The sequence below is a fragment of the Blautia wexlerae DSM 19850 genome (assembly GCF_025148125.1).
GTDB lineage: Bacteria > Bacillota > Clostridia > Lachnospirales > Lachnospiraceae > Blautia_A > Blautia_A wexlerae.
Genome location: NZ_CP102267.1, coordinates 3099249 through 3156919, shown reverse-complemented (window position 1 = coordinate 3156919; position 57671 = coordinate 3099249). Strand labels below are relative to the sequence as shown.

Below are 57671 nucleotides of genomic sequence, written 5' to 3'. Positions count from 1 at the left end.
GCAGAGCTTTTAAAGCTGGGAATGAAGGAAGAACAGATATGGATTTCGCAGGAAAGAAAAATGTGCTGCGGGCTTGGTAAATGCGGGCATTGCCGAATGAATGACACCTATATTTGTCTGGATGGTCCGGTATTCTGCTATTCAGAAGGCAAAAAACTGTTTGATTAGGGAGGAAATCATAATGGATATTAATACAAAGAAACTGAAGAAAAATGCCTTCCGTGTATCAAAGGTTCGTGGGCTTACGGCTTCCAGAGTGCGTGTTCCGGGAGGCTGCTGTAATGCAGATGTCATGCAGCAGGTGGTGGATATTGCCAGAAAATATGGAAACGGACAGATTCATCTTACCACACGCCAGGGATTTGAAATTGAAGGAATCCATATGGAAGATATGGATAAAGTTAATGAGATGCTCCAGCCGATCATAGATAATCTTCAGATTAATCAAAATGAGACAGGTACCGGGTATCCGGCATCAGGAACCAGAAATGTCTGTGCATGTATCGGAAACAGAGTCTGTCCTTTTGGAAATTATAATACAGCAGCCTTTGCGAAGAGAATTGAAAAGGCGATATTTCCTAATGATCTTCATTTTAAAATTGCACTTACAGGATGTGCCAATGACTGTATCAAGGCGAGAATGCATGATTTTGGAATTATCGGCATGACAGAGCCACAATATGACCCGAATCGTTGTGTTTCCTGTGGTGCCTGTATAAAAGGTTGTGATAAGCTATCTGTGGATGCGCTAAAGATGGAAAACTACAGGATTGTACGCAACGAAGAAAAATGCGTAGGATGTGGCGTCTGCGTGACAAAATGTCCGACCAGAGCATGGACCAGAAGTGAAAAGAAATACTATCGTCTGACACTTATGGGACGAACAGGAAAGAAAAATCCACGTCTGGGAGAAGATTTTCTGATCTGGGCAGACGAAGACACCATCATCAAAGTTATCCTGAATACCTATAAATTTGTGAAGAAATATATTGATCCCAATGCGCCTGGCGGTAAGGAACATGTAGGATACATTATTGACCGCGTGGGTTTTGCAGAATATAAAAAATGGGCATTGGACGGTGTAGAACTTCCACCAGAAACAATCGTGAAAAATAATATTTACTGGAGCGGAATACATTACAGATAATTTCAGGGAAAAGATAATCAGAATCAATAAAGCCGATGCGGGATTTTTGGATCCTGTATCGGCTTTATTGATCTTACAGAAGTTTTGAAAAATTTACTTTTAATGGTTCATCAGTGCTTTGATATTTGAGGCTGTGTGGATTTTTTTCGATACAGCAGGAATAACATAAACAATAGAATTACTGGAAAAATAAGTCCGAATCCCATGCCAATCCTAATATTATTTCCGGCATTCTGGGTGATACGACCAACAATTCCAGGTCCAATGCTGCCACCTAAATCTCCTGCCATGGCAAGAAGAGAGAACATAGCCGTTCCACCTGTTGGAAAAGTTTTTGAGGAAATACTGATTGTTCCAGGCCACATGATTCCAACTGAAAATCCACATGCAATACAACCGATAAGTCCGATAATCGGGCTGGATGACAAAGCGGCAAGTAGATAACAGACAACGCATAATATGCCTGAACCACTCATAAACTTCATTAAATCTAACTGCTCTCCATATTTCCCAAAAATTATACGGCTGATTCCCATTGTTACTGCAAACATACATGGACCTGCTAAATCTCCCAGGGCTTTTGACAATCCCAGCGCGGCTTCTGCATAAGCAGAAGCCCATTGAGCCATTGCAAGTTCAGAGGCTCCGGAACAGATCATCAGACATATTGCAACCCAGAAAAATGGTTTGGAAAACAGATTCTTAATTCCCATTCCGGAACCATTGTCAACTAGATGTTCAATGGGACAGGTCATGAAGTTATAAGTATTAACTGCAGGAATGATTGCCCATATTACGGCGAGCCATTTCCAGTTGTCTATTCCAAATATCAGGAAAAATAAGCTGGAAATCAAAATTGTCCCAACAGCTCCCCAACAGTAAAAGGAATGGAGCAGACTCATAGTTGCTTCTTTGTTTTCAAACGGACAGGCCTCGATAATAGGGCTGCAAAGTACTTCTATTAAACCACTTCCGATGGCATAAACAATAACACTACATATAATTCCAATAAAAGGATTAGGTAAAAAATCAGGTAAAAATGCCAGTCCAAGCAGACCCAGTGCAGAAAATATTTCTGATGTAACAATGCACACACGATACCCGATATGGTCCACGAATTTGGCACAGAACAGGTCAACCAGAAGCTGTGTGAAAAAGAAGAAAGTGGATATCAGAGCAATATTACCGAGAGAAATATGGTAGTCACTGTGAAATTTCAAAAAAAGAAGCGGTGCGAAGTTTGCCGCAATAGCCTGTGTGATAAACCCCATATAACAGGCGATTTTTGTCTTATGGTAGTCTGTTTTTTTTATAGAATTTCTACATTTAAAAATCATAAGTATACCTCTTTTCTTTTTTTGCTTGATTATATAGCAAATATTAGATATATACATTGAATTAAATTGTAGAAATACTGTATAATATCGTAAAAAAGAAAGAATGTGATATGGAGATGGATTATAATAAAATATATAATAAGATACTTACAGACGAGGAGTTCATGGAAATTAAACAGCATGGAAGCAGTGACTATCCATTCCAGTATTATTATGATAATCTGGAATTGTTTGATTTTCATTGTATTGAGTGGCACTGGCACAGAGAATTTGAGTTTTTATATGTGGAGTCCGGACAAGTTACATGCGGAATAGGAGAAAAACAGATTATATTGTCAGAAGGAGAAGCAATTTTTATTAATTCTAAAATATTGCACCGCTTTTACGCATCATCAGGTGGTATCATTCCTAACTTTGTATGTATGCCGGAATTTATTGCACCGGAGAACAGCCTGATCTATAAGAAATATATCTTGCCAATCATTTCATCGAATATATATTTCCAGCGTTTTCAGACTGATGAACTATGGCAGACAAAGATTATACAAACTATGATAAAAATAATGGAAATACAGGGAAATGAGAAAATAAGAGAACTTGCTACTTTGGCATTGATGCAGGATTTATGGCTGACTTTTTATGAAAATGTAAAGTTATCTGATAAAGGAGATGTACAGACAGTTGATGAAGTTGCACAGAAAAGAGTGCAGTTAATCATGCAATATATACATGAAAACTATAATCATAATTTGTCTCTGGATGAAATTGCTTCACATATAGGAATCAGCAAAAGTACTGCACTTAATTTGTTCCACCGGTTTTTACATACTACACCGGTTAATTATCTGATAGGATATCGACTTCAGGCAGCTTCCTGGTTATTGAAAAATACGAATAAAAAAGTAAAAACGATCGCCTATGAAAGTGGATTTCATAACGTTGATTATTTTTGCAGATTGTTTAAAAAACGTTATCATTTAACCCCATCAGAATATCGTTGCACATGTTTAAAATTGTTGTCGGCAGATCCGAGTCTTCAGACCCATAAATAAAGCCGATGCGGGATTTTTGAATCCTGTATCGGCTTTGTTAATTTTGCGAAGATTTTGAAAAATTTATTTTACTGGTTCATCAGTGCTTTGATATCTTCTTCCGGTGTGGTGATAGGTGCAATACCATAATTTTCTACCAGATAGTTCAGAATATTAGGAGACAGGAACGCCGGAAGAGAAGGACCAAGACGGATGTTTTTGATACCTAAGTGTAAAAGTGTCAGCAGGATACAGACTGCTTTCTGTTCATACCAAGAGAGAACGAAGGAAAGCGGAAGCTCATTTACAGAACATCCAAATGCATCCGCAAGTGCCACAGCAACCTGGATTGCACCATAAGCATCATTACACTGGCCCATATCCATCAGTCTTGGCAGACCACCGATTTCTCCCAGATCCAGATCGTTGAAACGGAATTTTCCACATGCCAGGGTGAGAACAATACTGTCAGAAGGTGTCTGCTTCACGAATTCCGTATAATAGTTTCGACCTGGTTTGGCACCATCACAGCCGGCAACCAGGAAGAAATGGCGGATAGCGCCTGATTTTACTGCTTCTACTACAGTATTCGCATGGGAAAGAATAGCTGCATGCCCGAAACCGGTTGTCACTTTCGTACCGCCGTTGATGCCTGTGCGTGTCTGATCTTCTTTGTAACCACCCAGTTCCAGTGCTTTTTCAATAACCGGTGTGAAATCTTTCTTCTCGTCGATATGAACAGCGCCTGGGAAAGCAACCACTTCTGTTGTAAATACTCTGTCAGCATAACTGCTTTTTGGCGGCATCAGACAGTTGGTGGTGTAAAGGATCGGAGCCGGAAGATGATCAAACTCTTTCTGCTGATTCTGCCATGCAGTTCCGAAATTTCCTTTTAAGTGAGAGAATTTCTTTAAGAGTGGATAGGCATGGGCAGGGAGCATTTCACCGTGGGTATAGATGTTGATTCCTTTTCCTTCTGTCTGTTCAAGTAAAAGCTGCAGATCCTTCAGATCATGACCGGTTACTACAATAAATGGTCCTTTTTCTACGGTAAGTGTAACTGCAGTCGGTTCCGGTGTTCCATAGGTTTTGGTATTTGCCTTGTCAAGAAGTGCCATACATTTCAGATTGATTTCCCCTACTTTCAGTACAGTAGGAAGCAGTGTATCCATACTTTCTTCATAACCAATCTTAAATAATGCTTCGCAGAAGAAACGGTTTACTTCGGCATCTTCATAATTCAGAACATTTGCATGATAAGCATAGGCTGCCATTCCGCGAATCCCGAAAAGAATAAGGGACTTCAGGGAGCGGATATCTTCATCTGCATTCCACAGCTGCTGCATGTCATATTCGTCTGATTTACCGCAAGGTGACTGACATTTACTGCAGTCAGGAACCAGTCTTTCTTTTTCTGCTCTGACTTTTTGTATCATATTTTCGATTGCTGCATCGTCAAAACTCACATTTGTAACGGTAGTAAACAGTCCTTCAATTATGACCTGACTGGTACTTTTGGAAATAGCTGCTGCGCTATCGACAGCCCTTGCCAGACCGATCAACGCACCTGTCAGCTCATCCTGTAATTTGGCAGTGCCTGCCTTTTTTCCGCAGACACCTGCATTTCCTGTGCAGCCAGTGCATCCCACTGTCTGTTCACACTGATAACAAAACATTTTTTTATCCATTGTCGTATCCTCCTTTATTCTATAATATTTCCATCAATACCTATGGTTATAACCTGCCAGGGAATGAATTTTCCACTATTCTGAAGTGCTTTTCTGGTTGCCATCTCAAGTCCGCCACAGCATGGAACTTCCATTCTTACAATCGTCACACTTTGAATATCGTTATTTTGGATTATTGCAGTCAGTTTCTCGCTATAATCCACCTGATCCAATTTAGGACAGCCGATTAATGTTACCTTATTTCGGATAAAATCCTGATGAAAGCCTGCGTAAGCGTAAGCAGTACAATCGGCTGCGATTAAAAGCTTTGCGCCGTTAAAATATGGGGCACTGACAGGTGCCAGCTTAATCTGTACCGGCCAGTTCTGAAGATTGGATACCTGACCTGTGGTTGAAGATGGTTTTTCTGATTTGGGTATTTCTGATCGCTGAATCTGCATGCTTTTAGACCCGGGACAGCCGGCATGAGCAGTTATTGCCTGATTTTGGGCAAATATTTTTTTCTGTGCTTCTTTCACAGCCTCTTCATCATATTCAGGTGCTTCCCGTTCCTCAAAGGAAATGGCACCTGTGGGACATTCCGGGAGGCAATCCCCCAGTCCGTCACAGAAATGTTCTCTCACCAATTCTGCTTTTCCATTAATGATATCAATGGCACCTTCGTGGCAGGCATCTGCACAGGCGCCGCAGCCATTGCATTTTTCTTTATCGATTCGAATAATCTTTCTTATCATTTTACCTCCGTCAATAGATTTAACTTTTGTTTCTGTCAGCATTATAGTATGATAAATACAACTTGTATGTTTGATTTCCAACAAGGAGGAATGATTTTGAAAAAATATTTACCCATTCTAAAAAACAGTCCATTCTTTACAGGCCTTACTGATAACGAGATATTATCTATACTGCATTGTGTAAAAGCAACAACAGTTTCCCAAAAACGAGATTCTTATATTTTCAGAGCAGGAGATTCTACCGAGGTAATGGGACTTGTGGTGTCTGGCTGTGTTCTTGTTATTCAGGAAGACCTTTGGGGGCATCGGAATATTCTGTCGAAATGTCATACCGGTGATTTCTTTGGTGAGCCATATGCAGCAAGCCCGGGAGCTGTTCTGAATGTCAGTGTGGTGGCAGATACAGATTGTGAGATTATTCTGCTAAATGTCCAAAGACTTCTGATTTCCTGCCCGACTGCATGCGAACACCATCAGAAGCTGATCCGCAACCTGGTTAGCGTTCTGGCAAATAAGATACTGATCCTGAACGACAAAATCACACATGTGGGCAAGCGAACGACAAGGGACAAACTATTGTCCTATCTGTCGGCAGAGTCTATCAGACATTCATCGTTATCCTTTGATATTCCCTTTGACCGGCAGCAGTTGGCAGATTATCTGTGCATTGACCGTGCGGCAATGTCTACGGAGATATCAAAGTTACAGAAAGAAGGTTATATAAAAACAAATAGAAATCATTTTGAATTAACTGTTTGTAATAATTCGGATTCTGAAATAAAAATGTGATATCCATTATGAAAAATTGTGTATTACAGTTATGTCAAGCGGATATTTGCAACCTCCGCAGGGGACTTACTTGATTCGATTAAACTTTCGTGTGACAAACGTAGCTGTCTGTGATATTATGAAAGTGATATAAGCGAAAATGACTTTTGCAGAAACGAAAGTATCTTTAAATGATATTTGCAAATATACTTCCTCTAATGGCTTAAAGGGAAGTTTTATGGATACGGAACGGTATGAGTACAAATGAGCAGGAAACAGTAATGTCAATGCTGTATGGACTTCAGAAGTAGGAGAACAGTTCGAACATATGTATCGACTGTTCTTTTTTGTTTTCAGGAATTAATGCGGTAGTATTTTCTATATAAGTGTTGGGAGATTATATGAAAAAGTTTAAGGCAAACGATAATAAGAGTGAAGAACATGAGATCAACTACAGACAATTCAACAAAAAGCTGGAACTGCTGAATCAGATCCTGTCTCTGATATCAGACATCAATCAGGCATCAGATGAAAAAGAAGTGAAGGACTGTATTCCTGCATTGCTTCAATACACCGGTGAATATACAGATGCAGACAGAGTATATATTTTTGAACTGATGTCTGAAAAACAGGATTATTACAGCAATACCTTCGAATGGTGCAGAGAGGGGATCGTCCCCCAGATTGACAATCTGATTCGTATTTCTGCCGATAGTATGCCGGTGTGGCATGAGAAATTTCTTCGTGGAGAAACTATAATTATTCATGATCTGGAGAAAATATGTGAAACTATGCCTTCGGAATATGACATCCTGAAGGTTCAGGATATTCATTCTCTGCTGGTTTTACCTTTGTTTGCAAATACGCAGTTGAGCGGTTTTATCGGTCTGGATAATCCGGATCTGGTTAATCCCGGTGTTTCCATATCGCTTCTTTCCAATGCAGGCGGACATCTTGCCAGTACCCTGAATAATCTGCGTATGTTCAGGATGCTTGAGGAAAAGCAGAAAACACTGGAGAGCAATCTGGAGGAACTTCAGAAGGAGAAGCATATCCTGGAAGCTCTCTGTGTAGATTATACCTCATTTTATTTATGTGATCTGGCAAATGATACTCTGGAACCGATCAAACAGAGCATGCATTCTAATTGGGCAGAGATTGATGGGATGACAGAGCTGGAATCCGGCTATACCTCCAGAATCAGATATTATTATGACCATTATGTGATCCGGGAATCAGCATCGGATTTCCTCCGGAAGATGGAACGTCACGCTCTCATAGAGTATCTGCGGAATCACAAGCGTTTTGCGTATCGTTATCAGTCAGTGAAAAACCATGCCGGACATGAGTATTTTGAATTACAGGTGATCCGCCTGGAGACAGGCAACAGGGATGATTATAAGATCATTATGGGATTTCGCTATATTGATGATATTGTGCAGGAGGATATGAAAAAGAAGCAGCAGATGGAAGCGACTATGGCTGATCTGAAAATGAATAATGAGATTATCTCTGCAATCAGTAAAATGTACCGGATCATTTACCGGATGGATCTGATCCATGATACCTGTGAGGAGATTTCCAGCCAGGAATCCATGCACCGTCTGACCGGCAGAAGTGGAAAGACTTCTGTTAAGTTTACAAAAGCCAGAGAAAAATTCATAGCCCCCGAATTTCAGGAAAGAATGAGAGAATTTCTGGATGTTTCCACTCTGGCAGAGCGTCTGAAGAACAGAGAGGATGTTTCCACAGAATACAGAGCCATAACCGGAGTCTGGTATCAGGCAAGATTTATTGTAAAGCTTCGAAATGAAGCAGGGGAAGTGACTAATGTTCTCTATGTGACGAGAGATATTAATGACCAGAAAATATCTGAGCTGGAGAGCCGGGAAGAACTGAGAAGAACCGCTCAGGAGGCAGAGAAAGCCAATCTGGCAAAGACAGATTTCCTGAGGAGAATGAGCCATGATGTTCGTACACCGATCAACGGGATCCAGGGCTGTGTGGATATTGCGGACCGTTATCCGGATGATCTGGAGCTTCAGCAGGAAGCACGTACCAGAATCAGGACTGCTTCCAGTTATCTTTTAAATCTTGTCAATGATGTGCTGGATATGAATAAGCTGGAATCCGGCAATATACAGCTTGAGAGAAAGCACTTTAATCTGCTGGAACTTTTGCATAATACGAATGAAATCATCAGGATGCAGGCAAATGAAGCTGGTGTCAATTATTATGTAGAAGCTGGAGAAATCATCCATACACAGCTGATAGGAAGTCCGGTACATTTCCAGCAGATATTGATGAATATCGGCAGCAATGCAGTAAAATATAATCATGATGGCGGTTCTGTGACAGTTACCTGTCGTGAGATTTCCTATACGGATACCATTGCGGAATATGAACTGACCTGTACAGATACCGGGATCGGCATGAGTGAGGAATTTCAGAAAAGGGCATTTGAGCCTTTTGCCCAGGAAGGACAGTCAGCCAGAACAAAATATGCAGGTACTGGTCTGGGACTTGCCATTGCCAGAAAACTGATAGAACTGCAGGGAGGAACTCTTTTCTTTGAGAGCATACAGGGAAAAGGAACCAAATTTATTCTTCATATTTCTTTTGAAATCTCTGCTGAGGAACCGGAAAAGAAATCTCATATGTATCAGAACTGTTCAGTAGAGGGAATTCAGGTTCTGCTGGTGGAAGACAATGAGCTGAATATGGAAATTGCTGAGTTTCTGCTGAAAGAAGAAAAAATGATAGTGACAAAGGCATGGAATGGACGGGAAGCCGTAGAAATCTTTGAGGATTCAGAGCCCGGATACTTTGATGTGATTCTGATGGATCTGATGATGCCACAAATGGGAGGTCTGGAAGCTACCCGCAGAATCAGAAAAATGGATCGAGAGGATGCGAAATCTATCCCCATTTTTGCTATGACAGCCAATGCCTTTCTGGATGATATTGCACAGAGTAAAGCAGCAGGAATGAACGAACATTTTTCAAAACCCCTTCAAATGGAGAAAGTGATAGATACCATTCGATTTTATTGCACAGCCCGATGAAAAACAGTTGGAAGAAAACATAACGAGGAAAATTCAATGAAAATAAATAGTACAGCTGCTAAACATATTAAAAAATACTGCTATATTATAGGACTTCTCTCTTTCCTGATCGCATTTTTTGCGTGTAGTCAGATGCTCCGATATCAGGAAAAGGAAAAAAAAGCATCGGGAACTTATATGGCACAAAGCACGATAAGGAGAGTCAAGGCAAAGCTGGAAAATTATATAATGATTTCTGATTTTCTGGGAAATTATATCATTGATGGATCGGATATGGATGAAAACACTTTTTCAGAACTGGCAGAAAAGATTCCTAATGAGGAAGGTGTGGTAAAGGCGTTTGAGCTGGCACCGGAAGGGATCATAACCGAAATCTATCCTATGCAGGGAAATTCAGAGGCTCTTGGACTGGATGTTCTGAGGGAACACGAACGGAAAAAAGATGCAGTTCTGGCTAAGGAAACCGGGGAATATACACTTGGCGGTCCCTATCAGTTAAAGCAGGGAGGAACAGGAGCATTACTTTTTAAACCGGTTTATCGAACCGATAATTTCGGAGAGAGTAGTTTCTGGGGATTTGTACTCCAGGTAATTGACTGGGATCGTTTCATGAGTGATATAAATCTGAAATCTTTAAGTGAGGCAGATTTCAGTTATAAGATCTGATCTTATGACAGAAGCAGTGGAGATAAGGTTATTCTTGCCCAGAGTCAGGATGATATGCCGGAAAACAGCCTGACGATAGAATGTGAGATCCCGAATAACACATGGTATTTTGATATTGCGCCTTCCAATGGGTGGACTCCGGTTTCTCAATGGATTCTTTCCATAATTGCTTCTTATATATTCTCGTTGCTGATCGCTATGGTTTTTTATCAGATATCCAGCAAAAAACACAGAGAAAAACAATATGCTGCTGAGCTTGAGAAAGCGGCAGAACTGGCGAAAAGTGCCAATGAAGCAAAAACACGATTTCTGTTTAATATGAGCCATGATATCCGGACGCCAATGAATGCGATCATAGGTTTTTCCGGATTACTGGAAAAGAACCTTCAAAACGAGGAAAAGGCAAAAGAATATCTGGGAAAGATCTGTTCTTCCGGAAATCTGCTGATGACGATTATTAACCAGATCCTGGAGATAGCCCGTATTGAAAGCGGCACTACAGCTCTGCAGCTGAAAGCAGAGGATATAAACACATTATTTCATACGGTAAACACAGTATTTGAGGAAGATGTAAGGAAGAAGAACCTGCAGTATTCGGTAGATTTGGATGTATATCATACCTTTATCCTTTGTGACAGGGTGAAACTTCAGGAGATAATGCTGAACATCATCAGCAATGCGATAAAGTATACGTCAGATGGGCATGGGGTTCATGTAAAGATATATGAGAAGGATTCAGAGGATCCCCGGAAAGCCCGGCTTATTTTTACCTGTGAAGATACAGGCATTGGCATGAGCGAGGAATATCTTCCACATATCTTTGAAGAATTTTCCAGAGAGCATACAACCACAGAGAACAAGGTCGCTGGTACAGGACTGGGTCTTCCTATTGTAAAATCCATGATCGAGTTGATGGGAGGAAGTATCCGGGTAGAAAGTACGCAGGGTGCCGGGACAAAATTCACTGTAGATATTTCTTTTGATACAGCATCAGAAGAGGATGTATACAGGAATCAGATATCTGAACAGCCGGATGCATTAAAGAGGATGGAAGGAAAACGTATTCTTCTTGCAGAAGATAATGATCTGAATGCAGAAATTGCGATAGAACTGCTTGCGGAACAAAAGATTATTGCAGACCGCGCAATGGATGGAGCTGACTGTCTGGATAAGCTGGAGAAAGCAGCTTCCGGATATTATGATATGATTCTTATGGATATTCAGATGCCGGTGATGGATGGATATGACGCTACAGCCAGGATACGCAGAATGAAAGATGAGGAGAAAGCTTCCATACCCATTATAGCAATGACAGCAAACGCCTTTGCAGAGGACAGACAAAAGGCGATATCGACCGGAATGAATGATCATGTGGCAAAACCAATTGATATGAAGGTACTTTTACCGGTGATGGCAAAATATATCAGATAGAATAAATCCGCCGATATGATTACACAAGTTGATCGTATCAGCGGATTTTTTGTCAAAATCTGTGGACTTATATAGTATTAAAAACTATATAAACTGGTTTCGCTTGACAAGAATGAATATTGTGATATACTTTGAATATCAAAATATTTAAAATACAAACAAAATAACAGGAGAAGAATCACAATGAAGAATTTCAAAATAGGAGATAAAATCACAAGAGTTCCATTGATCCAGGGGGGAATGGGAGTTGGGATCAGTCTTGGCAGACTTGCAGGTTCTGTTGCGAAAGCAGGAGGAGTTGGTATTATTTCCACTGCACAGATCGGCTACAGGGAAGAAGATTTCGACAGAAATCCGGCAGCAGCCAACGAACGTGCCATTGCCGGTGAAATGAAAAAAGCCCGTATGATTTCCGAAGACGGAATTATAGGATACAATATTATGGTTGCACTGAAGGAATATGCATCTCACGTAAAGGCTGCAGTAAAAGCCGGCGCAGACATCATTATTTCCGGTGCGGGACTTCCCACAGAGCTTCCGGAACTGGTAAAAGGAAGTCTGACAAAGATTGCGCCCATCGTATCTACAGACAAATCCGCAAAAGTAATCCTGAAATACTGGGACAGAAAATACAAAAGAACTGCAGATCTGGTAGTGATCGAAGGTCCTCAGGCAGGCGGACACCTTGGCTTTCATAAAGAAGAACTGGAGAAATATACTGAAGAATCCTACAGTGAAGAAATAAAGAAAATCATCGCAACAGTAAAAAGCTACGCAGAGAAATATGAGACAGAAATCCCAGTGATCGTAGCCGGTGGTATCTATAACAGAGAGGATGTCCAAAAAGTGGATAATCTGGGTGCTGACGGCATTCAGGTAGCTACCCGTTTTATTACAACGGAAGAATGTGATGCAGACATCCGCTATAAAGAAGCTCATTTAAAAGCAAAAGAATCCGACATTGCCATTGTAAAAAGCCCGGTAGGAATGCCAGGTCGTGCCATTATGAACAAATTCATGACCCGTGTCATGAACGGCGAACAGATTTCACACAGTCCCTGTCATGGATGTCTTGTAAAATGCAGCCCCAAAGAAATACCTTACTGTATTACTGACGGACTGATCAATGCAGTAAAAGGGAATGTAGATGAGGGACTTATTTTCTGTGGTGCAAAAGCATGGAAAGCAGAGCGTTTGCAGACAGTACAGGAAGTGATTAATGACTTGTTTTGATCAATCAAGTAGCGAAGCGGATTGTGAATATCCGTTTGACTATAGAAATGCATAATTTAAGGGGTGAACGTTTTGTAATGTTCACCCCTTATTATGGATTTGTACAGTATTTAATTTTGAATTTCTGCCAGTGCCTTTTTAAACTGAAATGTAAATAAAACAGAGGTAAAGATCACAGCAGTAATATCTGCAATGGGTTCTGCCATATATACGCCTGTTGTTGAATCAGATATCATATGGGGCATAATATAGATCAGCGGGATCAGCAGTACAAACTTACGGACAACAGCAACAATAATAGAGTTTACTGCCTTTCCAAGGGAGGTAAAGGTCATCTGACATGCAATCTGGATACCGAAGAGGAACAGACCACCCAGATAGATTTTCAGCATTGGTGCAGTAAATTCGATAAGACTTGTATCTGCCGTAAAAATGCTTACAAATACTCTGGGAACAAGCTGTACAGCAGCCCAGAGGAGTACAGAATATGACAGACAGGTGATCAGAAGCAAGCGAAAAGTTTTCTTTACTCTGTCTGCATTTTTGGCACCGTAATTATAACTGGAAATTGGCTGTGCTCCCTGCGCAATTCCCTGAAGAGGAAGCATGGCAAACTGCATAACACTGGTCAGGATGGTCATGGCTCCCACTGCAATATCACCGCCGTACCGAAGCAGGGATGAATTAAAGCAGACAGTTACAATACTTTCACTTGACTGCATGATAAAAGCAGCAAGTCCCAGTGCGATACAGGGAAGAACAACTTTTGCCTCCAGATGGAGATGCTTTTTCCTGAGGTGAAGCTGTGTCTTTTTGCCGCAGAGGAATAAAACTACCCAGAGTGTGGAAATCGCCTGTGAGATAACAGTTGCCAGTGCAGCACCGCGTACCCCCATATGAAAAACAAAGATAAATACAGGGTCTAAAACAATATTGCAGACAGCACCGATCAGGACGGAAACCATGGAAAATGTGGTAAATCCCTGTGCAGTGATGAATGCATTCATACCAAGGGTTAATTGTACGAACAAGGTACCGAAAGCGTAAATATGTATATAATCTGTTGCATAACTGATGGTGTTTTCACTGGCGCCAAAAGCCAGTAATAAATCTCTGCCCCAGATCAGTAAAATGGCAGTGAGGATAACAGAGATAATAATCTGAAGAATAAAACAGTTGCCTAATATATTCTCAGCAGATTTATTATCCTGTTTTCCCATGTAAATAGAAGCCCTTGGTGCGCCGCCGGAACTGATCAGTGCCGCAAATGCGGAGACAATCATGATGATGGGCATACAGACTCCCACACCGGTAAGTGCCAGGCTGCCTTCCCCCGGGATGTGGCCGATGTAAATACGGTCTACAATGTTATAAAGCATGTTGATGAGCTGGGCGATCACTGTTGGAATGGATAGCTTTAAAAGAAGCTTTCCAACAGGTTCTGTGCCCAGAAAATTTTTGTTATCCTTCATGGATGATAACCTCTTTCTTAAAAATATTTTTGAATGAATAATATTTAATGATACGATATAAAGAAAGGAAAGTCAACTCAGGATAGAGAATTTTGGCAACGTTACTGAGAACGGAGTGAACAGTAACAGTTCCGGGACATCTGGCAGATACAGATACCCGGAACTTTTTGGATTAAGATGCGTTATTTTAGAGGATTACTATAAATCAGGCAGCGAAGCGTATAGTTTTATCTGCCTGACATGTCAGAAAATGTCCGGATGAGATCAGATTGTAATTACATACGCCCTGTTTCCTCTATAATAGGGACGTCCGTCTACACCGCTGAGATCATAACTCATACGGTAATATCTTTCGATATGTCCTGTGCCTTTTGCCCAGTTCGGATCGCAGACTTCTCCTTTGATCTCAGCCCATCCATGACCGCCTGATGAGATAACCTTGGCTTCAAATCCGACTGCGTTAGCCAGGTAAGCAAATGCAGATGCAAAAGCGAAACAGTCGCCATGCCCCCGGTAGAACATATCCTCCGCATAGCTGACATCCCAGTTTGAGTAATAGTAACGGAAATCGTAGTCATTGCCGGTGCCACCGTATCCGTAGCTGACTGCCTTCAGATAACATCTCCATAATTTCTCTGGTTTGGACATATTTCTTTTGGTCACACGACGCATGACCTGGTTAGCTGTGACCATAAGGTTCAGTTTTCTTTTTTCTTCACTGTTATAGCGTGCTTCTCCACTTTTGGTAAGATAAATACCATTTACACGCCGGGAAGTTACCATGGAGGCATAACAGCCGTTGCGGATCTGGAAGAAATAATAATCTCCCTTGATCTTCTGCCAGCCGTTCTGCTGGATTCCCTTTTCATTAAAATAATATTTCTTTCCGCGGATCGTGACAAGTCCCTTTACAGTATGTCCGTTTTCATCATAGTAATAAATGTTTCCGCTGGGTTTGTGGTCAAATTTGTTACGTTTTTTTGATGCTGCGGATACTGAAGCTGAAAATAAAAAAGAGCAACAGATAGCAATAAGAATTGCTGAGATAGAAAATACTTTTAATTTTTTCATAGAGCACCTCCGTTCTTTATGAGCAGATACTTATTTCTGATAAATAATGTACAATGAAGAAATTATCTGCTCTAATCATAAGATATATTTTATTATATAAGACAATTTCACTGTGCGCAATATTAAATTGGAGAAAAAGCGTTACTGTTCACACACCACTATACCGCGAGGTGTTTTGGCATAAATATGCCAAAATCCCGAGACATACAAGCCAAAATTCCATTGCCGCAGGCAATCTGGAATGAATTTTGGCTACGTTACTGTGAACGGAGTGAACAGTAACGAAAAAGCTGAAGAGCGGATTGTTGCGCGGATGCGTTTTGTGGTGTATAATTAAACGCAATAGGCTTGTGAACAGTAGCTCTGTAATTTAAGCAAGGATATAAGGTGAACAATTTTGAAAAAGACGATAGAAGAACTATTAAGTGGAAATTTCAGACATGAACATCCGCAGCTCCTTTTTTCGCAGGACAAAATAGAAGTGACTCTGAAAGCAGGTGATGTGTACAAAGGGGAACTGTATTTCGGAACAGAGGATAATCAGAAAATACGTGGATATATTACATCTTCCAACAGGCGCGTGGTACCGGGAACCGAGAAATTTTCGGGAACTACGGTGAGACTGCAGTATGGAATTGACGGTGCGGGGATGCACCCGGGTGAGAGACATGAGGGATGGCTTTGTTTCACCACAGACATTGGAGAATATAAGCTGCCATTTCTTATTCAGACAGAGAAAGCAGAACTGAAAAGTGCAGCCGGAGATGTGCCGGATATGGATACCTTTGTGAATATTGCAAAGGACGATTTTAAAGAAGCATATCGTGTTTTTACAGACCGCAGATTTGAACTTCTGTTAAGAAATGCCGGACAGAAAGAGAAAGCTCTTTATAAGGGACTCTCAAAACAGCCTGTGACATTTCAGCATGTAGAAGAGTTTCTGATCGGAACGGGAAAAAAGGATCCTGTAAAAATTGAACTGAAGGCAGATCAGAACAGCTTTTATGATATCAGTGAATCTGTCCGCGAAACTTTTGCAGTCCAGAGGAGCGGATGGGGACATCTCAGGCTGGAGGTAGAGGCGAAAGGTGATTTTCTGGAAGTTTCCAGGCATGTGGTCACAGATGAGGATTTTATAGGAAGCTATTATCAGGTGGAATATGTAATCCGTAAAGAAAAGCTGAAAAAAGGACGTCAGTTTGGTGAGATCACTGTGAAGAGTCCTTATCAGCAGCTGACTTATCAGATCACTGCATCCATGGAATCGAAAGTGCAGCTCAAAACAGAGATTCATGTGAAACGGCATAAGCTGGAACTGTTACGTGACCTTGCAGAATACTCCTGCAAAAGAATGGACAGTAAGACATGGATCGGCAGCAGCAGATTTGTCCTTAATCAATTAAGGGAAGAAGGCTGTGATTATCCGGAATATCAGATGTATGAAGCATACATTCTTCATATGGAAGAAAAGGATGAGCAGGCAAGAGAAATTCTGAAGAAATTTAAACATCAGAACTTTGTCAGAGAGAATCTGGAACTGGCAGGTGCTTACCTTTATCTCTGCGTTCTTACAGGATTGCACAAAGACAGAGAACAGGCGATAAGACGTCTGTACAATTTCTTTCTGCAGAAGGAAGACAGTTTCCTGTTGTTCAAACTCTGGCTGGAGATGAATCCGGAGGATAAGGGTTCTCCTTCAAGGCTTGTATTTATGATGGAGGAACTTTTTGAGAAAGGCTGCAGGAGTCCGTTTCTGTATCTGGAAGCATGGAATTATATCAGCAGTGACACAACACTTCTTCACAGAATGAGCAGTTTCTGGACACAGGTATTTTTATTTGCGGGAGAGAAAGGTCTTCTGACAGAAGAGCTGGTGATGAGATTTGCCTATCTTACAGGGTATGAGAGAGAATTCTGTACCAGTATGTACAGAGCACTGGCAATGGGATACGATGCTTTTGAATCCGATGATACGCTGGAAGCAATCTGCAGATATATCATGCTTGGAAATCCGAGAAAACCGGAATATTTCAGATGGTTTTCCCAGGCAGTGGAGAAAGGAATCCGTCTGACGAGGATATATGAATATTATGTGGAAACAATGGATACATCTTATCAGAGAGAACTTCCAAAGCCCCTTCTGATGTATTTTACCTATAATAATACTTCTCTTGCAGATGATAAAAAGGCATTTATTTATGCAAGTATTGTGGGAAACAGAGGCCGTCAGCCACAGACATATGCGGATTACAGGGATCATATGAAGATTTTTGCCATGCGCAAGGCGAAAGAAGGACGGATGAATGAGAATTATGCGGTTCTTTATCAGGAATTTTTAAGCAATCCCAAAACAGAAGGACAGGCAAAACTGCTCGCGCAGAAGCTGTTTACACACAGACTGTACTGTGATGATAAGAAGATACGCTATGTGATCGTGCGCCATGAACAGCTCAGGGAAGAAGAAATCTACCCATGTATCCAGGGCGTGGCTTATCCAAGAATTTATACAGATGATGCGGTGATCCTGTTTCAGGATGGGAAGCAGAGAAGATATGTATCAACAGTAGATTACAATATCAAGAAATTATTTGATGAGCGTGAACTGACAGATAAGGTTCTTGGTTTTCATATTGAAGAGCCGGGACTGGTACTTCACTGCAGTGAGCATACAGAACTGAAACAGGAGAATCTTCAGGCATTCCAGAGGATCCCGGAGTCAGAGGAATTTTCAGATGAATATCAGAAATGTATCAGAGAGAAGCTGCTTTCTTATTATTCCGAACACACCGGAGCAGAAGAAGCAGATAATTATCTGAGACAGATGGACTATAAGAAATATGCGGCTGTAGACAGAACAGCTCTTCTGGAAGTACTGATCTCCAGAGGAATGTATCAGCAGGCAATGTCCATTGTTTCCCAATTCGGATATGAAGGAATCCGCATAGAGAGCCAGCTGAAACTGACCAGCAGAATGCTGACAAGATGTGAGATGGAGGAGGATGACGAATTGCTTGCCCTTGCATCGGATGTATACAGACGCGGAAAATATGATGAAGTGATCCTGAAGTATCTTATGGAATACAGATTTGGTCCTGTAGATGAACTGATATCTGTATGGAAAAGTGCGCAGGGCTTTGAGATGGATACTTATGAACTGGAAGAGAAGCTTCTTGGCCTTCTGATGTTTACTTCTGATTACAGGAAAGAGGGAGAGAAGATCCTGGAGGATTATGTTCATCACAGCGGAAAGGAACGTATTACAGGAGCATATCTTACGCAGACTGCATATGGTGCATTTGTAAAAGAATATCCGATGAGTGTTTTTGTAAGAAGTCTGCTGGAGCGGGCTTATGATGAGAAATGGCCGGTTGATTTTGTATGCAGTCTTGCTCTTCTGGAAGCGTATTCCAAAGAAAAAAAACTGGAGAAAAAACAGCTTTGCAATGCAGAGGAGATTCTTCAGAAATGTGTGAAACAGGGAATGTACTTTGCGTTTTTCAGGAAACTTCCGGTATCTGTCTTAAGTCCCTATCAGCTGGATGATAAAACCTTTGTGGAATACCATGCAGATCCGTCTGCAAAGGTGACACTCTATTATGCACTGGATGCAGGCCTCGGAAATCAGGTGAAATATCAGACAGAGCCTCTGCGTGATTTATATGAAGGTATTTTTGCAAAATCATTTACATTGTTCTACGGGGAGACATTGCGGTACTATTTTGAATCAGTAACAGGAGAGCAGGTAAATCGGACGCAGGAGAGGGTACTTACAATGAATAAGATTGAGGGTACACCTGTAAGCAAATATCATATGATCAATCAGATGCTCTCTGCACGCAGACTGGATAAAAAGAAAGAAGTGTTTTCACAGGTGAAGAAGTATCTTCGCCAGGAACAGTATGTGAAGAAGATGTTTGTGATCGAGAAAGAAGAGCAGGAACAGATTGTCCTGAAACCGGGAGGAACAAATGAACGAAATTCGTGATTTGATCGTGGGAATTGATTTTGGCAAAGAGTATTCTCAGATATGTTATTATGACAGAAAAGGAGACGAGGCACGTTCTCTTTCTATGAAAGCGGGTGGAAATCAGTATGAGGCTCCCTGTATTCTGTGCTGGAGACCGGAGCAGAAAGACTATTGCGTAGGACTGGAAGCAGATTACTTTGTCCGGGAAAAGGGCGGAGTCATGATCGATGATGTCTATGGAATCTGTGAAAAAAGTGATTCTGTGCTGGTGGAAGGACAGGAACTTGCACCATGGGAGATCCTGGCTCAGTTTCTGCAGGGAATGCTTAAATTTCTGGGAGTGGCAGAACTGGTCAAAAATACTAAATGTGTGGCGGTGACACTGCCCGGGCTGACGGAAATTCAGGTTGAGAATTTCCAGAAAGCATTTGAGATAATTGGATTTCCACATGAGAAATATATGCTGCTGGATTATGGGGAAAGCTTCTATTATTATGTGCTCTCACAGAAAAGAGAAACCTGGAACCGCAGTGTGGGATGGTATGCCTTTACACCGGAGAACGTGTCTTTTCGCAAGATGACAATGAACGGTGCAACAAAGCCTGTCACTGTAAAACTGGAAGAAGCTGTGGAGACAGAACTTCCTGCTGAGGGACAGGAGAGAGATTCAGAATTCGGTAAGTTTGTCCAGAAAACACTTGGCAGAGATCTGTTTTCCAGCATTCAGATCACAGGAGATGGATTTTCACAGGACTGGGCAGAGCAGTCTGTAAGGTTACTCTGTTATCAGAAAAGAAAGGTTTTCTATGGAAATAATCTTTTTGCAAAGGGTGCCTGCGCTGCAGGAAAAGAGAAAACAGAGAACAAGGCATTAAAGGGATATCGCTTTTTAAGCGATTCTCTGGTTATGGCTGATGTGGGGATGGAAATGAGAGTGATGGGTTCTCCTACCTATTATCCGCTGATCGAGGCAGGAAATAACTGGTATGACAGTAAGGCATCCTGTGAATTTATTCTTGATGATACAGAGGAGCTTGTGTTTATTGTAAGCACGTACCACAGACCGGAGAAAAGAAGGGTAGGAATGATGCTGCCCGGTATTCCGTTGCGTCCGGACAAGACTACCAGATTACGGCTAGAATTACAGTATGTCTCATCTACAGAATGTAAAGTGACGGTTACAGATCTGGGATTCGGAGAAATGTTCCCTTCCAGTGGGAAAACCTGGACAGAGACAGTAGAATGGTAAAGGAGATGGAGCAATGAGCGGATATATTTTATGTCAGACAAAAAAAGCACAGCGTCCTTATTTTATAGAGAATATCAGTATGAATATTTATTCTATAGAAGAACTCTGTTATTATCTGTACCACAATCTTTACCTTGCTGATCATACTGTTTTTAATGAAGAATTATGTAACTGGCTCAGAGATGAGCTTGAACTTGTGCATCTGGCTGCAAAGCTGAAACAGAATCTGGAGAGAAATGTAAGTGTGGAAGAGATGATCTATCCTGTTTTCAAGGAGATCAATTACCTTACCTATGAGGAGATGAAAGGCTTTAACAGCAGGATTGTGACTTATGGAAAAGAAAAAGCGGCAGTCCGTCAGAAGAGAAAGGGAGATGCACTGACAGAAAACGGAATGTATGTGAACGCCATCCGGGTATATCAGAAACTTCTGGAAAGAGAGGATCTGTCTGAGCAGAGAAAAGGATTCGCAGCTTCAGTGCACTATAATCTTGGCTGTGCATACAGTTATCTTTTTCAGATGGAAAAAGCACAGGAATGTTTTCTGGAAGCATACAGAGAAGAGCATTCAAAAGAAGCCTTAAAAGCTTATATCATAGCATACAGCAGTGTTCATGATAAGACAGATTATGATAAGGTTATGGAAGAGCTTGAAGTAGATGAAGAACTGAAGAAATGTATAAAAGAAGAAATCAGGCAGTCTCTGAAAGCTTTCGAGTCTGTACCGGAAGAGAAAACAGATGAAAAAAATCTGGATGCCCTTCTGGAGAGACTTATGAAAGATTATCACAGAAGTACAGGTTCATAACTTACTCTTGACAGAGGCGGAGGTGTGTGATAGGATTAACACATACTTTCACATGGTAGAGTGGCTGTGTGATAAATAACAAAACAGATAAAGAGGAGATATTTATCATGAAAAAGAGATCTTTAGCAGTACTCATGGCAGGAGTTATGGCAGCTTCTATGATGACGGGTGTTGTTTCTGTATATGCAGATGCTGACAGTAAGACATTAACTGTAGGATTTGATGCACAGTATCCTCCTTTCGGATATAAAGACGATAATGGAGAGTATGTTGGGTTTGACCTTGACCTTGCACAGGAAGTATGCGACAATCTCGGATGGGAACTTGTAAAGAAACCGATCAACTGGGATTCCAAGGATATGGAACTGAATTCCGGTTCTATTGACTGTATCTGGAACGGATTTACCATTAACGGACGTGAGGATGACTATACATGGTCAGATCCATATCTGAACAATGAGCAGGTGATGGTTGTTGCAGCCGATTCAGGGATTGAGAAGTTGGATGACCTGGCAGGCAAGAATGTAGTAGTTCAGGCCGCTTCCGCAGCACTGGATGCATTAAACAGCGATGATAATAAGGATCTTACAGCAAGCTTTGCATCACTGACAGAGAATCCTGATTACAATACAGCATTCATGAATCTGGATTCCGGCGCTGCAGATGCCATCGCAGTAGATATCGGTGTTGCCAAATATCAGCTTTCCCAGAGAGAAGAAGGCAAATATGTGATCCTTGACGAGCCAATCCAGAGCGAAGAGTATGGAATCGGCTTTAAGAAGGGTAACGATGAGCTGAAAGATACTGTATGGGAAGAAGTTCTGAAACTTTATGATGCAGGTGAAGTTGATAAACTTGCTGAGAAGTATGAAGTAGCAGATATGCTCTGCATTGGAGATGATGAGAAATCTGATGATAAAAAAGATGATGCAGCAGAAGATGATGCTTCCGATGCAGACACAGCAAAAGAAGATACAGCTGATACAGCGAAAGATGCTGAATAGTCAGCCGGAACAAAAACAGTTATGATACAAGAGGACAGATCTGTGCAGGCTGTCCGCATTATAAAGGAATGGAGGGTACATTTTGTGCACCCTCTTTTCTTACTGTACAGGAGAAATTTTTCAGGAGGAAAGCTTATGTCTTTAAGTGTAATGCTGCAGCAGCTTGCCAGTGGTATGGTAGTTTCTGTAGAGATTTTTGTAGTGACATTACTTTTTTCACTTCCGCTGGGACTTCTGATCTACTTTGGCAGAATGTCCAAGAATCCGGCGATACGTGGAATTGTGTCTGCCTACATATCAGTTATGCGTGGAACCCCGTTAATGCTGCAATTGATGGTTGTGTATTTCGGACCATACTTTATTTTTGGAATCCGTATTTCCATGGGATACAGCCTGATCGCTGTGTTTATTGCATTCAGTATTAACTATGCTGCATATTTTGCGGAGATTTACAGAGGAGGAATCGAATCTATTTCAGCGGGACAGTATGAGGCTGCAAAGATCTTGGGATACAGCAAAGCCCAGACATTTTTCAGAATCATCCTGCCGCAGGTGATCAAGAGAATCCTTCCATCTGTGACAAATGAGGTTATCACACTGGTAAAGGATACGTCACTGGCATTTGTTGTTGCTGTTTCGGAGATGTTTACAATTGCAAAACAGATTGCAAGTGCACAGACGACTATGATGCCTTTTGTGATCGCTGCTGTTTTCTATTTTGTGTTCAATCTTCTTGTTGCGATTGTAATGGATAAGATTGAGAAAAAACTGAATTATTATCGCTGACAGGCGGCTGGGGTTATAAAATATTTTTTGACTCTGACATCATTTAATTTAAGAGGAATATTTGCTATGGTATTATTTGAAATGAAAAACATAAAGAAGAGCTTCGGCAGCCTTGAAGTATTAAAAGACATTTCACTTCAGGTAGAGGAGGGTGAGGTTCTTAGTATTATCGGACCTTCCGGTTCCGGTAAATCCACACTTCTCCGCTGTGCCACCGGTCTTGAGACACCGGACAGCGGTGAGATCATCAAGCAGGGGGATGTGGGACTGGTATTTCAGAACTTTAATCTTTTCCCCCATTTTTCCGTACTGAAAAATATCACAGATGCTCCGATCAGAGTGCAGAAGAGAAAGAAAGAAGAGGTTTATGCACAGGCAAGAACTCTGTTAAAGCAGATGGGACTTGCAGACAGAGAGAATGCATATCCGTTTCAGCTTTCCGGCGGCCAACAGCAGCGTGTCTCTATTGCCAGAGCATTATGTATGAATCCGAAGATCCTGTTTTTTGATGAGCCTACTTCCGCCCTTGATCCGGAGCTTACAAGTGAAATTCTTAAGGTAATCAAAGATCTGGCAGCAGAACACATCACTATGGTGATCGTTACTCATGAGATGACATTTGCAAGAGATATCTCTGATCATATTATTTTTATGGATAAGGGACTGATCGCAGTTGAGGGGAGTCCAAAAGAGGTATTTGAATCAGAACATGCGAGAATGAAAGAATTTCTTGGTAAATTCCATCAGGGATAAGGTTTTTGTGGTTGCTTTTAGAGGAATGATGTTATATAATTTCAACGTACGTGGTTGAGAAAAACGTACGTACAGAAGTGAAATAAAAGGATTAAAAATAATATCCTATAAAAAACAGGAGAGTGAAGATGAGTACAGACAGATATGTAAGTCCTTTATCAGAACGTTATGCCAGCAAAGAAATGCAGTATATTTTTTCCCCGGATATGAAATTCCGCACATGGAGAAGACTCTGGATCGCACTTGCTGAGACAGAGAAAGAGCTTGGCCTTAACATTACACAGGAGCAGATTGATGAACTGAAGGCACATGCAGAGGATATCAATTATGACGTTGCAAAGGAACGTGAACGTCAGGTGCGTCATGATGTTATGTCTCACGTATATGCGTATGGCGTACAGTGCCCGAAAGCAAAAGGAATCATCCATCTGGGAGCAACCTCCTGTTATGTAGGTGATAATACAGACATTATTGTAATGACAGAAGCATTAAAGCTTGTGAAGAAGAAACTGGTCAATGTTATTGCCGAGCTTTCTGCTTTCGCAGATAAATATAAAGATCAGCCTACTCTGGCATTTACACATTTTCAGCCTGCACAGCCTACTACAGTAGGTAAGCGTGCAACACTCTGGACACAGGAATTCCTGCTTGATCTGGAGGATCTGGAGTATGTTCTGGGAACAATGAAGCTTCTGGGATCCAAAGGTACAACCGGAACACAGGCAAGCTTTCTGGAACTGTTTGACGGAGATCAGGAGACTATCGACAAGATTGATCCGATGATCGCAGAGAAGATGGGATTTAAGGAATGCTATCCGGTATCCGGACAGACCTATTCCCGTAAGGTAGATACACGTGTTGCCAATATTCTTGCAGGAATTGCAGCAAGTGCACACAAGATGTCCAATGATATCCGCCTTCTTCAGCATCTGAAAGAAGTAGAAGAACCATTTGAGAAATCTCAGATCGGCTCCTCCGCAATGGCGTATAAGAGAAATCCTATGAGAAGTGAGCGTATTGCTTCCCTTTCCAGATATGTAATGGTAGATGCCCTTAACCCGGCGATCACATCTGCAACTCAGTGGTTTGAGAGAACTCTGGATGACTCTGCAAATAAGCGTCTGAGTATTCCGGAAGGTTTCCTTGCTATTGACGGAATCCTTGACCTCTGTCTTAATGTTGTAGATGGATTGGTTGTTTATCCGAAGGTTATCGAGAAACATATGATGGCAGAGCTTCCGTTCATGGCTACAGAGAATATCATGATGGATGCTGTAAAAGCAGGCGGTGACCGTCAGGAACTTCATGAGCGTATCCGTGAGCTTTCCATGGAAGCCGGAAAGACTGTCAAGGTAGAAGGTAAAGATAATAATCTGCTGGAACTGATCGCAGCAGATCCTGCATTCAACCTTTCTCTGGAAGATCTGCAGAGATCCATGGATCCGAAGAAATATATCGGACGTGCCAAAGAGCAGACAGAGAGATTTGTAAATACAGTAGTTCAGCCGATCCTCGATTCCCATAAGGAACTTCTGGGAGTGAAAGCTGAGATCAATGTCTGATCAGTAAATACTTAACATAACGGTTTGGAATATTACAGAATCTGATATAAAGATAATAAGCGTTGCTGTTTCCTGATGATATCCGGCAGGTCATTCTGCAAGGCCGGGTAAACAGTAATCGGTAAATACAGGAGGAATTATATAATGGTAAAAGCAGTTGTTGGAGCTAACTGGGGAGATGAAGGTAAAGGTAAGATTACCGATATGCTCGCTGAGAAGGCTGATATTATCGTAAGATTTCAGGGTGGTGCAAATGCAGGTCATACAATCGTAAATAACTATGGTAAATTTGCCCTTCATACTCTGCCGTCAGGTGTGTTTTATGATCATACTACAAGTGTGATCGGCAACGGTGTTGCACTGAATATCCCGGTATTTTTCAAAGAGTACAATGAAGTGGTAAGCAGAGGTGTTCCGGCTCCGAAGATCCTTATCTCCGAGAGAGCACAGATGGTTATGCCATACCATATTCTTTTTGACCAGTATGAGGAAGAACGTCTGGGCGGCAAATCTTTCGGATCTACCAAGTCAGGTATTGCTCCGTTCTACTCAGACAAATATGCAAAGATTGGTTTCCAGGTAAGTGAACTTTTTGATGAAGAACATCTGAAAGAAAAACTTGCAAGTGTATGTGCGACAAAGAATGTTCTTCTTGAACATTTATATCACAAACCGCTTCTTAATGTGGATGAATTATTTGCTGAACTTATGGAATATAAGAAAATGGTTGAACCATATGTATGTGACGTATCCCTGTATCTGTGGAACGCATTAAAAGAAGGTAAAGAAGTTCTTCTTGAGGGACAGCTTGGTTCTCTGAAAGACCCGGATCATGGAATTTATCCGATGGTTACATCTTCCTCTACCCTGGCAGGATATGGTGCAGTAGGAGCAGGTCTTCCACCATATGAGATCAAACAGATTGTTACTGTATGCAAGGCATACTCCAGTGCAGTAGGAGCAGGTGCATTTGTTTCTGAAATCTTTGGCGATGAAGCAGATGAACTGAGAAGACGTGGCGGTGACGGCGGTGAATTTGGTGCTACTACAGGCCGTCCAAGACGTATGGGATGGTTTGACTGTGTTGCTTCCAAATACGGATGCCGTCTTCAGGGAGCTACAGATGTTGCTTTCACAGTTCTTGATGTTCTTGGATATCTGGATGAAATTCCGGTCTGCACAGGATATGAGATTGATGGAAAAGTAACAACAGAATTTCCGACAACTACACTGCTTGAGAAAGCAAAACCGGTTCTGGAGACTCTGCCGGGATGGAAATGCGACATCCGCGGAATCAAAAAATATGAAGATCTGCCGGAGAACTGCAGAAAGTATGTTGAGTTCGTTGAGAAACATATCGGATTCCCGATTACTATGATCTCCAATGGCCCGGGACGTGACGATATCATCTACAGAAATAAATAATAAGGATAAATTTACCTGTCTGATCGGCAGACGGTAAATAAGACTATACGCCGGAGAATTTCTCCGGCGTGTCTTTTATATAACTGGAGGCTTATGAAAAAAGATAATAATAAGATAAAGAAAATCGGGGCATGGATCGCAATCATAATCCTGCTTCTTGCATGTTGTATGCCGATGATTTTTGCATTCGGGAATGGAGAAGATTCGCAGGCCTATTTTAAAGCCTCGCTTGCAGTGGCGATCATGGTTCCCATCATGGCTTATGCAATATGGATGGTTTATAAATTACTGAACAGGAATAAAAAGGTGGTGGATTCGGATATGGAGAATATTATTTTTGACGTTGGACAGGTTCTTGTAAAATATGACTGGGAGACCTATCTGGACAGTTTTGGTTTTCCGAAGGAAGAGCGTGATAAAATTGCGGAAGTGGTATTTCAGAGCAATACCTGGAATGAGAGAGACAGAAGCAGCGAGACTGAGCAATATTATGTAGATCAGATGGTAAAAGCTGCACCGGAGTACGAAAAGGATATCCGGGAGGTAATGCGCCGTTCTGACGAGACAATTGAGAAAACAGATTATGCGGAAACCTGGGTGAGATATCTGAAAGATAAAGGATATCATGTTTATATTCTTTCCAATTATGCAACTGACACACTGGAGAGAACGGAGGATAAACTTACGTTTCTTAAATATGTAGACGGAGCAGTGTTCTCCTGTCAGGTGAAGCAGATCAAACCGGAACCGGAAATTTACAAAACCCTGCTCGGACGCTACCATCTTGACCCGGAGAAATCCGTATTTCTGGATGACAGAGCGGAGAACTGTGAGGCAGCCAGAAAACAGGGAATCCATGCAATTCAGTTTAAATCTTTTAAACAGGCGGCAGCAGAACTGGAGAAACTGGGCGTCAATTAAAATTGTTACTGTTCACTCCGCTCTCAGTAACATAGCCAAAATTCATTCTAGAGCGTGTCTGAAAAACATTTTAAATTGTTTATTTTAACCAAATTAATATTGAGGCGATACAAATAAATCCCAAGTAGGTTGCAGCTAATTTGTCATAACGTGTAGCGATTCGTCGGAATGCTTTTAATTTCAGAAAATACTTTTCTACTAAATGGCGTTCTTTGTATAACCACCAATCACAATGACGTTCAAATTTAGCTCCCTTTCGGGATGGAATGGTTGGCTCTCCACCGCGTGCGTACACATAATCAAGCAATTTATTACTGTCATATCCTCGGTCAGCTAACACATTGCTTCCGTTTATTTCAATTTGATCGAGCAAAGGGATTGCATAATTGATATCATTACGCTGTCCCTCACTGATCATTAAATAAACTGGATATCCATAGGCATCTACTACCGCATGGATTTTGGTGTTTGCTCCTCCACGACTATGCCCGATTTCATTTGAAGGCCCCCTTTTTTGCACCGGCACTATCTTTGGTGCGCCTGGATAATAGAAGCATCAATGGATAATTCTTCCAATTCTGCTTCAAGACTTAAAATACGGAAAATATTATCAAGGATACCATCATCGATCCATTTTCGGAATCGGCTATAGACAGTTTTCCATGAACCATAACGTTCAGGAAGATCGCGCCAAGGTGCCCCACTACGTGCAAGCCATACAATTCCATTCATAATGATACGATTGTCTTTCCTTGGACGTCCTTGTTTTCCAGTATTTTCAGGAGGTAATAAAGGTTCAATGCGAAGCCATTCTTCATCAGTCAACTCATATCGTCTCAACATAGTGAACACCCCTTTTTCTTTATTTTATCATGAAAAAGGGAAATAAAACATGCGTTTTGTGCAATTTTTATTTTTCAGACACGCTCTAGTACAGCGTTTCGTAAATAACTATACCAATCGCGTAGGATGCGGATTCGAGTGTGCTGGTATAAAAACGCAGGCGTAGCGGGCTACGCTGAGGCTTTTAGACCTGTGCAATCGGATTTGCAGACAAGTGAGTGGTATAGTTATTTCGAAAACGATGTACTAGATTGCCTGCGGCAATGGAATTTTGGCTTGTATGTCTCGGGATTTTGGCATATTCATGCCAAAACACCTCGCGGGATAGTGGTGTGTGAACAGTAACTTAAAATTCACTAAAAATACAAAGAATATCATTTGTATTTTTAACTGAAAGATGATATAATAATAAAGCTTGTGGAAGGAATATTTTCCATATGTTTCCGCACAGGCATAATACCTATGAAATATTGGAAAAGAGGATTAAAGGAAATGAGCGATAAAACAATCTTAGAGCAGTGGCGTGCCATCGCCTATGACCAGCAGGCAGACCGTAATAAACTTCAGAGATTTTGGGCAAATTATTTTAATATTGAAAAAGGAATTTATGAGCAGCTTCTTAGCAACCCGGATGAGGTAGTAACCGGTACAGTTAAGGAACTGGCTGAGAAATACGGACAGGAAGTTCTGACAATGGTTGGTTTTCTTGATGGAATCAATGACAGTCTGAAGATTCCGAACCCGATTGAGACAATGGATGAGAACACAAAGGTTTCTCTGTGCTTTGATAAAGAACTTCTTTATAAGAACATGGTAGATGCAAGAGCTGACTGGCTGTATGAACTGCCACAGTGGGATGCGATCTTTACACCGGAGAAGAGAAAAGAACTTTATCTTGAGCAGAAGAAATCAGGAACAGTTGTCAAAGCAAAGAAAATCGGACGTAATGATCCTTGTCCTTGCGGAAGCGGCAAGAAATATAAATATTGCTGCGGTAAGAATGCGTAAGCATCCAAATCTGGAATATATTATCGTGCTTGGTGCCCATGTAGAAGGTACCCGGCTTACAAAAGCCCTTCTGGAACGTACCAGAAGGGCTTTACAGTATATGGAAGAGAATCCTGAGACTAAGGCTGTTCTGTCCGGAGGAAAAGGGGACGGAGAATCTATCACAGAAGCTCAGGCAATGTGCAATTATCTTGTGGAACATGGAATTGACAGAGAACGACTGATCCTGGAAGAGAAATCTACCAGCACAACAGAGAATCTGAAGTTCAGTCTGGGAATGATCGGACTGAATCATTCGGTTGGCATTGTCACCAATAATTTTCATGTTTTCCGGGGAACGGCCATAGGAAAGAAATGTGGATGCAGAGAAATTTATCCCATTCCTTCCAGATACCGTTCATGGAGACTTCTGATATATATTCCAAGAGAAATCCTGGCAATCATCAAAGATAAGCTGATGGGAAATATGTGACTGTTATGCGAATCACTATTTGACAGAGAAATATTTTTCCTTAATAACAGAAACCGGCATTTCCTGTCCGGTCCAGATCTGGAAAGCTTTAGCCCCCTGATGAAGAAGCATATACATGCCATTAAAGGTCTGGCATCCGGCTGCTTTGGCCTCTCTGAGCAGTCGGGTTTCCTGTGGCTCATAGACAACATCTGCCACTACAAGCTCAGGATGGAACAGAGATGTATCTTTGATGATGGTATCGTCGATATCCGGAACCATGCCTACAGAGGTTGCATTGATCAGCAGATAACTCTGTGCAATGGAATCTCGCAATGCAGTATGATCATCATTGTCGAAGAGGCAGACCTGACAGCCTGTTTTAGCAGAGAGATTCTCAGCGAATTTCTGTGTGCGATTCCAGTATCTGCTGGTGCGGCGGGCAAAAATATGTACGGAAGCCGCACCGTCCAGGGCAGACTGTGCACAGATGGCCATCGAAGCTCCTCCTACTCCCATGACAGTTATATTTTTACCGGTAATATCATGTCCCGCATCACGTACAGATTGCATAAAACCGTACCCGTCTGTATTGTATCCGATTAACTTTCCGTTATCGTTCAGTACAGTATTGACAGCACCGATCAGTTGGGCTTCAGGGGAAAGCTCATCCAATAATTCTACAATTTTATTCTTATTCGGCATGGTAAGGTTGAAACCGCGAATGCCGCAAGTCTTTAATCCTGCAACTGCTGCAGGAAGAGTTTCTTCATTTACATCAAAACATAAATATACATAGTCAAGCCCGAGAAGGCGAAATGATTCATTATGCATCAAAGGGGAAATGCTGTGTGCCACCGGGCTTCCTAAAAGCGCGGTAAGACCTGTGTGTCCGGTAATATTATTCATGTTAAAATCCTCCAGTCTGTTTTGTAGCAGAGACATAAAATACTGTCTGAATTGTGACAGTATAGAAGATGCCCTTCTAAAACATAGAAATTATCTATCATTTTATTCTAACTTCAATTATATGTCAATACATGTTCATTTTGGTTTATATGATAAAAACTGTCGATTTAGTGCGACAAATAATAAGACATAATTCCTCCGTTTTGACAAAATCCGCATACTTTATCACGTATAATGAATCTCACTTACCGAAGTGAAGGAGAAGTCAGAGGCAGTATCAGACGGAGGGAAGGAAATGCATTACGAAATATACATAGATGTAGTTTTTTTCACAAATCTCCTGATAGATTACATATTGATCAGATTTACAGGAATATTATTCCGATGTGGAAGAAGCAGAAAAAGAGCTCTTCTGGGAGCTGCTGCAGGTGCGGTGTTTTCCTGCTGGATCATTTATCTGCGATCTTTTCTGGAGTCTGGGATTTTTCTTCCGGCACTTGTCCTGCTGCATGGTGGCTGTGCTGCAGGAATGCTTGTGATCGGATGTAATCTGAAAAGGGGAAGTCTGCTGCTTAAAGCAATACTTACACTGTATTTTGCCGCATTTCTGTGTGGAGGGTTCTGGGAAGTGATTGTCAGTGATAAGTTGACAGTCAAAATGTTTCTGATCCTTGCAGCAGCAACGTGGTCCGGCATTACAGCGTTGTCATATCTGATGGATTCCCTGAGAATACGGACAAAGAATATCTATCCGATAACCATATACTATAAAGGATGTGGATATCCTTTTCATGGATTTTATGATTCCGGAAATCTGCTTATGGATTCTGTAAACGGAAAACCTGTATCTGTAGGGACAGAAAAAGTTTTATCTGAAATATGTTCAGAAGAAACCGTAAGCTGTTTAAAACACCTGAAAGAAAATCCCGGGGAGTCTGGGAAACCGGGAACTGCTGGGCTTCATCCACATTTTACCTTTTTTCACAGTATAGGAAAAGAACAGGGAATGATGCTGGCTGTTACTTTTGAGAGACTCTGCATTCAGACTCCCGCAGAGGTTGTCTGCATAGACAATCCGGTATTTGCATTTTCATTTGAAACATCCGCTTTTGGTAAGGAATACGAGGTACTTTTGAATTCCAGATTACTTTAACGGGAGGGGTTGTGACTATGAGCTGTTATCCATTACAGGTAGTGTCAAGAATGGTGATGAACCGTTCAGGAGAAGTTTTTTATATTGGTGGAAATGATGTGCTGCCGGCACCGCTGGAGCCGAAGCGTGAGGCGTTTATACTGCAGAAGCTTGGAACAGGGCAGGAAGAAGAAGCGAAGTCTGTTCTGATCGAACATAATTTAAGGCTTGTGGTGTATATTGCAAAGAAGTTTGATAACACAGGAGTCGGGGTGGAGGATCTGATCTCAATCGGAACGATTGGGCTGATCAAGGCAATCAATACCTTTAATCCTGTAAAAAACATCAAGCTTGCCACTTATGCATCCAGATGTATAGAGAATGAGATCCTGATGTATCTTCGCCGCAACAGTAAGACAAAGATGGAAGTGTCCATAGACGAACCGCTGAACGTAGACTGGGATGGAAATGAACTCCTGCTTTCTGATATTCTGGGAACTGATGAGGATGTGATTTCAAGACGTCTGGAAGATGAAGTGGAGATTTCGTTGCTGTCAAAGGCAATTAGAAAGCTTTCACCGCGTGAGCAGACGATCATCCGCCTTAGATTTGGTCTGGGAAAGGAGAATGCTGCAGAGAAAACACAGAAAGAGGTTGCAGACCTTCTGGGAATTTCTCAATCATATATTTCCAGGTTGGAAAAAAGGATCATGAAGAGATTGAAAAAGGAAATTGTGAAATATGAATAGACGTAATTGGGGAATGTAGTATAATGATATAAAGGATAGTAACTATTCAGCAATCCGACTGTAACTGTGAAAGCACTGAACGGTTATAATATAAGCAAACTGTGGGAACTGTTTTGCAGTGGGCGATTCACAGATATCAAGTCGGGGAAAGAAAAAAGGACAGAAGAGAAAAGTGAAGCTAAATAAAATACAGACAGAAAAAAACAAAGATAAAACTCTGAGGCAGGATACAGAAAGCTGCATACTGGCAGATTGCAGTTTATGTCCGAGAAATTGCCATGTAGACAGAACAGCCGGAAAAACCGGATACTGTGGAATGAATCAGAAGGTTAAGATTGCAAGGGCAGCTTTGCATATGTGGGAAGAACCATGTATTTCGGGAACCAGAGGTTCTGGGGCAGTCTTTTTTACAGGATGCAATCTGAGATGCTGTTTCTGCCAGAACCGGGAAATTGCCATTGGTGACAGTGGCCTTGAGATCACTGAGGAAAGACTGGCAGAAATATTCCTGGAACTGCAGGAAAAGGATGCTGCAAATATCAATCTGGTAACCGGAACACATTATATTCCACAGATCATCGTAGCTTTGGACTGTGCAAAGAAGCATGGGCTTAATATTCCGGTTGTTTATAACTGTGGTGGATATGAGAACACAGAGACATTGAAACTTCTGGACGGATATGTGGACATTTATCTTCCGGATTACAAATATGCGGAGAGCGAATTGGCGGTGAAATTTTCACATGCGAATGATTATCCTGAAAGGGCTATGGAAGCAGTTAATGAGATGGTACGCCAGACAGGAATGCCACAGTTTGATGCAGAGGGATATATGAAACGTGGGACTATTGTGAGACATCTTATATTGCCGGGGCATACAAGAAATTCAAAGAAGGTTCTGAAACTTTTACATAAGACTTTTGGAAAGCAGATTTATATCAGTATCATGAATCAGTATACGCCGGTTTTTGAGCAGAAAGAATATACAGAACTGAATCGTTGTGTAACCAGAAGAGAATATGAAAAAGTTCTGGACTATGCATTTGAGCTTGGGATTGAAAATGGATTTTTTCAAGATGGTGAAACTGCCAGAGAGAGTTTTATTCCTGCGTTTGATTATGAAGGTGTGAGAAAAATGCCGTAAAATAAAAAACTCCCATAAATGGAAGGAGGCCGGTACTTTCGTACCGGCGCGTATGAAAAAGAAAAATATTTATAAGAAAGATTCATCATCTTTCTAAAATTCATTATATCCAATAAATATGAATAAAATATGAATACGGTGTAAAAAAATAAAATTTGTTTCACCAAAATATTTTTAGAATTTCTTCCATGTATCCCTTACAAACAATATCAGTAACGGGAAAATCTCAAGACGTCCTGCCAGCATATCAAAAGTAAGGATAAGCTTTGAAAACCAGGAGAACATGCCGAAGTTTCCGGTAGGTCCTACCAGTTCCAGACCAGGTCCGATATTATTAAAGGTTGCCGCAACCGCCGTAAAATTCGTGATCAGATTGAAATCGTCAAAGGCAATCAGGAATATGGAGGATGCAAAAATCAGCATATATACAATGAAGAAAATATTTGTGGAACGAACAACTTCATGTGGGATGGCTTTGCCGTCCATTTTTATTTTCTTTACCGCATTTGGATGCAGAAAAATATGAAGCTCCTTGCGGACTGTTTTGCAGAGAATCAGGATCCTGGATACTTTAATGCCGCCGCCTGTACTTCCGGCACATGCACCGATAAACATCAGCAGTACCAGGATTGTCCGCGAAATTTCCGGCCAGGTATTAAAATCTGTTGTTGCATATCCGGTTGTTGTGATAATGGAACCAACCTGGAAAGCTGCCTGCTGAAAAGCTTTGGCTGCACTTCCGAAAATATGGTAAATATTGCAGGTGATGATAAGAATTGCAATACCGATGATTCCGAAATAATACCGCACTTCTTCCATTTTAAAAGCCTGAGCAAATTTTTTTGTGATAATGAAAAAGTAAGCATTAAAGTTAACGCCAAATAAAATCATAAATACAGTAATGACTACCTGCAGATATGTACTGTAACTGGCCATGCTGTCATTTTTAATACCAAATCCTCCGGTACCTGCAGTACCGAAAGCTGTACATATGGAGTCAAACAGCGGCATACCACCGACCAGAAGAAGCAGGATCTGGATCACTGTCATTACGAAATAAATAGAATACAGAATTTTGGCAGTTGACTGTACTTTTGGCGCAAGCTTGCTTACAGATGGTCCGGGACTCTCCGCTTTCATAAGATTCATATGATAACCGCCGGTAAGTGGAAGAAGGGAGAGGATGAAAACCAGAACACCCATTCCGCCGATCCAGTGCGTGAAGCTTCTCCACATCAGCATACAATGAGGAAGTGCCTCCACATCGCTGAGAATACTGGCTCCTGTTGTAGTAAAACCCGAAACTGTTTCAAATAATGCATCTACAGGATTTGGAATGCTTCGGCTGATCACAAAGGGGATTGCTCCTATGATACTCAGAACGATCCAGCTTAATGCTACAGTCACGAAACCTTCTTTTGTGTAGAAAGCCTTTCTTGTCGGCTTTTTCCTGGTGAGAGGAAGCCCGATGACCAGGCATAAAGCAATCGTGATCAGAAAAGCTACACCGGAAGTTTCCTGATAGATGAGTGCCGTAATTGCGGGCAGAGCCATAAATACAGCTTCAATTTTCAGAATCATTCCGATGATATAGATAATAATGGAATAGTTCATGATTTGGCTCCTTTATTTTTCCAGAATATCTGTGATATCGCGAAGGCCCTTCTGAGAAGTTACTATGATAACGGTATCTCCGACCTGAATGGTATCCTGGCCTCTGGGAATCCTGACCTGACCATTTCGGTTCAGGTAACCTACAAGAAGGTTTTTCTTCAGGTTCAGTTCAGATAATGGAATGCCTGTTACCGGTGAATTTTCGCGGATGGCAAATTCCAGAGCTTCTGCCTGATTATCCAGGATATGATAAAGGGTTTCAATATTGCTGCCGATGCTGTTCTGCATGGCACGTACATACTGCAGGATATAGTCGGCTGTGATATATTTCGGATAAATGACGCTTCCGATGTCAAGGTTATCAATGACATCATCAAAGGCAAGGCGGTTTACCTTGGCAACCAGTTTGGCATTGGAAACTGTTTTGGCAAAGAGTGAAAGGAAAACATTTTCCTCATCCATGTTTGTGAGTGATACAAAAGCCTCTGTGCGTGAGAGTCCCTCTTCCATAAGGAGAGAACGGTTAGTTCCGTCTCCGTTAATGATAGTTGCCTCCGGAAGCAGATCACTTAAGGTTTCACAGCGGGACTCATTCTGTTCGATGATCTTAACGGAGATGTTCATATCAAGCAGGGCTTTTGTAAGGTAATAGGAAATGGTTCCTCCGCCGACAATAATGGCGTTTTTTACCTGATTGGTTTTCAGGCCGATCTTTTTGAAAAAGGCTGCTGCATTCACCGGGGAAGCAAGAATGGAAACCATATCTCCGTCGTGGATCACCTGATTACCGCCGGGAATAGATACATGATCCCGGCTTTCTACTGCGCAGAACAAGACGTCGCATTTCAGGGCTTCCGTAATGCGTGAGATTGTCATGCCATCCAGATTAAATTCAGGAAGCACTTTGAATTTCAGCATTTCCACACGACCACGTGCGAAAGTATCGATCTTGATAGCTGAAGGAAAGCGTAAGAGACGGGAAATTTCCTGTGCAGCTGCAAGCTCCGGGTTAATGATCATAGTAACACCCAGACGCTTCTTGATGAAGCTGATCTCTTTGGCATAGATAGGATTGCGGACACGGGCAATCGTCTGGCAATGGCCGGTTTTCTGTGCGATCAGGCAGCAGAGGAGATTCATTTCATCAGAGCCGGTTACGGCAATCAGGATATCTGCATTCTCAATACCTGCTTCCACCAGCGTGTTGATACTTGCACCGTTTCCCACGATACCCATGGCATCAATGTCATCCTGAAGGGAAGTGATCACATTAGAAGAAACGTCTATAAGAGTAATGTCGGATTCTTCTTCCTGAAGCTGTTCTGCCAGGGTACGTCCAACTTTACCGCACCCAACAATAATTATCTGCATAATTCCTCCAATAAGGGGGCTGTCACATAATATCTATGTGAGACAGCCCCTTTTATATCATATTTTTGTTTGTAATTGCTCAATATTTTTGGCAATTACTTTTGTGGCTATTAAGCTAAGAATACTATAGCACCACCAGATATATTTGTAAAGCAAATATGAAATTTCTGTGATTTTTAAGATGGAGCGTATTACTGTTCATTCCGTTCTCAGTAACACGCTTCGCGATGCTAATCGCATAAATTCGCGCAGTATGTCGCAGGTTTTGGCTGCGTACGTTATTTATTGCTGTTGCATGATGCAGTGCAGGGATTATCAAATCCCGGGGTAAAAGCATAGAAATTTTTGGCATCAAGTTCTTCCTGAATGGACTGAAGAGCTTCCCCAAATCTCTGGAAATGAACAACTTCTCTGGCACGCAGGAATTTGATAGGATCCGCAATCTCAGGTATATTTCGGACTACTCTGAGAATATTGTCATAAGTAGAACGGGCTTTCTGCTCTGCAGCAAGATCCTCGAACAGATCAGTGATCGGATCACCTTTACTCTGAAATTCACATGCATTAAATGGTATGCCACCTGCTGCCTGTGGCCAGACTCCCACTGTGTGATCGATATAATACGGTCCAAATCCGGATTTCTCAATTTCCTCCATGGAAAGGTCCCGGGTAAGCTGATGTACAATAGTGGATACCATTTCCAGATGACTGAGTTCTTCTGTTCCTATATCATTGAGCAAAGCAGAAGTCGTCCGGTTCGGCATGGTAAAACGCTGGGAAAGATAACGCAGAGAAGCGCTGATTTCACCATCCGGGCCACCGGAGTGCAGTACCCTATAATAGCCCCGAAAACCCAGTGTTTATGCGGGTTTGCGGGATTTTCAATTCAGGAAATAATGATGTCAAAAGACATTTTTCCGGATTCCTTATCATATATGATCTGTTCCACAACGCTTCTGATCAGATTTCCTTTTTCTTCATAACCTACGTCTGGATTCTTCAGGACATCCGCAACAGAACGGATCTCTTTCAGAATTTTTTCTGTGTCAGGCTGCTCTGCCTGCTCTTCCTGCAATAACTGTGAAAGGGCAGCAGTCAATTCTAACCGATCTGATACCAGACGATCCTTATTATTCTTATATTCTTCCAGAGTATCTACGCCTGCCTCATAAGCCTCTTTGATTCTGCCTTCTCTCATGGCGAGCTTACTGATCTCTCTTTGCAACTGATCAATCTGTAGTGAATGATCAGTCTTTTTCTTTTTACACACATATGTAAATTCTGCTCCATCTAAGATCTGCTCAAAATAAGTTATCACAGCATCTTCGGCCTTTTTGACAGATAAGGCTACGGAAGTCTTATGAAATCCTTTTGCATATTTCCAGCACTGGAAATAAGGACACTTATTATTGCCAGTGTAAGAAAGTGTAGCTCCACAGACAGAACACTTTAAAAGACCAGATAGCCAGTGCTTGCAGGCAGATACGTTTCGCGCCTTGACCGGACGTTTCCGGGAAGTAATAAGCTTCTGACGCTTTTCATACCGTTCTCTGGAAAGACGTACCTCATGGTTTCCTTCAAATTCCACTCCGTTCCAGACAACAGTTCCGCAATAGAAGGGATTTCCAAGAATCCGGTCAACGCTACGCCGCTCGAAGAGTTTTCCACGTTTCGTCCGGTACCCGAGATCATTGCAACGTCTGGCAATAGCTGTCTCATCTAAGTTCTGATTATCATACAGGTCCATAATATAAGAGACAATGGCATATTCAGCCTCATTAATAACATAAGGCTTTCCATGTCCAACTGCAGTATAGCCAAGACAGGGAGATGTCTGATAGCCTTTTTGCAGGGCTTTTTCTTTCATGCCACGCAAGACCTCACCCGACAATCGAATGGAATAGTATTCATCCATCCATTCGATGATGCGCTCGATCAGGCTGCCAAAAGGTCCCTCGATCAATGGTTCAGATACACTGATCACGTCTACATTATCCTTCTTGAGCATACTCTTGTATACGATAGACTCTTCCTGGTTACGGGCGAAACGACTGAATTTCCATACCAGGATTACATCAATAGGATGAGATGGCTGCTTCGCCAGGGCAATCATCTTCTGAAACTCCGGACGCTTCTGCGCATGCCGGCCGGAAACACTCTCAGTAAAGATAAAGTCCCCGGAAACAATCATGTCATTCTTCTGAGCGTAATCCAGCAAAAGACGTTTCTGCGCATCAGGAGATAACTCTGTTTGGTCCTCTGTCGAGACGCGGATGTAAAGACATGCCACTTTACTGCTCATAAATATCACCTCGGTTTTATAAAATATGTAATTTTAAGCATAAAAATAACAGCCACACAAACGTTTGGCTTGTGTAACTGCTCCGAAGATGATACAATATCTTTGCCAAAAGAAAGGGATCTCTTCGGAGATTCTTGAGCCGTCCCTGTTACCAGCGGGGGCGGTTTTTATTATAATAATTCAGAGATCGCAATTGATAAATCGGGATATATACATACTGGAATTTCATCGTCGAAAGAATACAATCCGGTACCCGATTCATTTTCAAAATCGTAGACATTTACGATACCTTTCAGGGGGTTTATAATCCAATATTCTCTGACTCCGGCCATCCGATATTTAAATAATTTTATTCCGTAATCTTTACTCTGGGTAGCAGGAGAAACAACCTCAATTACCCAGTCAGGTGCACCATGACAACCTTTTTCATCTACTTTGTCCGGTGAGCAGACAACTGTTAAGTCTGGTTCGACATAGTTCTTGTTATCTTCATTCAGGAACACTGCAAATGGAGAGACATATGGTTTACAGGATCCGCTTTTACTTTTAATGTAATTGCGGATAGTAGCATACAGTTCACCGACGATTACCTGATGCCTGGTATTAGGTGGTGCCATCATATAGATCTGTCCATCAATCAGCTCTGCACGTTCGCCATCAGGAAGAGCGTAGATGTCATCTATTGTATAAATCCGTTCTTTGGGTAATGGCATAATGAAAACTCCTTTCGTTAATCCATTGATGTGATCACATATATACAAATGTTCGACTTGTGTAACTGCTCCGAAGATGATACAATATCTTTGCTAAAGTACTGGATCTCTTCGGAGATTCTTGATCCGTCCCTGTTACTAGCAGGGGCGGTTTTTATATGAATTTTTGTGTGATTAGCTGATTTAAACGTTCAAGCAAATCGTTTGGAAAACCCAAAACATCAAATATGCTTTGACCATTGAAATGTATGTCTTTATAAGGTGAAAGAATATTAAATAATTCGGATCTAAATCTGAATTATTAGATATTCTCAATTCAATCAATTTCTGGTGATTCCCCGTCATTCGAGGCATCTGTTCAAACGAGAATGTTTGGTTGCTGTTACCAGTAAGGGCACTTTTTGAAGACATTATTGAATGCAATGATAATTAAATAAACAGGGATTCTTCAAAAAATCTGCTTGTATAGGAATTAGGGCATCTTACCCATCCAGAAATATCAGCATCCTCAGCCCGGATATATATATAGGCACTGCCGCCAGAATATTTAATTTTATTTACAGTACATACTTCGTAAGCATCTGTTGTATAGATAATATTTCCGTTAGGGGCGTTCTTTATATTCAATGATTTTGCACATTTCCACATATTTTGTCCACCAAGAAGGGGATTGTATGATTTGGAATAAGTGACAGGATATGTAGTTTTGGAAAGCTTCAGAGAGCTTCCGGAAAGTTTATAAGTTATGGTATATTGAATAGAACCGACTCCTCCTGGCATTGACTGCATACGGATTTGAATGTAATTTGCACCAACTTTTTGAGTAAAACTATTATGGCGAGCATTGAAAGCACCTTTACGATGCGACATTAAATTGACAGCAGATACAAGTTTTCCAGATTTATAAGTCAATAATTTGTCGTAATCAATGTGATCATTATCAATGTCTTGGCATTTTAGCTTCAAAAAATGTTTATTTCCATTGAGAGTATAAAGATCTGCATTTACAAGATATATGTTTTGGGCGTTTAAACTAAAACTTTTTTTGCCATTCACCTCAATGTTCAGATAAGATTCCGACTTGAAATTTATTCGAATTTTATCAGCTTTGCCATCACCGGTGATGTCATATTTAGAGTATGCTACATTTGGCCGAATGGAAATGTTACTTTTTTGAGCTGCTTTAACAGTTAGCGGCATAGATATGGTGCTGATTGTAATTAGGGCAACTGTAAAATATTTTAATAATGTCTTTTTCATGTGAAAAACCTCCTGTATTCAAGAACTCATTCGCAGTTCTATGAGCTTTTGGTGATATCCAGTCATTCTAGACATCTGTTCAATAGTAAAATCTCTATATTCTTCCAATAGCGAATCTGGTAATAACAGCTCCGTTCTTTAATCTGCTGATGAAATCATATGTATCACCGCAAATGGTTCAAAATAAATAACATAATTATCAACAACAGCGTATACACCGTATTTAGAATGATAACACTGTATAGCCTCTTTTAAATATTCTTCCGTAGCGTTCAGATATTCAGCCATCTCATAAAGATTCCCACATCCTGCTTCATAAGCGCTGATCAGACCGGTAAGTCCAATCTTTAGATTATACCCATAAAGCCGAGCTCGATATTCCTGCTTTCGGCTTTCTACCTTATTCTGGTCTAAAATGTTTCCGGAGCTGGTGCGATAATGCCCGATTTCTTCGGCAAGCACACAGGATTTTTCTGCTTGTGTTTCTATATCCTTTCGGATTGCTATGTGACTGCCGCGGATCAGGCCATCATGTTCAGTAAGAGGTTGTTCTTTAACAAGTAACCCTTCTTGATCGGCAGCAGTCAGTAATTGTTCGTAATTCAATTGGGATCACCCCTTTAGCGATTAAAATAAAACGGTTCTCTCTAAGCTGTTTGCTTGTAGTCAACAACTGCAATTTCAGTCAGCATACCTTTAACTTTTTGAATAATTTCTTCAATTCGTTCAAGTGTTTCACCATTTAAGTATTCTTCCCCACATTGAGAACACTTTTCACAAGGAACATTCTTGATAATGATATAGCATCCCTGATAATCAGTCATGTAAGTTGTTGTAGAAGATTCAATATTACCTTTGCAGTAAAAACAAGTCATTATGCATTCTCCTTTCTGGTTTTGAAATCAGATTCCCATTTATCAAAACTGGGGAAATAAGCTGTTATAAGGAACAAATCCGATTCGTGATTTCCGATGACTACATGAAGATATTTATCTTCGATGCTTATCCCCAGAATTAAACAACTGGGGTAAGGATAATCATCTGGATATTGTTCGATGATTTCTCCATTCATAATACAGGCTATTACATCTTTTAAGAATATCCTACGCTGTTCCAGCCTTTTAGCTGCGTGGAGTGTAATACGAATGTTTTTAGGTATACATAGTTTACGCAATTCCAATATATCTAATGCCATATCATTCCTCCCATTTTGAATCATCATTCATAATATCCAAATCATGCTGAACACCTTCGGGTGTTTGCTCAACATCCGTCCGGGCATGAGCTGCAAGAAGATCTTCTTCCATCTGCTGGGCGGAGAGAAGGTTCTTAGAGTAGGCGAGAACCTTTCTCTGGTTATGAGGAGACAACTGATTGCAGATTTCTATGATTTCCTTGCACTGAGCAGAGACGGAAGAGTTCTGAACAGATTCTGCTTTATAGGGAGTTCTTTCCATAGGAACGTCAAAACCCATAAGCCATGCTTCACTTACGTTCAATGCATTTCCTAGAATAAAAAGCTTTTCTTGGTTAGGCTCTGTTTTTCCAGAACAGTATTGACTTATATCTGACTTATTCATTTTTACACTATACTTTTGACAATATGGAACAGTCAGATTAAGAATATCAACCTGCCGAAGTCCGCGCATATTCATTATTGTTTTTAAACGAATTGCAGTGTTTTCTTTCTTCATAATGTTCTCCTTTTCGTAATTGAAATATAACACATATTATGCAAAAGTTCAATAATAAAAACCTGGAAGTTAAAAAAATTGAATTTTATGTTGACAGAAAATGGACGACGTGATATTACACAGATAATTCAAAAGCTTGAACCGGAAAGGAGGTATCAAGTTGGCATTCGATTATAACAAGCTACGAGGAAGAATTGTGGAGATTTTTAACACTCAGTCGAACTTCGCAAGTGCAATGGGATGGTCGGAGCGCATATTGTCACTAAAGATGAATGGAATGTGTTCATGGAAGCAGATAGATATTTGTAAAGCAATACAGTTGTTGAAATTTACTATTGAGGACATTCCGATCGTATGTACTCGGGTAGGTCACTACTCTGTACTTACAGGATAAGAGCATATGAGAGGAGAGTCAACGAAAGTCGTTCGACAAACTGCTTAAATTTGTATAAACAGTAACTCATACATATCATTTCCCATACCATAAAGAAGAGGTGAGGAAGATGTCAGAATTAAAACTGGTAACAAGAAATATCCGTATTAATGGAATTCAGCATAAAGCCAGTGATATGTCAGAAGAAGAAATCAAATGCCTGCTCATCCAGAGACAGGATATAATTCTTCTGAATATGAATTACGAAAGAAAAGCCGCCGGTTAAGGCGGAGAAAGGAGGAACAGATTAAGGTTGCGAATCATAGAATAGAAGACCTGGAAAGAAAAGGAGAATGATTATGGAACAGATCACAAATTATGTAAAACCAGAACTCATCGTAGTAGCTATTGCCTTATATTTCGTAGGAATGGCACTCAAACAGGCACAGGCAGTAAAGGATAAGTACATCCCGCTTATCCTTGGCGGAATCAGCATTGCAATCTGCGCGATCTATGTGTTTGCCACCTGCACCTGCGGTACCGGACAGGATATTGCAATGGCAATTTTTACAGCGATTACACAGGGAATACTGATTGCCGGTCTTTCTACATACGTGAACCAGATTGTAAAACAGGCAAATAAAGACGAATAAGGGATGAGAAACCATCCCTTTTCGCTCTATGAAAGGAGACGGACATGGAAATAAGAGGAATTGATGTATCTGCCTGGCAAGGGAAAATTGACTGGAAAACAGTTGCTGATTACGGCATGGGGTTCGCAATCCTGCGGATTACAGAAGCGGGAAACGTGATAGATAGCTACTTTGAGCAGAACTTCTCTGAATGCCGGAAATACAATATCCCGGTTGGGGCATATAAGTATTCCTATGCTATGACAGTTGCAGAGATACAGAGCGAAGCCAAGAAGGTCGTGGAAGTTCTGAACGGGCGAAAACTGCAGTATCCGGTCTGGCTGGATCTGGAATGGAATAATCAGAGAAGCCTTGGAGCTGAACAGATCCATAAATTGGCAGAAGCATTCGAAAAGATTATCACGGCAGCGGGATATAAATTTGGTATTTATTGCAATGTGGATTGGTACCTGAATGTAATTTGTAGCCATCTGAAAAAATACGATTTCTGGATTGCACGTTATCCGGCATCAGATAACGGTACTTTACAGGAACGACTCCGGCCGGACTTTGGTGTGGGCTGGCAGTATTCCAGTAAAGCAAAGATACCTGGCATCAGCGGAACTGTAGATAGAAATATATTTTACAAAGATTATAACGAAGCAAAAGATATAAAAAAGGAAAACACAGTCATGACAAAGAGTGAAGCTATCAACGTAGTTCTGGGAATTGCAGAAGAAGAGATCGGGTACCTGGAAAAGAAAAATAACAGTAAGCTTGACAGCAAGACTGGAAATGCCGGATCAGCAAACTATACAAAATATTGGAGAGATATAAAACCATCCTATCAGGGGCAGCCCTGGTGCGCAGCGTTTATCTCCTGGTGTTTCATGAAAGCTTTTGGTCTGGATAATGCAAAGAAACTCTTAAAACACTGGCCGTATGTATACTGCCCAACCTTAGGCGTCTTATTTGTAAAAAATGCCAATCCAAAAGTTGGAGATATTGTTATCTTTAAATACGGAGGTACCTTTACCCACACCGGCTTTGTAACAAAAGTAACCGGAGACAGGTTCTGGACGATTGAGGGAAATACTTCCGGAGCATCCGGTATCGTGGCAAATGGTGGCGGGGTCTGCCAGAAGAGTTATTACAACAGTAATCTTCCGGGGACAAAATTCTGTACACCGGACTATTCAATTGTTTTATCTGCAGATAAAGATGAAACAGACAAGACAACAAACCCAGAAGGAGGCAGCTACATGTTTAACCCAGAGACAGTAAAAGCAGGAGACAAAAATACATCTGTGCTTCTCTTACAGGAAATATTAAGAGCCAGAGGCTTTAAAGGCAAAAACGGCAAAGCCCTGAAACTTACATGGACAGCAGATGCAAACACGATTTACGCTCTGAAAGCTTATCAGGAATCCAGAAAAGAAGTTCTGGAAGTGGATGGTATTTGCGGATCTGCTACTTGGAAAGATTTAATTGCGATTTAAAGTAAATATAAATAAAAAAAGAGTATGGGTACAATGAGTACCCTTACCCATAAGATATTGTATCAGCTTCATTGCTTCTTATATATTATAGGGTATTACACTATGGGCCACCGTACTGGCTCATGATATACTGTGCAATTTTGGCATTGGGTTGTGTGATATTGATCGGATATTGAAGCCTTTTTTCATAATTCCACATAAATTATCTGCACGCTCCTTCCTTTTCCCATGGGAATGGCTGTTCCATCCATTTCCAGATGGATTCTCCGGTCTGATCTGTAATGTCAATAATCAGGGGACCATATGCTTCGGCGTATTCTTTTAATAGCTTTTTTCGTTCCTGCACAAGTTCGTGACAGTAAGTCAGAGCCTTTTCATCACAGGGATGTGTGTCAAGGTACAGAGTCATATCATTGACTGCGAAACTGACCTGATCGATACGGTTTAATAACTGTTTTTGGGAGCAATCTGTTTTCATCTTCGAATACCTCTCTTTCCACAAAATGGTTTGCATAACTGTGGGAAAATGGTTCCTGCATTTAATGCATACTGCAGTGGGAAATTCTCTGTAAACTTCTGGCAGGGAACATATGCCATTGCAGGTTCCAGATACTGAAGATGCGAAAACATTTCATGTTTTTTTTCTTTGACACCCGGTATAGTACAGCTGCAGTCTGTCGTGTTTCTGACAAAGCATTCGGAACTATTCATATTTCTATTTGAAGGCTGAGGCATATTCATACCGCAGGTACGGTTATAAGGGCGGTTGCCGGAACATCCCATCCGATAATTTTCCATATATAATTCCCTTCTCTGAAAACTGTTTACATTATATTTTATGTCATGCTCATAAAACCGTGCTCATACAAGTCGAAATTTCATTGCCATAGTGAAGATTCGTTACTGTTCACATACCACTATCCCGCGAGGTGTTTTGGCATGAATATGCCAAAATCCCGAGACATACAAGCCAAAATTCCATTGCCGCAGGCAATCTGGAATGAACTTTGGCTAAGTTACTGTGAACGGAGTGAACAGTAACGAAGATTCATATCGTCTGACAGACAGATTTCTTTTTGTTTTCGAATATGTTATTATATATAGGAAATATTTGCTGCCTTCTAAGTGTCAGCATCCAAAGAAAGTCGGGAGGTACATAAAGATGAAACTTACAATATTGGGAACCGGAAATGCAAAGGTGACGAAATGCTATAACACCTGTTTTGTGCTAAATAAAGATAAAGAATATTTTATGATAGACGGAGGTGGCGGAAATACAATTCTGAAGCAGCTGGAGGACGCAGGAATCAGCTGGAAAGAAATCAGCACTATATTTGTGACACATAAACACATCGATCATCTGCTTGGAATCATCTGGATGCTTCGTATGTATTGTCAGGGAATGGCAAGAGGACAGTTTGGCGGTGAAGTGACTATCTATGGACATGATGAAGTGATCAGCCTGCTGAAACAGATGGCAGAGATGCTTCTCACACCAAAGGAAACGAAATTTATCGGAGACAAAGTCCATCTGGAAGAAGTAAAGGACGGAGAAGATAGAACGATTCTGGGACACAGGGTGACATTTTTTGATATTCTGTCTACAAAGGCAAAACAGTTTGGGTTCTGCATGGAGTACGCAGAGGGAAAGAAGCTGACCTGTTGTGGAGATGAGCCATATAATGAATGTGAACAGAAATATGCCAGAAACAGCACATGGCTTCTTCATGAGGCATTCTGTCTGTTCTCTCAGGCAGATAAATTCAAACCATATGAGAAACATCATTCTACTGTAAAGGATGCCTGTGAGCTGGCACAGAAACTGGAAGCAGAGAATCTGATTCTGTATCATACAGAGGATAAAAATATTTCCAGACGAAAGGAGCTCTACACAGAAGAAGGCAGACAGTATTATAAAGGAAATCTCTGGATTCCTGATGATCTGGAAACCTACAAATTATAAAAAGACAAACCTCCGGAGTGTGTCTGAAAAAGGCTTTCTGCAAGATGTGCGTCACAATTTGTGGGATATTGTGCCCGGATGAGGGCGCCGTAGCGGGCTACGGCAACTGAATTCGGGTGAAATATCCCACAAAGTGGGGCGTGCAGATTGCGGGAATGATTTTTCAGACACGCTCCGGGATACAGAATGAAAAATCTGGGCTCCGGAGGCTTGCCTTTTTTACAGCAATCTTTTTAAATGTATCATTTATGAGGGTTGCCATAGTGATTATGCTGTATGGTCCACATGTGTTTTGGTGTCGGAAGACAAAACTTCACATGTAGTATGATCCTGTGAAAAAGTTTCCATAATTCCTGAAATAGTCCTGTGCAGATAAGGACGGTACTCAGCCAGAGACACAGGCTGCTGATACAGAATGCAGCTGTAGCAGGTGGAACCTACCAGCTCAATGATCGTAAAGAGCATCAGTTCCGGATTTTTATAATGTAGTCCGCTTTGAGCAAGCATATCCAGATAGGACTGATAAAAATTATATTCGTCGTCAGGCATTTTTTCCTCAAAAGCACCCTTGAAGACACCCCAGGCAAGATTCTTTGAAATAAACAGCAGGAGAGTACGGTCTTTATTCAACTCAGTAAGAATGTAATCTATAATAAAATGTACCTGCCTGTCAAATTCGCTGATATGTGCATTCTGCACAGCCTCATGGGCCCGGAAAAACAATTCTCCGGTCTTGTGGGAAACCAGTTTATTCCGGATATCATATTTATCCTTAAAATAGAGGTAAAAAGTCCCTTTGGCAACCCCGGCCTGATCTACAATATCTGAAATTGTAGTTTTGGTAAGTCCCTTCGTCGTAAAAAGTTCAAAGGCAGTGTTGAAAAGAGCATCTTTTTTCTTCTTTTTATTCAGCTCCAGTTTTCCCATTTCAGATTCATTCCTTCCTCTATTGTATACATAACATTTTAACCGAATCAGGTAAGTCCCGCTGCGGAGTTTGCGAAAAGCAATAAGCGTCTTACTGTTCACAGCAACATAAGCTTACTTTGTAATTATATTGTGATCATATATAATTACCATTTTAAACAAAAATGACTGAAAGTCAATATTACATTTTTGTTCTGGAAAAATTTAGACAAATTGTGAAGAATGATTATTGACTGAAAGTCATTTTTGTTATATAACATTCCATGAAATAAAAAATGACTGTTAGTCATAGAATGATCAAACAGTATCAATAATAAAGAAAGAAGAGGAGAAAAAGATGATTAAGGTAGGAAAGTGGATTGCAAAACACAAGATACTGATCATTATCATCGGAATTGCATTGCTGATCCCTTCATATCTCGGTATGGCGGCGACCAGAATCAACTACGATGTACTGAGTTATCTGCCGGATACCCTTGAGACAGTTGATGGACAGGACATTATGGTAGATCAGTTTGGGATGGGAGCCTTTTCCATGATAGTGGTGGAGGATATGGAACTGAAGGATGTAGCTGCTCTGAAAGAGAAAATCGAAGCAGTTGATCACGTGAAAAAAGTACTGTGGTATGACAGTGTCCTGGATGTTTCCGTTCCTGTAGAAATGCTTCCGAAGGATTTGAGAGAGGCATTTTTTAACGGAGATGCAACTATGATGATCGCGTTGTTTGATAATACAACATCATCAGAAACTTCCATGGAAGCTGTGACGCAGATTCGTAAGATTACTTCAAAGAACTGTTTTGTCAGTGGAATGACAGGCATTGTTACTGATATCAAACAGATCGCACTTAAGGAAATGCCGATTTACGTTGTGATTGCTTCCTGCCTTTCTCTGATAGTGTTGCTCCTTGCAATGGATTCTCTGGTAGTTCCGGTTTTGTTTTTGCTCTGCATTGGTGTTGCAGTCTTGTATAATCTTGGAAGTAATATTTTTCTTGGTCAGATTTCATACATCACTCAGGCACTGACAGCAGTCCTGCAGCTTGGTGTTACCATGGATTATTCCATTTTCCTGCTGAACAGTTATGAGGAGAATAAGAAGCGGTTTGAGGGTGATAAAGAGAGGGCTATGGCACATGCCATCAATGCAACCTTCAAATCTGTAATCGGAAGTTCTATTACAACAGTAGCCGGATTTATCGCACTTTGCTTTATGACCTTCTCACTTGGACGTGATATGGGTATCGTAATGGCCAAGGGAGTTGTTATCGGTGTTCTGTGTTGTGTTACTTTGCTCCCTGCTCTGGTGCTTACTTTTGACGGAGCCATTGAAAAAACAACACATAAGCCGCTGCTTCCAAGCTTTGATAAGGCATCTGCTTTTATTACAAAGCATTATAAAGTATGGCTGATCATTTTCCTGGTAATGCTTTTCCCGGCAATTCATGGAAATAACAATCTGAAGAATTACTACAATATTGACAAGTCACTTCCTTCCACGCTGGACAGTAATGTGGCAAATGCCAAACTTCAGGAAACCTTTGATATGAATAATGTTCATATGGTGTTATTAAAGAAAGGTCTGACATCAAAAGAAAAAACAGAAATGCTTGACCAGATCAAGGATGTTGATGGTGTAAAATGGGCACTTGGAATGGACTCTTTCGTAGGTGCGGCATTCCCGGATACCATGATCCCAAGTAATCTGAAGAAGATGCTGGAAAGCGATGAGTACGAGATGGAATTTATCTGTTCCAAATATAAAACAGCTACAGACGAGGTAAACAATCAGATTGATGAGATCCAGAAGATTGTAAAAGGATACAGTCCGGAATCCATGGTAATCGGAGAAGCACCTCTGACCAAGGATCTTCAGGATGTTACGGATGTGGATTTAAAGACTGTAAATACTATCTCTATCCTGGCAATTTTCATTATTATCATGGTTGTGTTTAAATCCATTTCGCTTCCGTTTATTCTGGTTGCAGTTATTGAGTTTGCGATTTTTGTCAATATGTCCGTTCCTTATTATCAGGGAAAGGAAGTGGTGTTCGTAGCAAGCATTGTTATCGGTTGTATCCAGCTGGGAGCTACTGTTGACTATGCAATCCTTATGACCAGCAGATACCAGAAAGAACGTGGTCTTGGAAAGAGTAAGAAAGAATCCATTGCCATCGCACATAAAACTTCCATGAAGTCAATTGTGATCAGTGGCTGCAGCTTCTTTGCGGCAACTTTCGGAGTTGGTCTTTATACACAGGTAGATATGATCGGAAGTATTACAAACCTGCTTTCACGTGGAGCTGTAATCAGTACACTGGTGGTATTGTTTATACTTCCGGCTATGTTTATGATATTTGATTCTCTCATCTGCCACACATCTATTGGATTTGCCAAGAAGAAACCGGCAAAAGAGAAGAAACAGTGATTCAGGATTTTTAAAAAGAAGCTTATTGTAAAGAGATAGAATAAAGGAGTAAGTTATTATGAACAGAAACAGAAAGAAAGCAGCTGCAGCAACGCTTGCAGCAGGAATGGCTGTAGTTCTCGGAGCAGGTACTGTAATGGCAGCTGCTTCAACAGGTGATAATGGATTGCAGAAAGAAGAAACCGTTTATGTAAATACAACTGCCGGAGGAGAAGTAACGGATGTCACAGTATCTGACTGGCTGAAAAATTCCGGAGACAGTTCCAATTCTGAGGTGAAAGATGCCTCTGATCTTCAGGATATAAAAAACGTAAAAGGTGATGAAACATTTACTCAGAACGGAAATGATCTGACCTGGAGTACTGATGGAAAGGATATTTATTATCAGGGAAAGACAGAGAAAAATCTCCCGGTTTCCGTAGGAATTAAATATTATATGGATGGAACTGAGGTTTCTCCGGAAGCTCTGGCAGGAAAGACAGGACATCTGAAAATGGAAGTGACATATACAAATACTTCTAAAACAACCAAAACAGTGAATGGCAAAAAGACTGATATTTATTCACCCTTTGTTATGGTGACAGGAATGATCCTTTCTACAGATAATTTCTCCAATATTACAGTAGATAACGGTAAGGTTATTTCTGACGGAAGCAGAAATGTTGTTGTCGGTTTTGGTATGCCGGGAATGAAAGAAAGTCTGGATATGTCTTCTGATATTGCAGATGAAGTGAATATCCCTGAAGGATTTACAGTGGAAGCAGATGTTACAGACTGTGAGATGAATTCTACATTTACCGTAGCACTTACAGATATTTTCAAAGATATTGATCTGAATGATGTGGATGGACTGGATGAGCTGAAGGATTCAATGAAAGATCTGACGGATGCAGCAGTAAAACTGGTAGACGGAACCAAAGATCTTTATGATGGAACTAATAAACTCAATGACAAATATAAAGAATTTTATGATGGAATCGGAACTCTGAAAAGTGGTGTCAGTGATCTGAATGACGGAGCAAAAGAACTGGATGACGGAGCAAAGGAATTAAGCAGCGGAGCACAGACACTGAATACAGGGGCACAGACTTTAAACAGTGGTGTTTCCTCTTATACAGCAGGGGCAGACACACTTTCAGATGGAATCAAACAATATACAGCAGGAGTAGATACACTGGACAGCAAGATGGCTGAATATGAGGCTGGAATGAAATCTCTTTCCGATGGTGTAAATGCATATGTTGCAGGCGGCAATCAGCTTGCAGGCGGTGTGCAGAGTTATGTAACAGGAACAACTACTCTGACAGACGGAATGCAGCAGTATATTGCAGGAGTTAATCAGCTTGCAGGCGGTGTGGGTCAGTATGCTGGTGGTATCAAGAGTTTAGTGAATGGGATTGGTCAGGTTGTTCCGGGAATTGATACTGCTGTAAATGGAATCCAGACTGCTGTAGAAAAAATGACAGCTCTTTCATCTAAGATCGATGCAAATCAGATTGCTAATTTCAGTGACAGCATGACGGCTTATACAACAGGCGTTTCTGATTACACTTCTGCAGTTGGCCAGTATATTGAAAGTGTAGAACAGCTTGCATCAGGACTGAGCCAGCTTGAGAGCTCACTTGAAAACATGGGAGCTTCCACAGCTTCAGAAATAGAAGAAAGTGCAAATGCAATGTCCGGACAGTTAAATGACAGTGCTGAAACCATGAACAGTCAGGCAGATGCAATTGAATCCTGGATCAGTGATTCCGCAGAGGCTTCTGTAGATGCATCTTCTGTAGATGCAGGAGTTGCAGCAGTCAGCAGTCAGCTGGAAGCAGCAGAATCTGCTTTGTATAATATTGATACCAGCAATATGGATGATGAAACAGCAGCTGCTGTAGAAGCTGCGATTGATGGTGCGTTAGGTTCTATTCAGGCAGCTGAGGACAGTGCATCTAATATTGATACATCCACAATTACAGCCTCCGCACCTGATACGTCACCATTGCAGTCAGCAGCAGACGCTTTAAGGGCATCTGCGTCTAGTGCAGAATCAACAGCAGATGCACAGGAAGAGGCAGTCAACAGCAGTGTTGAACAGATGAAACAGCAATTACAGGCATTAACTCAGGGAATGCAGACAGTGCAGGAGACTGTATCACAGTTAAATGAAGGTGCAAAAGAGCTTACTTCTAATGATGGCACATTAAAAGCAAGTGGAACCCAGCTTGCTCAGTCAGGAACCCAGATTGCTACAGCAGTAAATCAGATGAGTACATTATTTACCGGACTTGGACAGCAGCTTCCGGAAATGCTGCAGGGAATCGATCAGCTGAAAGCAGGCTCTGATCAGCTGACTACTGCAAATAAATCTCTCCAGAGTGGATATGAAAGCCTTGCAAAAGCAAGCACAGAACAGATGATTTCCGGCGCAGACACACTGCTTAGTTCCGGAAAGACACTGACAGATGGAATTGCACAGCTTCAGGGCGAAAATAATGTTAATGCACAGACACTGTTAAAAGGAGCCAAGACTCTTAAGAGCGCAAGAAAGAGCCTGACCAGTGGTATGTCTCAGATCAATTCTGCAACAGGTCAGATTACAAGTGGCGTGGAAACTCTGGCATCTAACAGTGGAACACTGTACAGCGGAGCAGATCAGCTTTCTTCGAACAGTTCTACATTAAACAGCGGAGCATCTAAGCTTGCATCAGGAACCCAGACACTTGTATCCGGAGCACAGACCCTTGCATCAGGAACAGGCAGCCTTGTATCAGGCACTCAGACATTAATGGATGGTGCGGATAAGCTTTCTGATGGCAGTGATCAGCTTAAAGATGGTATCAGCGATCTGAATGACGGAGCAAAAGAACTGAACAAAGGACAGAAGAAATTCTATAAAGAAGGTATTAAGAAACTGGATGATACAGTAAACGGAGATCTTCAGGATATTCTTGACAGATTTGAGGTAATCCAGTCTGACGATGTAATGTACACAACATTCACAGACAGATCCGGCGATATGGACGGAAATGTTAAATTTATTTTCGAATCTGACCCGATTGAAATCAGTGATGATGAGAAATAGATATCATAAACTTGAGACATACAGAATAAGGGAAAGATGAACAGCCAGACTTATCTAAAATGGGGCGGATGCAATCAGGCAACTGCCCCATTGCTTATGAAAAAGCTTTCTGTTATAATAAAAAAGTCAGATGGGAATTTTAGAAAACAAGAAAGCATCAGGTGATTAAATGGAAAATACAAAATCACAAAAAAAGTCGTATTCAACAGCATCTTCCAAGAGCAGGGCGCGTCGAAAAACAAAAACAGATTATTATGATTACAGTCTGGTAGCAGTTATTGTACTGCTGACCTGTTTTGGGCTTATCATGCTGTACAGTACAAGCTCCTATATGGCTCAGATAAATTACGGAAGCGACATGTATTTTTTTAAAAAACAGGCCATCATCAGCGTGGCATGTATTATCATGGCGCTGATCATTTCCAGGCTCAATTATCGGATACTGAACCGTTTTAGCACAGCTTTGTATGTAGCGGCACTGGTGTTGATGGCACTGGTAAAAACACCGCTGGGGCAGTCTTCTCATGGTGCCCAGAGATGGCTGAATCTTGGACCGGTTCAGTTCCAGCCGGCAGAGCTTGCCAAGATAGCAGTTATTGTCTGCCTCCCATATATGATCGTGCATATGGGAAAGAAAGTCCGTACCTTAAAGGGCTGTATGGTTCTTGCTGTTGTGGGAGGCGGACTGGCACTGGCTGCATATGTATTTACGGACAATCTGAGTACAGCAATTATTATTTTCTGTATTACTGCAGGACTGATTTTTGTGTCTCACCCGGATATTAAGATTTTTATTATTATTGCAGGTGTTGTTATTGCGCTGGCAGTGATCGGAGTCATTTTTCTGAATGCAACAGTGAGTGTTGATGGAAGTGGAAGCTTTCGTCTGAGACGAATCATGGTATGGCTTCATCCGGAAGAATATGCGGACAGTTGGGGGTATCAGACAATTCAGGCATTGTATGCGATTGGCTCGGGAGGATTTTTTGGCAGAGGACTTGGAAACAGTATTCAGAAGCTGGGAAGTGTACCTGAGGCACAGAATGACATGATTTTTTCAATTATCTGTGAAGAACTGGGGATTTTTGGAGGTCTTATCGTGCTGATGCTTTATGCATATCTGTTATACAGGCTGTTTGTTATTGCACAGAATGCACCGGATATGTTTGGCTCACTTATGGTCAGTGGAATTTTTATTCACATAGCATTGCAGGTTATTCTTAATATTGCGGTTGTTGTAAATCTTATGCCGAATACAGGTGTCACTCTTCCGTTTATCAGTTATGGAGGTACGTCGATCGTATTCCTTATGGCAGAGATGGGACTTGCGCTGAGTGTGGCAAGGCAGATTAAATTTGAGGAATAAAAAATGTAATAAAATAGTGCTTGACAAACAGGAGGGAAGAATATATACTTTGAACATCAAAGTAATCAATCCCGATAAAACCAAATCTGAATAAATGAGACGTATTTACTGGTCTGACGGATGATAAGGTTGAAAACAAGAAAAAGCAGAATCATCATCTGCTTAACAAAAATAATAAAAAACAAGTGATAACCGGAGCAGGAAAAAGAGAAGCATTCCGGGGCTTGAATTAAAGGAGAAGAGAAAATTATGTTAGAAAAAATGAGTGAAATGATCGCAGAGCAGTTAAATTGTGATGCAGCAGGAATTACTGCTGAAACTTCTTTCAAGGATGATCTTGGTGCAGATTCACTTGACCTGTTTGAGCTGGTTATGGCTCTGGAAGATGAATACAATATTGAGATCCCGGCTGAAGATCTTACAGATTTAACAACAGTCGGAGCTGTTATGGATTATCTGAAAAACAAAGGCGTAGAGGCTTAATCATATAGAAATGACAAATAACTCCTTGGAGCCAGAGATGGCTTCGGGGAGAATTTTTTGACATTATAATTTGAATATCAAAATATTTTAAACTAAAATAATTTGCAATCAGAAACAAATTGTTATCATCTGATATAAACATAAAAATAAAGGAAAGGAAAATGATATGTCTAAAATTGCATTTGTATTTCCGGGACAGGGTGCACAGTATACAGGAATGGCGAAAGATTTTTATGAAAAATATGCTGTAAGTCGCGAAGTATTTGAAAGCGCATCAAAAGCATCCGGACTTGATGTGAAAGCTTTATGCTTTGAAGAGAATGACAGATTAAATATTACAGAATATACACAGATTGCCATGCTGACAGCAGAAATTGCAATCTTAAGAGCTGTAGAGGAAGCCGGAATCAGGTCTCAGGTAAATGCTGGACTGAGCCTTGGAGAATACGGAGCACTGGTGGCCTCCGGTGTTATGAAGGAAGAGGATGCATTTACTGTAGTGCGAAAAAGAGGAATTTTTATGCAGGAGGCATATCCTACAGGTGGTGCAATGTCCGCTGTTCTTGGAACAGATGCAGAGCTGATCGAAAAAATCTGCAATGAGACACAGGGAATTGTATCCATTGCAAATTATAACTGTCCGGGACAGATTGTGATCACAGGCGAGGAGACAGCAGTTGCAGCAGCAGGGGAGGCATTAAAGGCAGCAGGCGCCAGACGTGTGATTCCTCTTAAAGTCAGTGGCCCATTTCACTGTGAGCTTCTCAAAGGCGCAGGGGAAAAACTGGGACAGGAACTTGAGAAGGTAGAAATCCAGTCATTTACAGTACCTTATGTGACAAATGTAACTGCACAGTATGTGACAGGACCGGAGCAGGTAAAGGAATTGCTTGTCAGTCAGGTTTCATCCTCTGTGCGCTGGCAGCAGTGTGTAGAACAGATGATTGATGATGGTGTAGATACTTTTATTGAGATTGGACCAGGAAAAACTCTGACAGGATTTCTCAAAAAGATCAACAGAAATGTAAAAGCATTACATGTTGAGAAAACAGAAGATCTGGATGAAGTGAGAAAGGAGTGTCTGTAAAATGCTGAAAAATAAAATTGCCCTGGTTACAGGTGCAGGACGTGGAATCGGACGAGCCATTGCTATTGCTCTTGCAAAGGAAGGTGCAGAGGTGGTTATCAATTACAATGGTTCTGAAGAGAGAGCGAAGGAAGTAAAACAGACCATCGAAGAAAACGGTGGAAAAGCTTCCATATATAAATGCAATGTCAGTGATTTCACAGCCTGTGAAGCAATGATTAAAGATATAGTTAAAGAATACGGACACCTTGATATTCTGGTTAATAATGCAGGAATTACCAAAGATGGTCTGATCATGAAAATGAAAGAAGAGGATTTCGATTCTGTACTTAATGTAAACCTGAAAGGTACATTCAATACAATCCGTCACAGTGCCCGTCAGATGCTGAAACAGAGAAGTGGAAAGATTATCAATATTTCTTCTGTTTCCGGAATCCTCGGAAATGTGGGCCAGGCAAATTATGCTGCATCCAAAGCAGGTGTGATCGGTCTGACAAAAACAATGGCAAGAGAGCTGGGCAGCCGGGGAATT

The 57671-nt window shown here is 41.1% G+C and carries 53 protein-coding genes and 4 pseudogenes (2 of these 57 cut by a window edge); 34 read left to right on the top strand and 23 right to left on the bottom strand.

Annotated elements, in window-relative coordinates; genetic code table 11:
• A protein-coding gene (gene asrB / locus NQ550_RS14635) for an anaerobic sulfite reductase subunit AsrB (protein WP_025579584.1) crosses the window boundary here: on the top strand, positions 1-168 show its end. 621 nt of this gene lie to the left of the window's left edge; the window shows 168 of its 789 coding nt (coding positions 622-789); its start codon lies beyond the left edge, outside the window; the stop codon is at positions 166-168.
• 13 nt (positions 169-181) lie between these two features.
• On the top strand, positions 182-1147 hold the full coding sequence (gene asrC, locus NQ550_RS14630) for a sulfite reductase subunit C (RefSeq protein WP_025579585.1): 966 nt from the start codon (positions 182-184) through the stop codon (positions 1145-1147).
• A gap of 110 nt (positions 1148-1257) precedes the next feature.
• On the opposite strand, the gene NQ550_RS14625 is transcribed toward asrC, so the two are convergent.
• Positions 1258-2484, bottom strand: coding sequence for an MFS transporter (locus NQ550_RS14625; RefSeq protein ID WP_044996586.1), 1227 nt, complete (start codon positions 2482-2484; stop codon positions 1258-1260).
• 110 nt (positions 2485-2594) lie between these two features.
• On the opposite strand from NQ550_RS14625, the gene NQ550_RS14620 reads away from it, so the two are divergent.
• Entirely contained in the window at positions 2595-3536 is a 942-nt protein-coding gene (locus NQ550_RS14620) for an AraC family transcriptional regulator (protein ID WP_044996588.1), read from the top strand.
• A gap of 68 nt (positions 3537-3604) precedes the next feature.
• Here the strand turns inward: NQ550_RS14620 and hcp are convergent, their stop codons facing one another.
• Both hcp and NQ550_RS14610 read right to left on the bottom strand, forming a co-directional pair.
• Positions 3605-5203: a hydroxylamine reductase gene (gene hcp, locus NQ550_RS14615; RefSeq protein ID WP_025579590.1), complete on the bottom strand. Its 1599-nt coding sequence runs from the start codon at positions 5201-5203 to the stop codon at positions 3605-3607.
• A 14-nt stretch (positions 5204-5217) separates the two neighbouring features.
• The gene (locus NQ550_RS14610; protein ID WP_025579591.1) at positions 5218-5937 is read right to left on the bottom strand and encodes a 4Fe-4S binding protein; all 720 of its coding nucleotides are present in this window, start codon (positions 5935-5937) and stop codon (positions 5218-5220) included.
• Between the two features lie 96 nt (positions 5938-6033).
• Here NQ550_RS14610 and NQ550_RS14605 point away from each other — a divergent pair, with 96 nt between their 5' ends.
• The 5 genes from NQ550_RS14605 to NQ550_RS14585 all read left to right on the top strand — a co-directional run bounded on the left by NQ550_RS14605 (position 6034) and on the right by NQ550_RS14585 (position 13100).
• Positions 6034-6726 carry a Crp/Fnr family transcriptional regulator gene (locus tag NQ550_RS14605; protein ID WP_025579592.1) on the top strand — a complete coding sequence of 231 codons (693 nt, stop codon included), beginning with the start codon at positions 6034-6036 and terminating at the stop codon, positions 6724-6726.
• 380 nt (positions 6727-7106) lie between these two features.
• Positions 7107-9770, top strand: coding sequence for a GAF domain-containing hybrid sensor histidine kinase/response regulator (locus NQ550_RS14600; protein ID WP_025579593.1), 2664 nt, complete (start codon positions 7107-7109; stop codon positions 9768-9770).
• Between the two features lie 36 nt (positions 9771-9806).
• The gene (locus NQ550_RS14595) at positions 9807-10436 is read left to right on the top strand and encodes a CHASE domain-containing protein (protein ID WP_044996589.1); all 630 of its coding nucleotides are present in this window, start codon (positions 9807-9809) and stop codon (positions 10434-10436) included.
• Positions 10437-10490: 54 nt separating this feature from the next.
• Complete coding sequence (locus tag NQ550_RS14590; RefSeq protein ID WP_242833622.1) at positions 10491-11867, top strand: ATP-binding response regulator; 1377 nt, start codon at positions 10491-10493, stop codon at positions 11865-11867.
• A gap of 183 nt (positions 11868-12050) precedes the next feature.
• Positions 12051-13100: an NAD(P)H-dependent flavin oxidoreductase gene (locus NQ550_RS14585; protein WP_025579595.1), complete on the top strand. Its 1050-nt coding sequence runs from the start codon at positions 12051-12053 to the stop codon at positions 13098-13100.
• Positions 13101-13210: 110 nt separating this feature from the next.
• On the opposite strand, the gene NQ550_RS14580 is transcribed toward NQ550_RS14585, so the two are convergent.
• The gene (locus NQ550_RS14580) at positions 13211-14572 is read right to left on the bottom strand and encodes an MATE family efflux transporter (protein WP_025579598.1); all 1362 of its coding nucleotides are present in this window, start codon (positions 14570-14572) and stop codon (positions 13211-13213) included.
• Between the two features lie 264 nt (positions 14573-14836).
• Positions 14837-15643 (bottom strand): transglutaminase domain-containing protein, encoded by an 807-nt coding sequence (locus tag NQ550_RS14575; protein WP_025579600.1) that lies wholly within the window; start codon positions 15641-15643, stop codon positions 14837-14839.
• Between the two features lie 397 nt (positions 15644-16040).
• Here NQ550_RS14575 and NQ550_RS14570 point away from each other — a divergent pair, with 397 nt between their 5' ends.
• From NQ550_RS14570 to NQ550_RS14530, 9 genes are all read left to right on the top strand, one after another.
• Complete coding sequence (locus NQ550_RS14570; protein ID WP_025579601.1) at positions 16041-19628, top strand: DUF5717 family protein; 3588 nt, start codon at positions 16041-16043, stop codon at positions 19626-19628.
• Positions 19612-20859: a DUF5716 family protein gene (locus NQ550_RS14565; RefSeq protein ID WP_025579603.1), complete on the top strand. Its 1248-nt coding sequence runs from the start codon at positions 19612-19614 to the stop codon at positions 20857-20859. Before NQ550_RS14570 ends, NQ550_RS14565 begins: the two co-directional genes overlap by 17 nt.
• A 13-nt stretch (positions 20860-20872) precedes the next feature.
• The gene (locus tag NQ550_RS14560) at positions 20873-21667 is read left to right on the top strand and encodes a hypothetical protein (RefSeq protein WP_025579604.1); all 795 of its coding nucleotides are present in this window, start codon (positions 20873-20875) and stop codon (positions 21665-21667) included.
• A gap of 107 nt (positions 21668-21774) precedes the next feature.
• The gene (locus NQ550_RS14555) at positions 21775-22671 is read left to right on the top strand and encodes an amino acid ABC transporter substrate-binding protein (protein ID WP_022380908.1); all 897 of its coding nucleotides are present in this window, start codon (positions 21775-21777) and stop codon (positions 22669-22671) included.
• Positions 22672-22806: 135 nt separating this feature from the next.
• Positions 22807-23457, top strand: a complete 651-nt coding sequence (locus NQ550_RS14550) for an amino acid ABC transporter permease (RefSeq protein WP_259837820.1) — start codon at positions 22807-22809, stop codon at positions 23455-23457.
• 66 nt (positions 23458-23523) lie between these two features.
• Positions 23524-24210 (top strand): amino acid ABC transporter ATP-binding protein, encoded by a 687-nt coding sequence (locus tag NQ550_RS14545; protein ID WP_008704195.1) that lies wholly within the window; start codon positions 23524-23526, stop codon positions 24208-24210.
• A gap of 128 nt (positions 24211-24338) precedes the next feature.
• Complete coding sequence (gene purB / locus NQ550_RS14540) at positions 24339-25772, top strand: adenylosuccinate lyase (protein ID WP_020994086.1); 1434 nt, start codon at positions 24339-24341, stop codon at positions 25770-25772.
• A 144-nt stretch (positions 25773-25916) separates the two neighbouring features.
• A complete protein-coding gene (locus tag NQ550_RS14535; RefSeq protein WP_022380910.1) occupies positions 25917-27197 on the top strand; it encodes an adenylosuccinate synthase in 1281 nt (426 codons plus the stop codon).
• A gap of 93 nt (positions 27198-27290) precedes the next feature.
• A complete protein-coding gene (locus NQ550_RS14530; RefSeq protein ID WP_029677064.1) occupies positions 27291-28118 on the top strand; it encodes an HAD family hydrolase in 828 nt (275 codons plus the stop codon).
• A gap of 79 nt (positions 28119-28197) precedes the next feature.
• On the opposite strand, the gene NQ550_RS22915 is transcribed toward NQ550_RS14530, so the two are convergent.
• Entirely contained in the window at positions 28198-28638 is a 441-nt protein-coding gene (locus tag NQ550_RS22915; RefSeq protein WP_416386857.1) for an IS5 family transposase, read from the bottom strand.
• A gap of 5 nt (positions 28639-28643) precedes the next feature.
• Positions 28644-28961: an IS5 family transposase gene (locus NQ550_RS22910; RefSeq protein ID WP_416386856.1), complete on the bottom strand. Its 318-nt coding sequence runs from the start codon at positions 28959-28961 to the stop codon at positions 28644-28646.
• A 492-nt stretch (positions 28962-29453) separates the two neighbouring features.
• Here NQ550_RS22910 and NQ550_RS14520 point away from each other — a divergent pair, with 492 nt between their 5' ends.
• Entirely contained in the window at positions 29454-29969 is a 516-nt protein-coding gene (locus NQ550_RS14520) for an SEC-C metal-binding domain-containing protein (protein ID WP_020994084.1), read from the top strand.
• Positions 29962-30441, top strand: a complete 480-nt coding sequence (locus NQ550_RS14515; protein WP_025577363.1) for a YdcF family protein — start codon at positions 29962-29964, stop codon at positions 30439-30441. Before NQ550_RS14520 ends, NQ550_RS14515 begins: the two co-directional genes overlap by 8 nt.
• A gap of 15 nt (positions 30442-30456) precedes the next feature.
• On the opposite strand, the gene NQ550_RS14510 is transcribed toward NQ550_RS14515, so the two are convergent.
• Entirely contained in the window at positions 30457-31329 is an 873-nt protein-coding gene (locus NQ550_RS14510) for a shikimate dehydrogenase (protein WP_025577361.1), read from the bottom strand.
• A gap of 295 nt (positions 31330-31624) precedes the next feature.
• On the opposite strand from NQ550_RS14510, the gene NQ550_RS14505 reads away from it, so the two are divergent.
• From NQ550_RS14505 to NQ550_RS14495, 3 genes are all read left to right on the top strand, one after another.
• A complete protein-coding gene (locus tag NQ550_RS14505) occupies positions 31625-32482 on the top strand; it encodes a sigma-E processing peptidase SpoIIGA (RefSeq protein WP_025577359.1) in 858 nt (285 codons plus the stop codon).
• A 17-nt stretch (positions 32483-32499) separates the two neighbouring features.
• On the top strand, positions 32500-33210 hold the full coding sequence (gene sigE / locus NQ550_RS14500) for an RNA polymerase sporulation sigma factor SigE (RefSeq protein ID WP_020994083.1): 711 nt from the start codon (positions 32500-32502) through the stop codon (positions 33208-33210).
• Positions 33211-33427: 217 nt separating this feature from the next.
• Positions 33428-34354: a radical SAM protein gene (locus tag NQ550_RS14495; RefSeq protein WP_025577357.1), complete on the top strand. Its 927-nt coding sequence runs from the start codon at positions 33428-33430 to the stop codon at positions 34352-34354.
• A gap of 174 nt (positions 34355-34528) precedes the next feature.
• On the opposite strand, the gene NQ550_RS14490 is transcribed toward NQ550_RS14495, so the two are convergent.
• The 10 genes and pseudogenes from NQ550_RS14490 to NQ550_RS14445 form a co-directional block, all read right to left on the bottom strand.
• Positions 34529-35968, bottom strand: a complete 1440-nt coding sequence (locus NQ550_RS14490; protein WP_025577356.1) for a TrkH family potassium uptake protein — start codon at positions 35966-35968, stop codon at positions 34529-34531.
• A gap of 12 nt (positions 35969-35980) precedes the next feature.
• Positions 35981-37339 carry a Trk system potassium transporter TrkA gene (trkA, locus tag NQ550_RS14485; RefSeq protein WP_025577354.1) on the bottom strand — a complete coding sequence of 453 codons (1359 nt, stop codon included), beginning with the start codon at positions 37337-37339 and terminating at the stop codon, positions 35981-35983.
• A gap of 278 nt (positions 37340-37617) precedes the next feature.
• Positions 37618-38160 (bottom strand): annotated as a pseudogene (locus tag NQ550_RS14480) (manganese catalase family protein); the annotation flags it as partial.
• Between the two features lie 65 nt (positions 38161-38225).
• Complete coding sequence (locus NQ550_RS14475) at positions 38226-39641, bottom strand: recombinase family protein (RefSeq protein WP_025577350.1); 1416 nt, start codon at positions 39639-39641, stop codon at positions 38226-38228.
• A gap of 170 nt (positions 39642-39811) precedes the next feature.
• Entirely contained in the window at positions 39812-40354 is a 543-nt protein-coding gene (locus tag NQ550_RS14470; protein ID WP_025577348.1) for a Uma2 family endonuclease, read from the bottom strand.
• 429 nt (positions 40355-40783) lie between these two features.
• A complete protein-coding gene (locus NQ550_RS14465; RefSeq protein WP_008704148.1) occupies positions 40784-41614 on the bottom strand; it encodes a hypothetical protein in 831 nt (276 codons plus the stop codon).
• A 138-nt stretch (positions 41615-41752) separates the two neighbouring features.
• Entirely contained in the window at positions 41753-42220 is a 468-nt protein-coding gene (locus NQ550_RS14460) for a hypothetical protein (RefSeq protein ID WP_008704147.1), read from the bottom strand.
• Positions 42221-42261: 41 nt separating this feature from the next.
• Entirely contained in the window at positions 42262-42489 is a 228-nt protein-coding gene (locus NQ550_RS14455; protein ID WP_008704146.1) for a type II toxin-antitoxin system MqsA family antitoxin, read from the bottom strand.
• On the bottom strand, positions 42489-42809 hold the full coding sequence (locus NQ550_RS14450) for a DUF4258 domain-containing protein (protein WP_025577346.1): 321 nt from the start codon (positions 42807-42809) through the stop codon (positions 42489-42491). The genes NQ550_RS14455 and NQ550_RS14450 overlap by 1 nt, the downstream gene beginning before the upstream one ends.
• A gap of 1 nt (position 42810) precedes the next feature.
• Positions 42811-43308 (bottom strand): helix-turn-helix domain-containing protein, encoded by a 498-nt coding sequence (locus tag NQ550_RS14445; RefSeq protein ID WP_022381007.1) that lies wholly within the window; start codon positions 43306-43308, stop codon positions 42811-42813.
• A gap of 160 nt (positions 43309-43468) precedes the next feature.
• Between NQ550_RS14445 and NQ550_RS14440 the strand changes: the two genes are divergently transcribed.
• From NQ550_RS14440 to NQ550_RS14425, 4 genes are all read left to right on the top strand, one after another.
• A complete protein-coding gene (locus NQ550_RS14440) occupies positions 43469-43702 on the top strand; it encodes a DUF739 family protein (RefSeq protein ID WP_022381008.1) in 234 nt (77 codons plus the stop codon).
• Positions 43703-43811: 109 nt separating this feature from the next.
• Positions 43812-43967 carry a hypothetical protein gene (locus NQ550_RS14435; protein WP_020994078.1) on the top strand — a complete coding sequence of 52 codons (156 nt, stop codon included), beginning with the start codon at positions 43812-43814 and terminating at the stop codon, positions 43965-43967.
• A 73-nt stretch (positions 43968-44040) separates the two neighbouring features.
• On the top strand, positions 44041-44334 hold the full coding sequence (locus NQ550_RS14430) for a phage holin family protein (RefSeq protein WP_020994077.1): 294 nt from the start codon (positions 44041-44043) through the stop codon (positions 44332-44334).
• A gap of 44 nt (positions 44335-44378) precedes the next feature.
• Positions 44379-45812, top strand: a complete 1434-nt coding sequence (locus NQ550_RS14425; RefSeq protein WP_025577343.1) for a GH25 family lysozyme — start codon at positions 44379-44381, stop codon at positions 45810-45812.
• Between the two features lie 103 nt (positions 45813-45915).
• Here NQ550_RS14425 and NQ550_RS22605 read toward each other — a convergent pair.
• The 3 genes and pseudogenes from NQ550_RS22605 to NQ550_RS14410 all read right to left on the bottom strand — a co-directional run.
• Positions 45916-46011, bottom strand: a pseudogene (locus NQ550_RS22605) (manganese catalase family protein); the annotation flags it as partial.
• Positions 46012-46014: 3 nt separating this feature from the next.
• Complete coding sequence (locus NQ550_RS14415; RefSeq protein ID WP_008704137.1) at positions 46015-46290, bottom strand: spore coat protein CotJB; 276 nt, start codon at positions 46288-46290, stop codon at positions 46015-46017.
• The gene (locus NQ550_RS14410; RefSeq protein WP_025577340.1) at positions 46287-46610 is read right to left on the bottom strand and encodes a spore coat associated protein CotJA; all 324 of its coding nucleotides are present in this window, start codon (positions 46608-46610) and stop codon (positions 46287-46289) included. Before NQ550_RS14410 ends, NQ550_RS14415 begins: the two co-directional genes overlap by 4 nt.
• Positions 46611-46974: 364 nt before the next feature.
• Between NQ550_RS14410 and NQ550_RS14405 the strand changes: the two genes are divergently transcribed.
• On the top strand, positions 46975-47775 hold the full coding sequence (locus NQ550_RS14405; RefSeq protein WP_025577339.1) for an MBL fold metallo-hydrolase: 801 nt from the start codon (positions 46975-46977) through the stop codon (positions 47773-47775).
• On the opposite strand, the pseudogene NQ550_RS22600 reads toward NQ550_RS14405, so the two are convergent.
• A pseudogene (locus tag NQ550_RS22600) lies at positions 47763-47882 on the bottom strand (DUF6783 domain-containing protein); the annotation flags it as partial. The gene NQ550_RS14405 and the pseudogene NQ550_RS22600 sit on opposite strands and share 13 nt — an antisense overlap.
• Here NQ550_RS22600 and NQ550_RS22595 point away from each other — a divergent pair.
• Positions 47844-48098, top strand: a pseudogene (locus tag NQ550_RS22595) (DUF6783 domain-containing protein). The pseudogenes NQ550_RS22600 and NQ550_RS22595 sit on opposite strands and share 39 nt — an antisense overlap.
• Here NQ550_RS22595 and NQ550_RS14400 read toward each other — a convergent pair.
• Complete coding sequence (locus NQ550_RS14400) at positions 48043-48702, bottom strand: TetR/AcrR family transcriptional regulator (protein WP_022381012.1); 660 nt, start codon at positions 48700-48702, stop codon at positions 48043-48045. The pseudogene NQ550_RS22595 and the gene NQ550_RS14400 sit on opposite strands and share 56 nt — an antisense overlap.
• Positions 48703-49039: 337 nt before the next feature.
• Between NQ550_RS14400 and NQ550_RS14395 the strand changes: the two genes are divergently transcribed.
• From NQ550_RS14395 to fabG, 6 genes are all read left to right on the top strand, one after another.
• Positions 49040-51130, top strand: coding sequence for an efflux RND transporter permease subunit (locus NQ550_RS14395; RefSeq protein WP_022381013.1), 2091 nt, complete (start codon positions 49040-49042; stop codon positions 51128-51130).
• A 58-nt stretch (positions 51131-51188) separates the two neighbouring features.
• Positions 51189-54203 carry a phage tail tape measure protein gene (locus NQ550_RS14390; RefSeq protein ID WP_025577338.1) on the top strand — a complete coding sequence of 1005 codons (3015 nt, stop codon included), beginning with the start codon at positions 51189-51191 and terminating at the stop codon, positions 54201-54203.
• Between the two features lie 169 nt (positions 54204-54372).
• Positions 54373-55569: an FtsW/RodA/SpoVE family cell cycle protein gene (locus NQ550_RS14385; protein ID WP_025577337.1), complete on the top strand. Its 1197-nt coding sequence runs from the start codon at positions 54373-54375 to the stop codon at positions 55567-55569.
• Between the two features lie 249 nt (positions 55570-55818).
• The gene (acpP, locus tag NQ550_RS14380) at positions 55819-56052 is read left to right on the top strand and encodes an acyl carrier protein (protein ID WP_008704123.1); all 234 of its coding nucleotides are present in this window, start codon (positions 55819-55821) and stop codon (positions 56050-56052) included.
• A 166-nt stretch (positions 56053-56218) separates the two neighbouring features.
• Complete coding sequence (fabD, locus tag NQ550_RS14375; RefSeq protein WP_022381155.1) at positions 56219-57139, top strand: ACP S-malonyltransferase; 921 nt, start codon at positions 56219-56221, stop codon at positions 57137-57139.
• A 1-nt stretch (position 57140) separates the two neighbouring features.
• Positions 57141-57671, top strand: the 5' portion of a protein-coding gene (gene fabG, locus NQ550_RS14370; protein ID WP_025577335.1) for a 3-oxoacyl-[acyl-carrier-protein] reductase. The gene runs 210 nt beyond the window's last position; 531 of the gene's 741 nt are visible here — the first part of the coding sequence; it begins with the start codon at positions 57141-57143; its stop codon lies off the right edge, out of view.

What these genes read in the sequence shown, in the direction of transcription:
- asrC (WP_025579585.1), top strand. Translation starts at nt 182, where the DNA reads ATGGATATTAATACAAAGAAACTGAAGAAAAATGCCTTCCGTGTATCA.
- NQ550_RS14625 (WP_044996586.1), bottom strand. Translation starts at nt 2,484, where the DNA reads ATGATTTTTAAATGTAGAAATTCTATAAAAAAAACAGACTACCATAAG.
- NQ550_RS14620 (WP_044996588.1), top strand. Translation starts at nt 2,595, where the DNA reads ATGGAGATGGATTATAATAAAATATATAATAAGATACTTACAGACGAG.
- hcp (WP_025579590.1), bottom strand. Translation starts at nt 5,203, where the DNA reads ATGGATAAAAAAATGTTTTGTTATCAGTGTGAACAGACAGTGGGATGC.
- NQ550_RS14610 (WP_025579591.1), bottom strand. Translation starts at nt 5,937, where the DNA reads ATGATAAGAAAGATTATTCGAATCGATAAAGAAAAATGCAATGGCTGC.
- NQ550_RS14600 (WP_025579593.1), top strand. Translation starts at nt 7,107, where the DNA reads ATGAAAAAGTTTAAGGCAAACGATAATAAGAGTGAAGAACATGAGATC.
- NQ550_RS14595 (WP_044996589.1), top strand. Translation starts at nt 9,807, where the DNA reads ATGAAAATAAATAGTACAGCTGCTAAACATATTAAAAAATACTGCTAT.
- NQ550_RS14590 (WP_242833622.1), top strand. Translation starts at nt 10,491, where the DNA reads ATGCCGGAAAACAGCCTGACGATAGAATGTGAGATCCCGAATAACACA.
- NQ550_RS14585 (WP_025579595.1), top strand. Translation starts at nt 12,051, where the DNA reads ATGAAGAATTTCAAAATAGGAGATAAAATCACAAGAGTTCCATTGATC.
- NQ550_RS14580 (WP_025579598.1), bottom strand. Translation starts at nt 14,572, where the DNA reads ATGAAGGATAACAAAAATTTTCTGGGCACAGAACCTGTTGGAAAGCTT.
- NQ550_RS14575 (WP_025579600.1), bottom strand. Translation starts at nt 15,643, where the DNA reads ATGAAAAAATTAAAAGTATTTTCTATCTCAGCAATTCTTATTGCTATC.
- NQ550_RS14565 (WP_025579603.1), top strand. Translation starts at nt 19,612, where the DNA reads ATGAACGAAATTCGTGATTTGATCGTGGGAATTGATTTTGGCAAAGAG.
- NQ550_RS14560 (WP_025579604.1), top strand. Translation starts at nt 20,873, where the DNA reads ATGAGCGGATATATTTTATGTCAGACAAAAAAAGCACAGCGTCCTTAT.
- NQ550_RS14555 (WP_022380908.1), top strand. Translation starts at nt 21,775, where the DNA reads ATGAAAAAGAGATCTTTAGCAGTACTCATGGCAGGAGTTATGGCAGCT.
- NQ550_RS14550 (WP_259837820.1), top strand. Translation starts at nt 22,807, where the DNA reads ATGTCTTTAAGTGTAATGCTGCAGCAGCTTGCCAGTGGTATGGTAGTT.
- NQ550_RS14545 (WP_008704195.1), top strand. Translation starts at nt 23,524, where the DNA reads ATGGTATTATTTGAAATGAAAAACATAAAGAAGAGCTTCGGCAGCCTT.
- purB (WP_020994086.1), top strand. Translation starts at nt 24,339, where the DNA reads ATGAGTACAGACAGATATGTAAGTCCTTTATCAGAACGTTATGCCAGC.
- NQ550_RS14535 (WP_022380910.1), top strand. Translation starts at nt 25,917, where the DNA reads ATGGTAAAAGCAGTTGTTGGAGCTAACTGGGGAGATGAAGGTAAAGGT.
- NQ550_RS14530 (WP_029677064.1), top strand. Translation starts at nt 27,291, where the DNA reads ATGAAAAAAGATAATAATAAGATAAAGAAAATCGGGGCATGGATCGCA.
- NQ550_RS22910 (WP_416386856.1), bottom strand. Translation starts at nt 28,961, where the DNA reads ATGTTGAGACGATATGAGTTGACTGATGAAGAATGGCTTCGCATTGAA.
- NQ550_RS14520 (WP_020994084.1), top strand. Translation starts at nt 29,454, where the DNA reads ATGAGCGATAAAACAATCTTAGAGCAGTGGCGTGCCATCGCCTATGAC.
- NQ550_RS14515 (WP_025577363.1), top strand. Translation starts at nt 29,962, where the DNA reads ATGCGTAAGCATCCAAATCTGGAATATATTATCGTGCTTGGTGCCCAT.
- NQ550_RS14510 (WP_025577361.1), bottom strand. Translation starts at nt 31,329, where the DNA reads ATGAATAATATTACCGGACACACAGGTCTTACCGCGCTTTTAGGAAGC.
- NQ550_RS14505 (WP_025577359.1), top strand. Translation starts at nt 31,625, where the DNA reads ATGCATTACGAAATATACATAGATGTAGTTTTTTTCACAAATCTCCTG.
- sigE (WP_020994083.1), top strand. Translation starts at nt 32,500, where the DNA reads ATGAGCTGTTATCCATTACAGGTAGTGTCAAGAATGGTGATGAACCGT.
- NQ550_RS14490 (WP_025577356.1), bottom strand. Translation starts at nt 35,968, where the DNA reads ATGAACTATTCCATTATTATCTATATCATCGGAATGATTCTGAAAATT.
- trkA (WP_025577354.1), bottom strand. Translation starts at nt 37,339, where the DNA reads ATGCAGATAATTATTGTTGGGTGCGGTAAAGTTGGACGTACCCTGGCA.
- NQ550_RS14475 (WP_025577350.1), bottom strand. Translation starts at nt 39,641, where the DNA reads ATGAGCAGTAAAGTGGCATGTCTTTACATCCGCGTCTCGACAGAGGAC.
- NQ550_RS14470 (WP_025577348.1), bottom strand. Translation starts at nt 40,354, where the DNA reads ATGCCATTACCCAAAGAACGGATTTATACAATAGATGACATCTACGCT.
- NQ550_RS14465 (WP_008704148.1), bottom strand. Translation starts at nt 41,614, where the DNA reads ATGAAAAAGACATTATTAAAATATTTTACAGTTGCCCTAATTACAATC.
- NQ550_RS14455 (WP_008704146.1), bottom strand. Translation starts at nt 42,489, where the DNA reads ATGACTTGTTTTTACTGCAAAGGTAATATTGAATCTTCTACAACAACT.
- NQ550_RS14450 (WP_025577346.1), bottom strand. Translation starts at nt 42,809, where the DNA reads ATGGCATTAGATATATTGGAATTGCGTAAACTATGTATACCTAAAAAC.
- NQ550_RS14445 (WP_022381007.1), bottom strand. Translation starts at nt 43,308, where the DNA reads ATGAAGAAAGAAAACACTGCAATTCGTTTAAAAACAATAATGAATATG.
- NQ550_RS14435 (WP_020994078.1), top strand. Translation starts at nt 43,812, where the DNA reads ATGTCAGAATTAAAACTGGTAACAAGAAATATCCGTATTAATGGAATT.
- NQ550_RS14430 (WP_020994077.1), top strand. Translation starts at nt 44,041, where the DNA reads ATGGAACAGATCACAAATTATGTAAAACCAGAACTCATCGTAGTAGCT.
- NQ550_RS14425 (WP_025577343.1), top strand. Translation starts at nt 44,379, where the DNA reads ATGGAAATAAGAGGAATTGATGTATCTGCCTGGCAAGGGAAAATTGAC.
- NQ550_RS14415 (WP_008704137.1), bottom strand. Translation starts at nt 46,290, where the DNA reads ATGAAAACAGATTGCTCCCAAAAACAGTTATTAAACCGTATCGATCAG.
- NQ550_RS14410 (WP_025577340.1), bottom strand. Translation starts at nt 46,610, where the DNA reads ATGGAAAATTATCGGATGGGATGTTCCGGCAACCGCCCTTATAACCGT.
- NQ550_RS14405 (WP_025577339.1), top strand. Translation starts at nt 46,975, where the DNA reads ATGAAACTTACAATATTGGGAACCGGAAATGCAAAGGTGACGAAATGC.
- NQ550_RS14400 (WP_022381012.1), bottom strand. Translation starts at nt 48,702, where the DNA reads ATGGGAAAACTGGAGCTGAATAAAAAGAAGAAAAAAGATGCTCTTTTC.
- NQ550_RS14395 (WP_022381013.1), top strand. Translation starts at nt 49,040, where the DNA reads ATGATTAAGGTAGGAAAGTGGATTGCAAAACACAAGATACTGATCATT.
- NQ550_RS14390 (WP_025577338.1), top strand. Translation starts at nt 51,189, where the DNA reads ATGAACAGAAACAGAAAGAAAGCAGCTGCAGCAACGCTTGCAGCAGGA.
- NQ550_RS14385 (WP_025577337.1), top strand. Translation starts at nt 54,373, where the DNA reads ATGGAAAATACAAAATCACAAAAAAAGTCGTATTCAACAGCATCTTCC.
- acpP (WP_008704123.1), top strand. Translation starts at nt 55,819, where the DNA reads ATGTTAGAAAAAATGAGTGAAATGATCGCAGAGCAGTTAAATTGTGAT.
- fabD (WP_022381155.1), top strand. Translation starts at nt 56,219, where the DNA reads ATGTCTAAAATTGCATTTGTATTTCCGGGACAGGGTGCACAGTATACA.